Source organism: Amycolatopsis sp. cmx-11-51 (assembly GCF_047608665.1).
Lineage (GTDB): Bacteria > Actinomycetota > Actinomycetes > Mycobacteriales > Pseudonocardiaceae > Amycolatopsis.
In genome coordinates, this window is record NZ_JADNQO010000010.1 from 115,105 (window position 1) to 171,503 (window position 56,399).

Annotated in this window: 58 protein-coding genes (2 of these 58 only partly in view); 14 read left to right on the plus strand and 44 right to left on the minus strand. The window is 68.6% G+C overall.

Annotated features, from left to right (window positions below):
* From ACM6LU_RS28310 to ACM6LU_RS28320, 3 genes are all read right to left on the minus strand, one after another.
* Positions 1-1,286 carry the 5' portion of a WD40/YVTN/BNR-like repeat-containing protein gene (locus tag ACM6LU_RS28310; protein ID WP_414940822.1) on the minus strand. It extends 694 nt beyond the left edge of the window, so 1,286 of the gene's 1,980 nt are visible here — the first part of the coding sequence; the start codon lies at positions 1,284-1,286; its stop codon lies beyond the left edge, outside the window.
* 348 nt (positions 1,287-1,634) lie between these two features.
* The gene (locus ACM6LU_RS28315) at positions 1,635-3,548 is read right to left on the minus strand and encodes a hypothetical protein (protein WP_414940824.1); all 1,914 of its coding nucleotides are present in this window, start codon (positions 3,546-3,548) and stop codon (positions 1,635-1,637) included.
* A gap of 138 nt (positions 3,549-3,686) precedes the next feature.
* Positions 3,687-4,502 (minus strand): DUF1206 domain-containing protein, encoded by an 816-nt coding sequence (locus ACM6LU_RS28320; protein WP_414940825.1) that lies wholly within the window; start codon positions 4,500-4,502, stop codon positions 3,687-3,689.
* 239 nt (positions 4,503-4,741) lie between these two features.
* Between ACM6LU_RS28320 and ACM6LU_RS28325 the strand changes: the two genes are divergently transcribed.
* Positions 4,742-5,242: a polyketide cyclase gene (locus ACM6LU_RS28325; RefSeq protein WP_414940826.1), complete on the plus strand. Its 501-nt coding sequence runs from the start codon at positions 4,742-4,744 to the stop codon at positions 5,240-5,242.
* Between the two features lie 326 nt (positions 5,243-5,568).
* On the opposite strand, the gene ACM6LU_RS28330 is transcribed toward ACM6LU_RS28325, so the two are convergent.
* Positions 5,569-5,841, minus strand: a complete 273-nt coding sequence (locus tag ACM6LU_RS28330) for a hypothetical protein (RefSeq protein WP_414940968.1) — start codon at positions 5,839-5,841, stop codon at positions 5,569-5,571.
* A 32-nt stretch (positions 5,842-5,873) separates the two neighbouring features.
* Entirely contained in the window at positions 5,874-6,980 is a 1,107-nt protein-coding gene (gene rlmN / locus ACM6LU_RS28335; protein WP_414940827.1) for a 23S rRNA (adenine(2503)-C(2))-methyltransferase RlmN, read from the minus strand.
* Between the two features lie 424 nt (positions 6,981-7,404).
* On the opposite strand from rlmN, the gene ACM6LU_RS28340 reads away from it, so the two are divergent.
* Complete coding sequence (locus ACM6LU_RS28340) at positions 7,405-8,034, plus strand: hypothetical protein (RefSeq protein WP_414940828.1); 630 nt, start codon at positions 7,405-7,407, stop codon at positions 8,032-8,034.
* Positions 8,035-8,132: 98 nt separating this feature from the next.
* On the plus strand, positions 8,133-8,759 hold the full coding sequence (locus tag ACM6LU_RS28345; protein WP_414940829.1) for a PadR family transcriptional regulator: 627 nt from the start codon (positions 8,133-8,135) through the stop codon (positions 8,757-8,759).
* On the opposite strand, the gene ACM6LU_RS28350 is transcribed toward ACM6LU_RS28345, so the two are convergent.
* On the minus strand, positions 8,690-9,541 hold the full coding sequence (locus ACM6LU_RS28350) for a class I SAM-dependent methyltransferase (RefSeq protein WP_414940830.1): 852 nt from the start codon (positions 9,539-9,541) through the stop codon (positions 8,690-8,692). The genes ACM6LU_RS28345 and ACM6LU_RS28350 overlap by 70 nt on opposite strands.
* A gap of 115 nt (positions 9,542-9,656) precedes the next feature.
* Here ACM6LU_RS28350 and ACM6LU_RS28355 point away from each other — a divergent pair, with 115 nt between their 5' ends.
* Positions 9,657-10,502 (plus strand): VOC family protein, encoded by an 846-nt coding sequence (locus ACM6LU_RS28355; RefSeq protein WP_414940831.1) that lies wholly within the window; start codon positions 9,657-9,659, stop codon positions 10,500-10,502.
* A gap of 41 nt (positions 10,503-10,543) precedes the next feature.
* Here the strand turns inward: ACM6LU_RS28355 and ACM6LU_RS28360 are convergent, their stop codons facing one another.
* The 6 genes from ACM6LU_RS28360 to rpsB form a co-directional block, all read right to left on the minus strand.
* On the minus strand, positions 10,544-12,076 hold the full coding sequence (locus tag ACM6LU_RS28360) for a carboxylesterase/lipase family protein (RefSeq protein WP_414940832.1): 1,533 nt from the start codon (positions 12,074-12,076) through the stop codon (positions 10,544-10,546).
* Between the two features lie 50 nt (positions 12,077-12,126).
* Complete coding sequence (locus tag ACM6LU_RS28365) at positions 12,127-13,041, minus strand: phosphatidate cytidylyltransferase (RefSeq protein ID WP_414940833.1); 915 nt, start codon at positions 13,039-13,041, stop codon at positions 12,127-12,129.
* Positions 13,041-13,598: a ribosome recycling factor gene (gene frr / locus ACM6LU_RS28370; protein WP_414940834.1), complete on the minus strand. Its 558-nt coding sequence runs from the start codon at positions 13,596-13,598 to the stop codon at positions 13,041-13,043. Before frr ends, ACM6LU_RS28365 begins: the two co-directional genes overlap by 1 nt.
* A 51-nt stretch (positions 13,599-13,649) precedes the next feature.
* Positions 13,650-14,393 (minus strand): UMP kinase, encoded by a 744-nt coding sequence (gene pyrH, locus ACM6LU_RS28375; protein WP_005154669.1) that lies wholly within the window; start codon positions 14,391-14,393, stop codon positions 13,650-13,652.
* A gap of 92 nt (positions 14,394-14,485) precedes the next feature.
* On the minus strand, positions 14,486-15,310 hold the full coding sequence (gene tsf, locus ACM6LU_RS28380; RefSeq protein ID WP_414940835.1) for a translation elongation factor Ts: 825 nt from the start codon (positions 15,308-15,310) through the stop codon (positions 14,486-14,488).
* Between the two features lie 86 nt (positions 15,311-15,396).
* Complete coding sequence (gene rpsB / locus ACM6LU_RS28385; RefSeq protein ID WP_414940836.1) at positions 15,397-16,338, minus strand: 30S ribosomal protein S2; 942 nt, start codon at positions 16,336-16,338, stop codon at positions 15,397-15,399.
* 384 nt (positions 16,339-16,722) lie between these two features.
* On the opposite strand from rpsB, the gene ACM6LU_RS28390 reads away from it, so the two are divergent.
* Positions 16,723-17,334: a murein hydrolase activator EnvC family protein gene (locus ACM6LU_RS28390; RefSeq protein ID WP_414940837.1), complete on the plus strand. Its 612-nt coding sequence runs from the start codon at positions 16,723-16,725 to the stop codon at positions 17,332-17,334.
* 190 nt (positions 17,335-17,524) lie between these two features.
* Here the strand turns inward: ACM6LU_RS28390 and ACM6LU_RS28395 are convergent, their stop codons facing one another.
* From ACM6LU_RS28395 to ACM6LU_RS28500, 22 genes are all read right to left on the minus strand, one after another.
* Positions 17,525-18,460, minus strand: a complete 936-nt coding sequence (locus tag ACM6LU_RS28395) for a FliA/WhiG family RNA polymerase sigma factor (protein ID WP_414940838.1) — start codon at positions 18,458-18,460, stop codon at positions 17,525-17,527.
* A gap of 20 nt (positions 18,461-18,480) precedes the next feature.
* On the minus strand, positions 18,481-19,476 hold the full coding sequence (locus ACM6LU_RS28400; RefSeq protein ID WP_414940839.1) for a tyrosine recombinase XerC: 996 nt from the start codon (positions 19,474-19,476) through the stop codon (positions 18,481-18,483).
* A gap of 105 nt (positions 19,477-19,581) precedes the next feature.
* On the minus strand, positions 19,582-20,721 hold the full coding sequence (gene dprA / locus ACM6LU_RS28405; RefSeq protein WP_414940840.1) for a DNA-processing protein DprA: 1,140 nt from the start codon (positions 20,719-20,721) through the stop codon (positions 19,582-19,584).
* Positions 20,718-22,229: a YifB family Mg chelatase-like AAA ATPase gene (locus tag ACM6LU_RS28410; protein ID WP_414940841.1), complete on the minus strand. Its 1,512-nt coding sequence runs from the start codon at positions 22,227-22,229 to the stop codon at positions 20,718-20,720. The genes dprA and ACM6LU_RS28410 overlap by 4 nt, the downstream gene beginning before the upstream one ends.
* Entirely contained in the window at positions 22,230-22,616 is a 387-nt protein-coding gene (locus tag ACM6LU_RS28415; protein ID WP_414940842.1) for a YraN family protein, read from the minus strand. It lies immediately after the preceding gene.
* A gap of 240 nt (positions 22,617-22,856) precedes the next feature.
* Positions 22,857-23,180, minus strand: coding sequence for a DUF2469 domain-containing protein (locus tag ACM6LU_RS28420; RefSeq protein ID WP_003096226.1), 324 nt, complete (start codon positions 23,178-23,180; stop codon positions 22,857-22,859).
* Positions 23,177-23,956: a ribonuclease HII gene (locus ACM6LU_RS28425; protein ID WP_414940969.1), complete on the minus strand. Its 780-nt coding sequence runs from the start codon at positions 23,954-23,956 to the stop codon at positions 23,177-23,179. Before ACM6LU_RS28425 ends, ACM6LU_RS28420 begins: the two co-directional genes overlap by 4 nt.
* A 58-nt stretch (positions 23,957-24,014) precedes the next feature.
* Complete coding sequence (lepB, locus tag ACM6LU_RS28430) at positions 24,015-24,944, minus strand: signal peptidase I (RefSeq protein WP_414940843.1); 930 nt, start codon at positions 24,942-24,944, stop codon at positions 24,015-24,017.
* Between the two features lie 31 nt (positions 24,945-24,975).
* Entirely contained in the window at positions 24,976-25,344 is a 369-nt protein-coding gene (rplS, locus tag ACM6LU_RS28435; protein ID WP_409490277.1) for a 50S ribosomal protein L19, read from the minus strand.
* 159 nt (positions 25,345-25,503) lie between these two features.
* Positions 25,504-26,268, minus strand: coding sequence for a tRNA (guanosine(37)-N1)-methyltransferase TrmD (trmD, locus tag ACM6LU_RS28440; RefSeq protein WP_414940844.1), 765 nt, complete (start codon positions 26,266-26,268; stop codon positions 25,504-25,506).
* Positions 26,268-26,780 carry a ribosome maturation factor RimM gene (gene rimM, locus ACM6LU_RS28445; protein WP_414940845.1) on the minus strand — a complete coding sequence of 171 codons (513 nt, stop codon included), beginning with the start codon at positions 26,778-26,780 and terminating at the stop codon, positions 26,268-26,270. The genes trmD and rimM overlap by 1 nt, the downstream gene beginning before the upstream one ends.
* 22 nt (positions 26,781-26,802) lie before the next feature.
* Positions 26,803-27,042 (minus strand): RNA-binding protein, encoded by a 240-nt coding sequence (locus ACM6LU_RS28450; protein WP_003103110.1) that lies wholly within the window; start codon positions 27,040-27,042, stop codon positions 26,803-26,805.
* Positions 27,039-27,485 carry a 30S ribosomal protein S16 gene (gene rpsP / locus ACM6LU_RS28455; protein WP_414940846.1) on the minus strand — a complete coding sequence of 149 codons (447 nt, stop codon included), beginning with the start codon at positions 27,483-27,485 and terminating at the stop codon, positions 27,039-27,041. The genes ACM6LU_RS28450 and rpsP overlap by 4 nt, the downstream gene beginning before the upstream one ends.
* Before the next feature lie 159 nt (positions 27,486-27,644).
* Positions 27,645-28,451 (minus strand): lysostaphin resistance A-like protein, encoded by an 807-nt coding sequence (locus ACM6LU_RS28460; protein WP_414940847.1) that lies wholly within the window; start codon positions 28,449-28,451, stop codon positions 27,645-27,647.
* 37 nt (positions 28,452-28,488) lie between these two features.
* A complete protein-coding gene (locus ACM6LU_RS28465) occupies positions 28,489-29,259 on the minus strand; it encodes a lysostaphin resistance A-like protein (RefSeq protein WP_414940970.1) in 771 nt (256 codons plus the stop codon).
* A 130-nt stretch (positions 29,260-29,389) separates the two neighbouring features.
* Entirely contained in the window at positions 29,390-30,463 is a 1,074-nt protein-coding gene (locus ACM6LU_RS28470) for an amidohydrolase family protein (protein ID WP_414940848.1), read from the minus strand.
* A 2-nt stretch (positions 30,464-30,465) separates the two neighbouring features.
* Positions 30,466-32,025 (minus strand): signal recognition particle protein, encoded by a 1,560-nt coding sequence (gene ffh, locus ACM6LU_RS28475; RefSeq protein WP_414940849.1) that lies wholly within the window; start codon positions 32,023-32,025, stop codon positions 30,466-30,468.
* 496 nt (positions 32,026-32,521) lie between these two features.
* Positions 32,522-33,394, minus strand: coding sequence for a Ku protein (locus ACM6LU_RS28480; RefSeq protein WP_414940850.1), 873 nt, complete (start codon positions 33,392-33,394; stop codon positions 32,522-32,524).
* A 50-nt stretch (positions 33,395-33,444) separates the two neighbouring features.
* Complete coding sequence (locus ACM6LU_RS28485; protein WP_414940851.1) at positions 33,445-33,837, minus strand: hypothetical protein; 393 nt, start codon at positions 33,835-33,837, stop codon at positions 33,445-33,447.
* Positions 33,838-33,973: 136 nt separating this feature from the next.
* A complete protein-coding gene (locus tag ACM6LU_RS28490; RefSeq protein WP_414940852.1) occupies positions 33,974-36,283 on the minus strand; it encodes a [protein-PII] uridylyltransferase in 2,310 nt (769 codons plus the stop codon).
* A 9-nt stretch (positions 36,284-36,292) separates the two neighbouring features.
* Positions 36,293-36,631, minus strand: coding sequence for a P-II family nitrogen regulator (locus ACM6LU_RS28495; RefSeq protein WP_414940853.1), 339 nt, complete (start codon positions 36,629-36,631; stop codon positions 36,293-36,295).
* On the minus strand, positions 36,628-38,022 hold the full coding sequence (locus tag ACM6LU_RS28500; protein WP_414940854.1) for an ammonium transporter: 1,395 nt from the start codon (positions 38,020-38,022) through the stop codon (positions 36,628-36,630). Before ACM6LU_RS28500 ends, ACM6LU_RS28495 begins: the two co-directional genes overlap by 4 nt.
* A 176-nt stretch (positions 38,023-38,198) precedes the next feature.
* Here ACM6LU_RS28500 and ACM6LU_RS28505 point away from each other — a divergent pair, with 176 nt between their 5' ends.
* A complete protein-coding gene (locus ACM6LU_RS28505; protein ID WP_414940855.1) occupies positions 38,199-39,059 on the plus strand; it encodes a putative RNA methyltransferase in 861 nt (286 codons plus the stop codon).
* Entirely contained in the window at positions 39,059-39,673 is a 615-nt protein-coding gene (locus ACM6LU_RS28510) for a (2Fe-2S)-binding protein (protein WP_414940856.1), read from the plus strand. Before ACM6LU_RS28505 ends, ACM6LU_RS28510 begins: the two co-directional genes overlap by 1 nt.
* Before the next feature lie 181 nt (positions 39,674-39,854).
* On the opposite strand, the gene ACM6LU_RS28515 is transcribed toward ACM6LU_RS28510, so the two are convergent.
* A complete protein-coding gene (locus ACM6LU_RS28515) occupies positions 39,855-41,969 on the minus strand; it encodes an RICIN domain-containing protein (protein ID WP_414940857.1) in 2,115 nt (704 codons plus the stop codon).
* Between the two features lie 108 nt (positions 41,970-42,077).
* On the opposite strand from ACM6LU_RS28515, the gene ACM6LU_RS28520 reads away from it, so the two are divergent.
* Positions 42,078-42,254, plus strand: coding sequence for a hypothetical protein (locus ACM6LU_RS28520; RefSeq protein WP_414940858.1), 177 nt, complete (start codon positions 42,078-42,080; stop codon positions 42,252-42,254).
* Positions 42,255-42,322: 68 nt separating this feature from the next.
* Here the strand turns inward: ACM6LU_RS28520 and alc are convergent, their stop codons facing one another.
* Together alc and allB are read right to left on the minus strand one after the other, a co-directional pair.
* Entirely contained in the window at positions 42,323-43,339 is a 1,017-nt protein-coding gene (gene alc / locus ACM6LU_RS28525; protein WP_414940859.1) for an allantoicase, read from the minus strand.
* A 1-nt stretch (position 43,340) separates the two neighbouring features.
* Positions 43,341-44,669 carry an allantoinase AllB gene (gene allB, locus ACM6LU_RS28530; RefSeq protein ID WP_414940860.1) on the minus strand — a complete coding sequence of 443 codons (1,329 nt, stop codon included), beginning with the start codon at positions 44,667-44,669 and terminating at the stop codon, positions 43,341-43,343.
* Positions 44,670-44,772: 103 nt separating this feature from the next.
* On the opposite strand from allB, the gene ACM6LU_RS28535 reads away from it, so the two are divergent.
* Genes ACM6LU_RS28535 through pucL form a run of 4 tightly spaced genes read left to right on the plus strand, consistent with a single transcriptional unit; the run spans position 44,773 to position 47,007 of the window.
* Complete coding sequence (locus ACM6LU_RS28535; RefSeq protein ID WP_414940861.1) at positions 44,773-45,249, plus strand: helix-turn-helix domain-containing protein; 477 nt, start codon at positions 44,773-44,775, stop codon at positions 45,247-45,249.
* A 58-nt stretch (positions 45,250-45,307) separates the two neighbouring features.
* Positions 45,308-45,799 carry a 2-oxo-4-hydroxy-4-carboxy-5-ureidoimidazoline decarboxylase gene (gene uraD / locus ACM6LU_RS28540; RefSeq protein WP_414940862.1) on the plus strand — a complete coding sequence of 164 codons (492 nt, stop codon included), beginning with the start codon at positions 45,308-45,310 and terminating at the stop codon, positions 45,797-45,799.
* The gene (gene uraH, locus ACM6LU_RS28545) at positions 45,796-46,113 is read left to right on the plus strand and encodes a hydroxyisourate hydrolase (protein ID WP_414940863.1); all 318 of its coding nucleotides are present in this window, start codon (positions 45,796-45,798) and stop codon (positions 46,111-46,113) included. Before uraD ends, uraH begins: the two co-directional genes overlap by 4 nt.
* A 6-nt stretch (positions 46,114-46,119) precedes the next feature.
* Complete coding sequence (gene pucL / locus ACM6LU_RS28550) at positions 46,120-47,007, plus strand: factor-independent urate hydroxylase (protein ID WP_414940864.1); 888 nt, start codon at positions 46,120-46,122, stop codon at positions 47,005-47,007.
* Here pucL and ACM6LU_RS28555 read toward each other — a convergent pair.
* Complete coding sequence (locus tag ACM6LU_RS28555) at positions 47,004-48,521, minus strand: alpha/beta hydrolase (RefSeq protein ID WP_414940865.1); 1,518 nt, start codon at positions 48,519-48,521, stop codon at positions 47,004-47,006. The two genes, pucL and ACM6LU_RS28555, sit on opposite strands and share 4 nt — an antisense overlap.
* A gap of 342 nt (positions 48,522-48,863) precedes the next feature.
* On the opposite strand from ACM6LU_RS28555, the gene ACM6LU_RS28560 reads away from it, so the two are divergent.
* Both ACM6LU_RS28560 and ACM6LU_RS28565 read left to right on the plus strand, forming a co-directional pair.
* A complete protein-coding gene (locus tag ACM6LU_RS28560; RefSeq protein ID WP_414940971.1) occupies positions 48,864-49,409 on the plus strand; it encodes a TetR/AcrR family transcriptional regulator in 546 nt (181 codons plus the stop codon).
* 108 nt (positions 49,410-49,517) lie between these two features.
* Positions 49,518-50,207 (plus strand): hypothetical protein, encoded by a 690-nt coding sequence (locus ACM6LU_RS28565; RefSeq protein WP_414940866.1) that lies wholly within the window; start codon positions 49,518-49,520, stop codon positions 50,205-50,207.
* 71 nt (positions 50,208-50,278) lie between these two features.
* On the opposite strand, the gene ACM6LU_RS28570 is transcribed toward ACM6LU_RS28565, so the two are convergent.
* The 6 genes in view from ACM6LU_RS28570 to ACM6LU_RS28595 are tightly spaced (at most 34 nt apart) and all read right to left on the minus strand, a layout consistent with a single transcriptional unit that may run on beyond the window.
* Positions 50,279-50,650, minus strand: coding sequence for a gamma-glutamylcyclotransferase (locus ACM6LU_RS28570; protein ID WP_414940867.1), 372 nt, complete (start codon positions 50,648-50,650; stop codon positions 50,279-50,281).
* Positions 50,641-52,083, minus strand: coding sequence for an NCS2 family permease (locus ACM6LU_RS28575; RefSeq protein WP_414940868.1), 1,443 nt, complete (start codon positions 52,081-52,083; stop codon positions 50,641-50,643). The genes ACM6LU_RS28570 and ACM6LU_RS28575 overlap by 10 nt, the downstream gene beginning before the upstream one ends.
* 33 nt (positions 52,084-52,116) lie before the next feature.
* The gene (locus ACM6LU_RS28580; RefSeq protein ID WP_414940869.1) at positions 52,117-52,611 is read right to left on the minus strand and encodes a nucleoside deaminase; all 495 of its coding nucleotides are present in this window, start codon (positions 52,609-52,611) and stop codon (positions 52,117-52,119) included.
* 34 nt (positions 52,612-52,645) lie between these two features.
* Complete coding sequence (gene pucD / locus ACM6LU_RS28585) at positions 52,646-54,934, minus strand: xanthine dehydrogenase subunit D (RefSeq protein WP_414940870.1); 2,289 nt, start codon at positions 54,932-54,934, stop codon at positions 52,646-52,648.
* Positions 54,931-56,280: an 8-oxoguanine deaminase gene (locus ACM6LU_RS28590; RefSeq protein ID WP_414940871.1), complete on the minus strand. Its 1,350-nt coding sequence runs from the start codon at positions 56,278-56,280 to the stop codon at positions 54,931-54,933. Before ACM6LU_RS28590 ends, pucD begins: the two co-directional genes overlap by 4 nt.
* Positions 56,277-56,399: the 3' end of a (2Fe-2S)-binding protein gene (locus tag ACM6LU_RS28595; protein WP_414940872.1), read on the minus strand. Its footprint extends 348 nt past the window's final position; 123 of the gene's 471 nt are visible here — the last part of the coding sequence; the start codon falls outside the window, past its right edge; it ends in the stop codon at positions 56,277-56,279. Before ACM6LU_RS28595 ends, ACM6LU_RS28590 begins: the two co-directional genes overlap by 4 nt.

Sequence of the window (56,399 nt, forward strand, 5' to 3'; positions counted from 1 at the left end):
TCCGGACGGGCGGGCGAGACGGACAGACGCGCGTCCTCGTGCAACCTGTCGGTGGGGTGCGACTGCCACACCCGGTCCGCCGCGGCGACCTTGCCACGCGGAAGCGGGGTGTTGTAGATCTCCTGCACGCCGGCCGCGACGACGCTCTCGCGCAGGAGGTTCCCGCTGGTCACCAGGTCGCGAATGGATTCGCCGGGCACACCGATCTGCTGGTAGCCGCTCTTGCCGCCGTCCGCGTACACCCCTCGGTACAGCGAGGAGATCAGCGTGGTGGCGGGTTTGCCCGCCCCGGCGGGGAGTTCGATCATGTCGCTGACGCCTTCGCCCGGCGCGGGCACCGGTTTCCGGGTCCAGGTGCGGCCGAAGTCCGCGCTGACGTCCATGTCGTTATACGTCGCGATATACAGGCGGCCGCCGACGAAGTGCGGTTCGCGCAGAGGCTGTCCGCCGGGTTCGCGGCGCAGGACCGTCCAGGTCTTCCCGCCGTCGGTGGAGCCGTGCAGCTCGGGGCCGACCGTGACCACGAACCGCTTGCCATCCGACGCGACCTGCCCGACCTCGTCGTTGGTCCGGTAGACGAGTTCGGCCCGCGGCTCCTTGCCGCTGACCCCGCGGACCGCCCACAGCGAGTACTCCGGGTAGACCGTCGTGAAGTAGGCGTCGTCGCCGACGAGGGTGAGTTTGAGCCCGCCGACCGGTGCGGCGACCCCCTCACGCGGCCAGGTCCTCGGCACGTCGTTCCAGTGGTCTCCGCCGTCGGTGCTGACGCTCAGCGAATCGAGGTTCTGTACCACGACGACCCGGCCGGTGGGGTCCGTCGCCATGCCGAACGCGCCGTCGGGATACCACTCGCGCAGGGTCTCCCAGGTCTCGCCGCGGTCGGTGGTGCGCAGCAGCAGGCCGCGCCACTCGCCGACCTGGTGCCCGGGTTTGTTGCCCACCGCGAGCATCCGGTCGGGATTCACCGGATCGGCGAAGAATCCCTGGATGGCGGTGTCCACCGGCAGTCCCCGACGCGCGGTCCACGAGCCACCGCGGTCGCCGGAGAGCCACAACGCGGGCGGGCCGGGCTGCATCATCGCGAGCCCGGCGGGCGAAACGGCCAGCAGCCCGCCGATGCTGTTCGGGCCGACCGGTTCCCAGCCGCCGCGTGGCAGCCCGGTCGCGTTCACGTCCGTGGGTACCTGCGCGGGTTCGGCGGTGGCCGCTGACGTAGCCCCGGTGGTCCCGAGAACCGTCAGCAGCCCGAGAACGAGCATGCGTTTGGTGATCGATCTCAGCTTCATGCGGAAGATCTTGGCGCAAGATCCGGCAAAGGTATAGAGATTCATCGGATCTTTATCTCGACACACTTCCTCTATACCTTCGATGCCGCTCACATAGGGTCAACTCATCGGATCACTGTCGGTCAGTGACTCGGTAACGCAGGTGAGTGACGCCCGTCCCTTCGACCACGACGGCGGCCCTTCGAACCGCGTCGGCGCCACCCCGAGCGGCGAACAGCGGCTTGCCGTCGCCCGACTCCCCCAGCCGGCCCGAAGCAGTTCGGCGGTACGCCAGGACTGGCCGCCGGGATCTCGACGTCACCGTTGCCGTACCCGCCCCGGTTCTTCGTCGAACCGGGGCGGGCGGGCTCAGCCGCCCAGCCAGCGGTCGAACCAGCCGAGGTTCTGGTTCATCGCCGCTGCGCGGTGTCGCGGCTGATGGAAAAGGTGCGTCTCGTCACCGAAGAGCACGAACTCGGCCGGCACGTTCTTCCCCTTCACGAACCGGTGGATGCTCAGGGTGAGTGAACCGGCGGCCGGCCCGGCCTGTTGCAGCACGGGGCCGTTGACACGGTCCGCCGTCTGCCCGGAGCCGGGGATCAGCGACGGGCTACCGCCCTCGCCGGCGGAGGCCGCTTTGAACACGGTCGAACGCGCGATCGCCTCCTCGCTGACGAACGCGCCCCGGCTGTAGCCCATGATGCCTGCCTTTCCCTGGTCGGCGGTACCACTGTCCACTTCGGACTTGACCGCGGTTTCCATTGCCGCCACGGCGTCCCGCGGATCCTGGGTCGCCCGCGACTCGTTGACCAGCAGGACGACGTATCCCTTGGCGGCGAAGACCTGGGACGGGTACTGCCATTCGTTCTCCTCCGCCATGAACCGCTCGGTGGCGTCGTAGCCATGGGTGATCACGACGACGGGGCAGCGGCTCTCGCGCCCACAGCGCTCGGGGACGAGGCGGTAGCCCGTGGCCCGATGCCCCGACGGCAGGGTCCACTCCGCGGCCCGCGGCCTGGTCAGGCGGACACCGGTGACCCAGCCGTTCGGATCGTGGCCTTCACGCACGGATCCGGTCGCGGCGTCCACGACGACGAGACGGGGCGGCGAAGCCACGTCCTCCCGGACGCAGAAAGCGTGACGCCGGGCCGGATCGAACGAGCAGCCCGCCAAGGTACCGGCAGCCAGGGCAACGGGCGTCAAGATCCCCTGACTGGACGTTGAGTACAGGGTTTCGCGCCGCTCGTCGCTCGCCATGGCGAACACCCGGTCACCGGCCGGTGACCACCACGCGCTGCCCGACGACGAAATCCGCGTGCCCTTGGGCAGGGTCGCGACCGGTGCCGGTGCCCCGCCGTCGACGGGAACCGCCAGCACCCGGTCGTCCTTCGACGCGAGGACCGAACGTCCGTCCGGGGACCACGCCGACGGCAGCGGGCGCGCTCCGGCAGTGTCCACAATGGTCGCTCGGCCGGAGGCCGCGTCCAGTAGCCGCACCGTGTCGAGATTGTCGGCAGGGCGCTGAGTCTCCCTGGTCACGAACGCGAGCCGGGAACCGTCGGGCGACCACGCCATACCCGGTTTGCCGGGGACGGCGAGCGGGCCCATCACGAAGTCGGCGATATGCCGACGGCTCCCGGTCTTCGTGTCCAGCAACCAGAGTCCGTTCCGCGTCAGGTCGTACTCCCCCGTCTCCAAGGTCCGGAGATCCATCGCCCGCTCGTCGAAGACGACGCCGTCGGCCGTCGGCCTGCCACCGGGACGCGGTGTGCTGAACGCCAGCGATCGCCCGTCCGGAGACCACTCGAACGCGAGGATCTTCGCCGGATGCGGTGGGACGTTGGCCAGCCGGAACGCCTCGTGCTTACCGCCGATCGGGACCGCGGGGCCGTCGAAATCGAGCAGTTTCGCCGGCTTCCCGCCCCGCACCGGCACCTGCCAGATCTCGTCGGCGCCGTCCCGCAGCGCGAGGTAGGCCAGCGAGCCGCCATCCGGTGACCAGCGCAGATTCGTGATCCTGGCCGTCGTACCGGTCACCGTCGCGACCGTCCTGACTTCCGCCGGTTTCGCCAGGGACAACACGAGAATCCGGCTGGTGACGGTGTTGTCCGCGACCGATGGTTCGGTGACGACAGCGGCGCCGAACCGCCCGTCCGAAGACGTCCTCGCTTCGCCGATCCGGCGGGTCTGCACCACGTCCGCCACCCCGATCTCGGGTGTCGCCGCCACGAACGTCGCCGCCACGGCCAGCGCCGTCACGACCTTGCCCAGCTTTTCCCACATCCCGTTTTCCCTTCGCCCAGTGGAAGATCACTGCGACGTCAGGCTAGGAACGGCGTTACTGCGCGCACATCGTCCGGCGGTGCCGAAGAGAGTCGACTTCGGCAGGAGGGGGATTCGTCCCCCAGGGTGGACTGCTCCTCAGCCGCGCTGTGCCCGTGCCGCCCCCATGCAGTACGCGCCGAAAGCGGCGACTCCGGCGGCCACCACGAGGAGCAGCACCGTGCCGAACGGCTGAGCGGCCAAGGCGCGCAGCGCGGCGTCGAGCCCGCCGGAGCGGGACGGGTCGTGTGCCAGCGCCGCGAATCCGAGGAGCACCGCGACCACGCCGAACACGACACCCCGTGCCACATAACCGATCCGCCCGAGCCGCTCGACCCAGCGCCGGGTTCCCGACGGCAACGACGAGAGGTCGAGATCCCGCACGAAGTTCCGGCGCACACCGTTCACCACCGAAGCCACGGCGACACCGAACACGATGACGGCCGCCACGATCACCAGGAACGGGCCGGCGGGCAACGCAAGCAGCCGCGCGGTGAGTTCCTGCTGTTTCTGGTCGCCGCTGCCCTGTTCTCCCGCCCCCGCGGCGAGCCGGGCCGCGTACACCCCCAGTGAGATTCCCACCAGGCAGCGCGCTCCGGACGTCACCCGCTTGACGACGCGCTGTCGCTTTTTGTCGATCCAGGTGTACCCGACAGCGGCCAGCAGCGCCTGCCACAGGCCGTACGCCACCAGTCCGGCCGCCAGCGCCCACAACAGCACGCCGCCCAACGGGGTCGAGCCGACCTCGGCGACCGCACCACGCCCGTCGGCCTCCTGGCCGCCACCGCCGAAGGCGATACGCGCCGCCAGGTACCCGATGAGCAGGTACACCAGCCCGTAGCACCCCATCCCGATCCGTCCGAACACCTGGACGGCCTTGTTGTGGCGTACCTGTCCCGCCTTGCTCGATGGCATTGGGTTCACTCTCCTCTTCGATCCACACCGAGTGTCGCGGCCAGCGGCCGGGACCGCCGTGCGACTGGTCCATCCAGCCCAATACCGACCGGAGCGGTGTCGCCTACCTCTCACCCAGCACCGAGTCGATCAGTCCACCGCGTGCGGACTCCGTGACGATGACGGCTCGCGGTCGTTTCTTTCGCGGCGATGTCGGATCGCGCCGTTCCCGTTCGTAGGCAAGGTGAGAGGAGGCCGAAATGACACGAAGCAAGCACACCACGGCCGAGGAGAATGTGAGCGCCACCCTGACCGTCGCCGCGCCTGTCACCAGGGTGTTCGCGGTGCTGGCGGATCCGGCGACCCATTCGGCCATCGACGGCACCGGCTGGGTTCAGGACCCCGCCGACCCCGCGCCGCTGACCGAGGTCGGGCAGATCTTCCGGATGAACATGTATCACGCCGGCCACGCGGACGGTGACTACCGGGTGGCCAACAAGGTCGACGTGTTCGACTCACCGCGTGCCATCGGCTGGCTGACGGGAACGGAAAAGGCCGACGGACGGCTGGAGTTCGGCGGCTGGTTCTGGCGTTACGACCTGGCACCGCTCGGGCCGTCCGAAACCGGGGTCACGCTCTCCTACGACTGGTCGGCCGTGCCGCCGTCCATCCGGGAGTACATCCGGTTCCCGCCGTTCGGCCCCGAACATCTCATCAACTCGCTGCACCACCTGGCCGAACTCGCCGAAGGAGCATCATGACCGCGACCGAGCACGCCGCGAGAACCGCGGTTAGAGACGGTGTTCGCCGTCGAATCGAACCGAACTCCGACATCGAACCGCCGGAAGACCGAGCGCGGCCAGGGCGCGTTTCGCTCCATCCCGAGAGCGCCGAACCGGCAGCCGGCCACGATCACGGTTTCGGCCTCGAAAGAGTTCGACCCACTCGAATCACGATAGTTGATCATGAGCCGATCACCTGGACCGTACGCAACGCCTTGGACCATCTCGCCGACGAGCTTCGCCGCGACACCGGCGGCCAGTCCGGCGGGTCCGGAGCGGAGCGGACGCTCACCGAAGCCGGGGACTCAGCGAGCCAGCCAAGGAGCCAGCAACGTCTCGAGATCGGCGTCCGACAACGCATACGGCCCGCCGTGGAACTCGTGCCACCGCGAAGCGTCGCGTGCCGCGTTGTAGTCCACCTCGAACGCGCGCATCAGCACGTACATGAACGTCACCGAGCTGAAGCGCTCGCCGAGCAGTGTCCGGGCCTCACGCGCGACACCTGTCGCGCCATGGCCGATCACGTCCGCGAGCTTCAGCTCGTCCGCAGCCGGATCCAACAGGCTCGGGGCATACATCACGACGAATTCTCCATCACCGAAACGAAAAGTCAGTTCTCAGCGGCAAGCTGACCGCAAGCCGCGGCGATCTCCTGGCCACGCGTGTCCCGAACCGTGCAGGCGACCCCGCCCGCGTTCACCAGCCGGACGAACTCACGCTCCACCGGCTTCGGCGACGCATCCCACTTCGAACCCGGGGTGGGGTTCAACGGGATCACGTTCACGTGCACCAACTGACCCAGGTGCTGACGCAGGCGCTTCGCCAAAAGCTCCGCACGCCAAGGCTGATCATTGATGTCCCGGATCAACGCGTACTCGATGGACACCCGACGACCGGAAGTGTCCGCGTAGTACCGGGCGGCCGACAGCACCTCGTCCACCGACCAACGCTCGTTCACCGGCACCAGCGTGTCCCGCAACTCGTCGTCCGGCGTGTGCAGCGAAACGGCGAGACGCACCTGCATCTTCTCGTCAGCCAGCTTCCGGATCGCCGGCGCGAGGCCCACCGTCGACACCGTCACCGAACGCTGGCCGATCCCCAGCCCCTCCGGCGAAGGGTCAGTGATCCGGCGCACCGCGGCGACGACACGCTTGTAATTCGCCAGCGGCTCACCCATGCCCATGAAGACGATGTTCGACAGACGGCCGGGGCCGCCGGTCATCTCGCCGTCGCGCATCACGGCGGCGGCCGAGCGGACCTGGTCGACGATCTCCGCCGTCGACAGGTTCCGGTCGAGGCCGCCCTGCCCTGTCGCGCAGAACGGGCACGCCATGCCGCAGCCCGCCTGGCTCGAGATGCACAGTGTCGCGCGGTCCGGGTAACGCATCAGCACGCTCTCCAGCAGCGTCCCGTCGTGCGCGCGCCACAGGGTCTTGCGGGTGGTGCCGTCGTCGCAGGCGAGAGCCTTGATCTCGGTGAGCAGCGTCGGCATCAGATCTCCGACGAGCTTCTCCCGCGACGCCGCCGGGATGTCGGTCATCTCCTCCGGGTTCACCGTGAGCCGCGAGAAGTAGTGGTTCGACAGCTGCTTCGCGCGGAACGGCTTCTCACCCAGCTCGGCGACGGCCTCGGCCCGCTCGGCGGCGGTGAGGTCGGCGAGGTGGCGCGGCGGGAGGCCGCGCTTGGGCGCGTCGAAAACGAGGGGGAGGGCAGTCATAGCCCACTCAGTCTCCCATGTCCACTCCCGCCGCGCCCGGGCCGCCCCGGATCGCTGTTCCCCAGGTCACGTATGCGTTCTTCCCGCGACGGCGTGCGAATCGCGGCCGAGGAGACGCCAGGACTTCACACCACGGCCGAGACTGGGGCAGGAAACCGTTCCGTCGCCTTTAAACGATGGGGTTGCCTATGACCTCGGTCCTCCTCACCGGCTCGCCCGCGCTCACCGAGCCGCTGACGGAAGTCCTCGGCGACAGCGGCTACACCGGGCGTTGCCGTCCTCCGGGAATTGGCAGAAGTGGTGCCCGAGAACACCGGCGTGGTCGCGGTCTTCGAGCACGCCGCCCACGCCGAACTGACCGAGTTGGAAGCGTTGTGCGCCAGGATCGGGGCGCTGGCTACCGCTGCGCCGGGAACTCGGCCGGATGATCGCCGGACCCGCGATCACACCCGGCGGAATCGACTTCGCCGACGTCGTCGCCCGCCGCCGTTCCGCCGCCCGAGGCCCGGTGCCCACCGACCCCGCGCCACTGCGATCCGGCGACCTCCGCTGGGTGCTGGCGAACCTCTCCGTCCACCTCGAACGCTGGCTTTCCGGTGGGCGATCCGCAATCACCACGGGTGAGATCGAGCTGGACCCGGCGGACCTGTCGGAGAGCCGCCGTCCGATCCTTCCCGTCCCCGATCGCGTCCGGCCTGTGCCCGCGGTGACCGACCCGGGGGCGGGCAAGCGAGTGACTCCGTGGGTACACGACCTGCCGGACCGGTCTTGGGACGACCTGCCGTCGTTCGGTGAACGGCGACTCAAGGCGTATCAGGACCGCGTCGAGGCCCGGGGTTTCGAGGTGATCAGCGTCGACTTGACCACCTGCGACGTCGCGGCCGCCGGACTCCACGTCACTCATACGCTGGTTCCAGGTCTCGTATCACCCTTCCCCGCCGGACTCCCGTCGTGGGGCGGCCGGATGATCGCCAACGCAGCCGTGACGCTCGGCTGGCGTGCCCGGCGGCTCGCCGAGCGGGACCCTCAACGTCATCCCCTTCCCTGCGTCTGACCTCGCATGAGACCCACTTCACCCCAAGCGGGTTGTCGTACGACCGTTTCCGATATATCGTGAACGTGTTGAAACATTACGTAGAGAGGATCTGCATCATGCGAGGACGACCTTTTCCTCCAGAACACGGCCGACCCGCCTTCGGGCCTTGGGCTCGCGGCGGCTTCGGCGACTTCCCCCCTGGCCCCGGCGGGCCAGGACACCGTCATCGGCACGGTCGCCGCGGTGGCCCCGGCGGACGGCGCGGCAAACGCGGTGACGTCCGCGCCGCGATCCTCGCGCTGCTTTCCGAGCAGCCGAGGCACGGTTACGAGATCATTCGCGAGATCGGCGAGCGCAGCGGCGGCTACTGGAAGCCGAGCCCCGGCTCGGTCTACCCGACACTGCAGATGCTGGCCGACGAAGGCCTGGTGATCAGCAAGGACGAGAGCGGCAAGAAGCTGTTCGAACTCACCGAATCCGGTCGCGCCGCGGCCGAACAGCAGGACGCCGTCCCGCCGTGGGAGCAGATCGCCCACGACGTCGACCCGGTCGAGGTGAACCTGCGCAAGGCGGGAGCGACCCTGGCCGCCGCGATCATGCAGGTCATGCACGCCGGCAGCGAGGCACAGCAATCCCGCGCCGTCGACGTGCTCAACGAGGCACGCCGGACGATCTACGGCATCCTCGGCGAGGCCGACGACGCTACCGCTCCGGACGAGACGCCCACCGAGGACGCGGAGTGACCTGGCACGACGAGGCCGGTGGGCTTGGTGCGCGTATGCACGCGATAGCCCACCGGCAGCGTCATCCGCTTCTCCCCCGCGCCTGACGAAACCTCGTTGAGGCGCCGGACCTCCGCGATCGCCTTCGCCGCGACCGGAGCACTGAACTCGATTTTCAGCACCGCTTCCATCGCGGCGGCGTCCTCGAACAGCCACCGCGTCATCACCTTGCGGCAGTCGAAATCTCGACGGGCGAAGAACTTCTCGACACCGGGCGGGTCATAGTCCGGCAGATCCAGTCGCATCCAGCGTCCGTAGGGCTCACTCGCCACATCGAGATCCACGATCGCCAACATCCCGCCGGGCCGCAGCACCCGCTCCGCCTCGCGGAGGCCGGGTTCACAGCCGGGGCCGAAGAAGTACGCGGTCCGCGCGTGAACGACGTCGAAAGCCGCGTCCGGCACGGGAAGTCGCTGCGCACGACCCTGCCGCACTTCGACGTTCGGCAGTCCCCCGACACGGCGCCGCGCGTCACGGACGAGCGGCTCATGGGGTTCGATCCCGAGCACCGACCGCGCCGTCGCGGCGAACAGCGGCAAGTGGAACCCGTCACCACAGCCGAGGTCGAGCACGTCCGCACCGGACCAGTCACGCTGCCCCGCGAGCACCCGCCAGATCTCGCCATCGACGTCCTGCGCGCGGTTCTCGACCTCGTAGGCCCTTTGGTAGTACCAGATATTCGGGCTCGGCAGCACTTCCTCGCCGCGGCGGAAGGAGGAGACAGCTCGGGGAAACCAGCGCACGAAAACTCCAACGATGCGGAGCCGGGCCGGGTTCCGGGCCATCCAGGTCGAAAACTTTCCCGGAAACAATGCGGATAGCGACTAGACTTTACTCCCACTGGTAAGGGAGAACCGCATGTCGCTTGGCTCGGCCGCTCACACTTCCGTCATCCCGTCAGGAATCCCGTGCTGGATCGAACTCGCATGCAGAGACGAAGCGGCCGCACAAGCCTTCTACGGCGGACTTTTCGACTGGGAGTACACAGTCCAGCGTGACCCGGCGACGCCGTCCGGCCGGTACTCGATCGCGACACTGAACGGCGTCCCGGTCGGTGGCCTGTACCGCGCAGGCGCGGAGGGGCCATCCGGCTGGAGTGTCCACATCTCCGTGCCTCAGGCGGCCGCGGCCGCCGAATGGGTGGACAGTCTCGGTGGCCGGGTCACCCTCGGACCGATGGCGATTCCCCATCGTGGCAACATCATTCACGCCGTCGACGCGTGCGGCGCGCACGTCGTCTTCTGGGAACCGCCGGAAACCTGGGAGTTCGCGACCGGTGTGCCCAACACCTTCAGTGGCGCGGATCTCAACACCCACGACGGCGCCGCGGCGGATCACTTCTACTGCCGCCTCTTCGACTACACCAGCCACCAGATCGGGGACGGCACGTCGCTCGACTACGCCGAATGGCTCATCGAGCACGAACCGGTGCTGTACCGGTATGTGATGGGCACGGAATACCGGCCGGACACTCCTCCGCACTGGATGGTCTATCTCGAAATCGACCCGGCTCGAGGCGCGGACGCCGCGGCGGGACAGGCCTTGATGCTCGGCGGCGCCGTCGTGGTCCAGCCCTACGACACCCCGTACGGCCGGATGGCGATCCTCGCCGACCCGGACGGTTCGGTGTTCGCCGTGATCGACCACTCCCGGGCCACCGAAGGCTGGGGGCGCGCCGAAGTCGACGATCCCTACGACGACTGAGCCGAAGAGCCGGGGTGACCGCGTCACCCCGGCTCCTGGCGTCAGAGACCGGCCCAGAACCCGCAGTCGTGCACGGCCGCGAGGTCGACCGGGCCGATCTCGCCCGGCGCGAGTGACTGCGTTTTCGGCGTGGGACGCCACTTCGGCAGTTCTTCACCGTTCGGATTCCCGGTCCGCGCGAACCGGGTCCAGTACTGAATCATCCGCTCCCCGAGTTTCTTCTGCTCGGGCTTCAAATCCGCCGGGAAACCGGTTAAATCAGACAAATATGCTAATTCAGACCCATGGGAAGCACCTGGTCGCATTCCCGGTGGAGCCGGAACGAGCGCGGGGGCGTCCCGATCGGCGAACTCGTACCCGAACGTCCGGGTGCGGCCGCTCAGCAAACGCTCGGTCCCGACCTGGGGACAACCCCAGATCCGGTCGGTCATGGCGTCGGCGTACGCCATCGCCGGACTCCCGTGCTTCGCCGACGGGTAACGGGCGGCGACGAGTGGTGCCTTTTCCTTGAAGGCGGTGCGCAGCAGTTCTTGGTAGTGCTCCTCGGTGAACGGCTGCCCGGGATACAGGCCGACGAACAGCCTGGCCTCGTCCCTGGTGACGCCGGTCAGCACCGGGACGCGGGCGAAGTGCCCGGCCTTCAGCGCGGTCGCCGGATGTTGTGGCAGCAGGCCGGTATCGAACGCGGGTGTCCCGAGAGGCTGGCTCACCAGGTCCTTCACCGGAAACCGCCGGAGGCAGGCGACGTCGGCGCAACCCAGCTTCTTCGCTGCGTCGGCTCCCATGGCCTCGACGTCGGCGCGGGGAAGGTACGGCGATCCCGCGGGCACGCCGGGGAAGAACCCACCGTCAGGCCAGGTCAGGGTGCACGGACCACTCTGGATGATCGCGCGGTGGAACAGTCCCGCGGCCGACGGGGAGGCCAGCTGGGCGCAGGTGCTCATCGCGCCGGCGGATTCACCGAACAGCGTGACGTTCCGGGGATCTCCCCCGAAAGCGCGGGCGTTGCGCTGTACCCAGCGAAGAGCGGCCTGCTGGTCCTGGAGGCCGAAGACGCCGGAATCGCGTCCCAGTTCCGGGTGCCCGAAGAAACCGAACACACCCAGCCGGTAGTTCACGGTCACCACGACGACGTCCCCGCCGAGAGCCATGCGCTGGAAGTCGTAGTCGCTTCCAGCGCCGGAAGTGAAGCCCCCGCCGTGCACCCAGACCATCACCGGACGCGGTTTGTGCGTCGGCTTGGCCGGGCTGATCACGTTGAGATACAGGCAATCCTCACTGTCGCTCGGTGCCGATCCGAGCCCCGGCCCCTGCGCACATCGAGGCCCGGGTTTGCTCGCGTCCCGCACGGCGGTCCACGATTCGGGTCTTTTCGGTGGCGCCCAGCGCAGGTCGCCGACCGGTGGCGCGGCGAACGGAATGCCTTGGAAACTCCGGTATTCGCTGGTACTCACCCCGCGAACGGGACCGGAATCCGTGCGGACGATCGGGCTTTCGCCCGCCTCCGCCACGGAGGTCGTCAGGGCACCGAGCGTCAGCACGCTCAGTGCCAGGGTCAGAAGTCGCTTACTCATCCTTTGAGTTCGCATACTCCGACCTTGGCCCAGCGCACCGGGCTTGTCACCTAGCCGGGCACGAACGCCGAAAGCAACAGCCAGGAGACGACGGCCGAAGGGAGCAACGAGTCGAGCCGGTCCATCAGCCCGCCGTGTCCGGGCAGCATGTTCCCCATGTCCTTGACCCCGAGGTCCCGCTTGATCAGCGATTCGACGAGGTCGCCGAGCGTCGCGGTGCAGACGATCGCCGCGCCGAACAGCACACCCTGCCAGGCATGGCCGTCGAGCAGCAGGCTCAGCGTCAGTGCTCCGGCGACCACACCGGCCACGAGCGAACCGGCGAAGCCTTCCCACGTCTTCTTCGGGCTGATACTGGGTGCCATCGGGTGCTTGCCACCCAGCACGCCGGCGATGTAGCCACCGGTGTCCGAGGCGACGACGCCGATCATGAACGCCAGTACGCGGCCGACACCGTCAGCCGGCGGGACGAGCATGGCGGCGAAGGCACCGAAAAGCGGGATGTACGCGGCGGCGAAGACGGACGCGCTGATGTCGCGCAGATAGCCGTCCGCACCGCCGGGCAAGCGCCAGAGCAGGCAGACGAGCACCGTCAGCACGAACGCCGTCAACGCGCCTTCGCGGCCGAACGGCCACGCCAGCCAGATCATCGCCTGGCCGCCGACGAGCACCGGCACCAGCGCGATCCGGATGCCCGCCGCCCGCTTCAGTGCCCCGGCCAGCTCGATCGTGCCGACCGCGATGGCGATCGCGATGATGCCGATGAACAGGAAGCGCACGGTGAGCAGGGACGTGATGATCGCCGCGCCCAGCAGCAGCCCGACCCCGATCGCGGCGGGCAGGTTGCGGCCGGCGCGGGAAACCTTCTGTACCGGTTCCGGCACGGCTTGAGAATCCGGCGCTGTGGCCGGAACCGGTTCCGGGTTTTCCACCCGGTCCTCGCGTTCCTCGCTCACCTGGCTCATCAGACCTCAAGCAACTCGGCTTCCTTGTGTTTCACCAGCTCGTCGACCTTGTGCGTGTAGGAGTCGGTGAGGTTCTGAAGTTCCTTCTCGGCGTGGACGACCTCGTCCTCGCCTGCCTCGCCGTCCTTCTTGATGCGGTCCAGCTCTTCCTTGGCCTTGCGGCGGACGCTGCGGATCGAGACGCGGGCATCCTCACCCTTGGCCTTGGCGACCTTCACCATCTCCTTGCGGCGCTCTTCGGTGAGCTGCGGGATGACGATGCGGATCACGTTGCCGTCGTTGCTCGGGTTGACGCCGAGGTCCGACTCGCGGATCGCCTTCTCGATGGCGTTGAGCGCGGTCTGGTCGTAAGGCTTGATCAACGCCATCCGGGCCTCGGGGATGCTGACGCCCGCCAGCTGGTTCAGCGGGGTCGGCGCGCCGTAGTAGTCGACGACAACGCGCGAAAACATCCCGGGGTGGGCCCGGCCGGTGCGCACCGACGACAGGTCCTCCTTGGCGACGGACACCGCTTTTTCCATCTTCTCCTCGGCGTCGAGGAGGGTCTCGTCGATCACGGCAACTCCCGTTGTTGTGTATTCGTACCGGTTGCGAAGAGCAGAGCAGTGCTACGCGGGCACCCCGTCGGCGGGGGTGTCGACCAGGGTGCCGATCCTCTCACCACTGACCGCACGAGCGATGTTCCCCTCGGTGAGGAGATTGAACACGATGATCGGCATGTTGTTGTCCATGCACAGGCTGAACGCGGTGGCGTCGGCGACCTTGAGGTCCCGTTCCAGCACCTCGCGGTGGCTGATCTCGTGGAACATCTCGGCGGTCGGGTCGCTCTTCGGGTCCGCGGTGTAGACGCCGTCGACGGCCTTCGCCATCAAGACGGCTTCGCAGCCGAGCTCGAGCGCACGCTGCGCGGCTGCGGTGTCGGTCGAGAAGTACGGCATGCCGACCCCGGCGCCGAAGATGACGACGCGACCCTTTTCGAGGTGACGCTCGGCGCGGCGCGGGATGTACGGCTCGGCGACCTGTCCCATGGTGATGGCGGTCTGCACGCGTGTCGGCAGGCCCTCTTTCTCCAGGAAGTCCTGCAGCGCCAGGCAGTTCATGACGGTGCCGAGCATCGCCATGTAGTCCGCGCGGTCGCGGTCCATGCCGCGCTGCGACAGTTCCGCGCCGCGGAAGTAGTTGCCGCCGCCGATCACGACGGCGATCTGCACGCCCGTGCGCGCGACGTCGGCGATCTGCTGAGCGACCGAGTGCACCACATCCGGATCAACCCCGATGGAACCGCCGCCGAACATCTCGCCGCCCAGCTTCAGCAGCACCCGCCGGTATCCGCCTTCGACCCGGACACCCATGTCGCTCTCCCTCATGCTCTGGACCCGACTGTGCCCCGTCCCCGATGGACGGAGACGGGGCACAGTGGTGACTCTTGTGTTCCGCGCCTGGATCAGGCCTGGCCGACCTCGAACCGGGCGAACCGGCTCACGGTCACGCCGGCCTCGTCGAGCAGGGCCTTGACGGTCTTCTTGTTGTCCTTGACCGACGGCTGCTCGAGCAGGACGTTGTCCTTGTAGTAGGCGTTGACCTTGCCCTCGATGATCTTGGGCATGGCCTGCTCCGGCTTGCCCTCTTCGCGAGCGGTCTTCTCCGCGATGCTGCGCTCGTTCTCAACGACGTCGGCCGGGACCTCTTCACGCGTGAGGAACTTGGCCTTCAGCGCGGCGACCTGCATGGCGGCGCCACGAGCGGCCTCGGCGGCGGCTTCGCCCTCACCGGTGTACTCGATGAGCACGCCGACGGCGGGCGGAAGGTCCGCACCGCGACGGTGCAGGTAGGTGGCGGTGGTGCCCTCGTAGGCGGCGACGCGGCGAAGCTCGAGCTTCTCGCCGATGCGGGCGGCCATCTCCTGAACGGTCTCGTCGACGGTCTTGCCGTCGAGCGAGGCGGCCTTCAGCTTCTCGACGTCGTTCGTCTTCTCGGCCTTGGCGACCTCGACGATCTTCGCGGCCAGGGCCTGGAAGTCGTCGTTCTTCGCGACGAAGTCGGTCTCGGAGTCGAGCTCGATCAGCACGCCGTCCTGGCCGGCGACGAGGCCCTCGGCGGTGGCGCGCTCGGCGCGCTTGCCGACGTCCTTGGCGCCCTTGATGCGCAGGAACTCGACGGCCTTGTCGAAGTCGCCGTCGGTCTCCTCCAGCGCTTTTTTACAGTTCATCATGCCGGCGCCGGTCAGCTCGCGGAGGCGCTTCACATCTGCGGCGGTGTAATTCGCCATCGTGCGTTGTCCGTCCTTTTTCAGGTACGAGAAGTCTTTGGGAAGGTACTCGTGGGGCCGCCCGAAGGCGGCCCCACGAGCGGGGATCAGGAGGAGGCGGTGGCCTGCTCGGCGACGGGCTGCTCGGCAGCCTGGTCCGCAGCGGGCTGCTCGGCAGCCTGCTCCGCGGCGGGCTCGGTGACCGCCTCGGTGGCCGCCTCGGTCGCGGCGACGGCTTCCTTGGCGTCCGCGGCGGCGGTCTCGGAGCCGGCGAGCAGCTCCTTCTCCCACTCGGCCAGCGGCTCGTCCGTGGCGACGACACCCGGCTCGGGCTTGGTGTCGGCGGAACCACCGTTGCGGCTGGAGCGGGCCATCAGACCGGCGGCGGCGGCCTCGGCCACGACCTTGGTCAGCAGCGCGGCCGAACGGATCGCGTCGTCGTTACCCGGGATCGGGTAGTCGACCTCGTCCGGGTCGCAGTTGGTGTCGAGGATCGCGACGACCGGGATGTTCAGCTTGCGAGCCTCGCCGACGGCGATGTGCTCCTTCTTCGTGTCGACGATCCACACGATGCTCGGCACCTTGGCCATGTCGCGGATACCGCCGAGGGTCTTCTCGAGCTTGTCCTTCTCACGGGTGAGCGTGAGGATCTCGCGCTTGTTCAGACCGGCGAAACCGCCGGTCTGCTCCTGCGACTCGAGCTCCTTCAGGCGGAGAAGACGCTTGTGCACCGTCTGGAAGTTGGTCAGCATGCCGCCGAGCCAGCGCTGGTTCACGTAGGGCATGCCCACGCGCGCGGCCTCGGAGGCGATCGCTTCCTGCGCCTGCTTCTTCGTGCCGACGAACATGATGGTGCCGCCGTGCGCGACGGTTTCCTTGATGAACTCGAACGCACGGTCGATGTAGGTCAGCGTCTGCTGCAGGTCGATGATGTAGATGCCATTGCGCTCGGTGAAGATGTAGCGCTTCATCTTCGGGTTCCACCGACGAGTCTGGTGCCCGAAGTGCACGCCGCTGTCGAGCAGCTGCTTCATGGTGACGACGGCCATTGCCGGAATCAACCTCTTCTGTGTCGTGCGCGCCCGGCTCCGCCGGGACCGCGCTTGCTCGGTTCGTCGCGCTCGGCCGGGTGGCCGTTCGCCCTGGTGCAGATGCTCGGGCCCGGACCCGGGAGTGAAGTGACTCCAGGGACCGCCGGGCCGTGTACCCCCGCCTGTCCTGACCCTCCGTGAGGAGATCGGCCATCGGGAGCGCGCACGTGCACGCGAAGTCAGTCCGCTGCCGCGGACCGCGCAAAAGAGTCTACTCCCTGTCGTCACCGTCTACCGCACCGGCAGCCTCCGATGAGAGCGGTTGTCCACAACCGCCTCGGTTATCCACAGATTCCACCGGCGCGTCCCGCTCGCCACGCCCGGTCCCCCAGGCTGGAACACATGACGACGACAACCTCTTCCCGCCCTGTCACCAGGCATTCCTTCGCGATCGACCGCACCGGCGGCAGGCACCGCCGTCCCGGGCGGCCGAGGCGCCTGCCGCGCGTCGCGATCCTCGCGGCCGTGCTCGCGATCCTGACCTCCACCGCCGCCCCGGGAACGGCCAGAGGCGCGCCTTCGCCCCAAGGACGCCTCTCTTGGCCGCTCTTACCGACACCCAGCGTCACCAGGTACTTCGAGCCGCCGTCGACGCCGTACGGCCCCGGCCACCGGGGGGTCGACCTCGTCGCCACACCGGGTACGAACGTTCTCGCGGCCGCGGAAGGAGTGGTGATGTTCGCCGGCCAGGTGGCTGGCCGGGGAGTGGTTTCGATCGAGCACGAAGGAGGCCTGCGCACCACTTACCAACCTCTCGCTCCGACCATCACCGCGGGTGATCAGGTCTACCGGGGCCAGGTGCTCGGCCCGGTCGCCGCCGGCCATCCGGGCTGCCCCGGGACGGCGTGCCTGCATTTCGGTGTCCGGCGGGGAGAGGAGTACGTCGATCCGCTCTCGTTGATCGGCGAACCATCCGAGATCCGCCTCAAACCCTGGGAAGGAGACCAGGTGTGAGTACGTGGGTTGAGCACGGTGATCGGACACCGAACTCACGGGACTGGACACCGCACAAGCGTGCTTGAAGACCGCAATCACGTATGCGGCTTCTGAGCACGCGAGATACGGCTCTGAGCACGTGAGTACGGTGCCACTCGGTGACGCAAGAGAGTCCGGGCAGCACGGCGCGAGTCTCTGGCGCACGACACTAGGGCGTCTCGACCAGTTTCGCGCGCAGCCGCATGACCGCGCGGGTGTGCAGCTGGCTGACCCGCGACTCGGTGACACCGAGGACCTTGCCGATCTCGGCGAGCGTCAGGCTTTCGAAGTAGTAGAGGCCGACCACGATCCGGTCGCGTTCGGTGAGCTGCGCGATCGCCTGTGCCAGCTGGCGGCGGTTGTCCTGGTCGACCAGGACGGCCACCGGGTCGACGGCGCCGTCGTCGGGCAGGGTGTCGACCAGCGAGCCGCTGTCCTTGCCGGCGGCGACCAGGTCTTCCAGCGCGATGACGCTGGTCAGCTGCAGCTGACCGTAGAACTCGCGCAGGTCGTCGACACTGATTTCGAGTTCGGCCGCCAGTTCGGCGTCGGTCGGCGTGCGGTTCAGCCGGGCACCGAGGCGTTCCAGCGCGCGTTCGGCCTCGCGGGCTTTGCTGCGCACCGCCCGGGGCACCCAGTCCTGGGAGCGGAGATCGTCGAGGATCGCGCCGCGGATGCGCTGCATCGCGTAGGTCTCGAACCGCAGGCCCCTGGCGGGTTCGAACTTCTCGATCGCGTCGACCAGGCCGAAGATCCCGGACTGGATCAGATCGCCGACGTCGACGTGGGTCGGCAGGCCGGTGCCGACCCGGCCCGCGACGTATTTGACGAGCGGGGCGTAGTGCAGCACGAGCCTGTCGCGCACGATCTGGTCCGGCGATTCGGTGAACTCCCGCCACAACGCCTGGATCCCGGCGTCCACCTCGTAGCCCGTCCGCGCTTCGGACGCGATGGCAGGACCGTTCCCGCCGGGACGGTGTTTCCCGGCGGTTTCGGTGACATGTGGGTCGACGGTCATCGGACCGCCGTTCTCAGCATGCGACTCAGGGTGATCTCCGTGCTCGTGCGGATGCGCGTGCGCCGCCGGTTCGGGCCGCCGGGTCACCTGCCGAGTCCTCCCCGGCATCATCGGGCCCGGGGGTGTGCGCGGTCGTGGATCGCCTTCAGCCGATCGACGGTCACATGAGTGTAGAGCTGCGTTGTGGCCAGCGTAGCGTGACCAAGCAGTTCCTGAACGCTCCGAAGATCGGCACCGCCTTCGAGCAGATGGGTGGCCGCCGAATGCCTCAGTCCGTGTGGCCCCATGTCGTTCGCGCCCGGCACCGAGCCGACAGCGTCATGAACTACCCGGCGGGCCGCCCGCGGGTCGAGCCTGCCGCCTCGCGCTCCCAGGAAGAGCGCGGCTTCCGCCGGTCCCTTCGGTTCGACGACGAGCTTTCCCCTGCCCTCGTCGAGCCACATCCGCAAAGCCGCTTCGGCGGGGACGCCGAACGGCACGACGCGTTCCTTGCCGCCCTTGCCCAGCACGAGCACGACCCGGCGGGAGAAGTCGACGTCGCCCACGTCCAGGCCGCACAGTTCGGAGACCCGCACTCCGGTCGCGTAGAGCAGTTCCACGATGGCACTGTCCCGCAAAGCAACCGGGTCATGCTGTTCGGCACCGGCGGCTGAGAAGCGCATGACCTCGCTCGCCTGCTCCACCCGGAGGACCCCGGGGAGCTTGCGGTGCGCGCGCGGCGCCACCAGCCGCCCACCTGGATCGGACGCGAGCGCGCCACCCCGGTGTGCCCACGCGGTGAAGGTGCGGGCCGCCGCCGCCCGCCTGGCCAGTGTCGTCCGGCTGGCCCCATCCTCGCGTTGACGGGCGAGCCAGCCGCGCAGCGTCCCGATGTCGAGGTCCTCGAAGCGGCCACCGTTCCCGTACACGAACCCGGCCAGCGACACGACATCGCCGAGATAGGCACGCACCGTGTGCGTGGACAGCCCGCGCTCCAGGGAAAGGTGCCGCTCGTAGTCGTCGATCAGCTTCCGGACGGGCTCCGGCAGCGCGGCACGGGCGGCGCGCAGATCGGGCCTGCGGGCGCGTTTTCCCGTGCCGTGGGGACCTTCGGTCGACGGCATGCCGATCACGCTGCGCGATGTACGGCGGATGGTCAAGTATCGCCGCACCCTGGTGTGGTGTCCGTGGTCGGATCGTGCCGGGATGGCGTCTCAGGCTTGGGCCAGTCAGGTCTTGGCCGTCCGTCTTCGCCACCCTGTGTCACCCCTTTCCGCGAAACCGTCGATTTCCAGTTCGGGAAGGAGCGAGCGGACGCGCTCGGCCGGGATGCCGGACTCGGCCGCGATCCGTTCCTCCGGTTTCGCCGACCGTTCCGAAAGCGCGTCGTGCACTCGCAGCGCCTCGGGGCCGAGCCGATCGGTGCGACGGCGTGGTTTCGACGGATCCGCGGCCGGCTGCCCGAGCCGTCCGGCGGTCTCGAGGATCTCGTCGACCGAGGTCACCAGCGTGGCGTCGCCTTCGCGGATCAGCGCGTGACAGCCGGCGGACATCCCCGACGACACCGGTCCCGGCATCGCCATCACTACCTTGCCGAGCGCTCCGGCCGTTCCGGCGGTGTTCCGCGCACCACTGCGCCTGCCCGCCTCGACCACGACGGTCCCATCCGTGAGCGCCGCGATGAGCCTGTTGCGGACGAGGAAGCGATGCCTCGCGGGCGAAGTGCCCGGCGGGTACTCGCTGGCCACCGCACCGGTTTTCGCGATGGTGCGCAACAGGGTCGTGTGCTGCGCCGGATACCCGGCGTCGATCCCGCAGCCGAGCAGGGCGACCGTCGTGCCCGCCGCGCTCAGCGCACCCCGGTGAGCCGCGCCGTCGATGCCATACGCCGCCCCCGAGAACACCGGGATCCCCCGGCTCGCCAGGTGATAGCCCACCTCGGCCGCGTTGTGCTCGCCGTAGCCGGTCGCCGCCCGGGCGCCGACGATCGCGATCGCCTGGTCCACCGCCTCGTCGAGCCTGGCCGGGCCGCGTACCCACAGTGCCAGCGGAGGCGCCATTCCGGAGACACCCCTGCGCTGGGCGATCGCCAGCGAAAGCAGCGGCCAAGCAGGCCATTCGTCGTCCTCCGGGATGACAAGCCTGGTCTCGGCGGCGGCCGCCCGTTCCAGATCCCGCTCGGCGTAGTCGTGGGCTCGCCGCGCGGCCGTCTCGTCACGCACCTTCGGCGGGCAGTCGGCACGCCGAACCCGTTCCGCAGCGACCACCGGGCCGTGTTCGCCGACGAAATCGGCCAAGGCAGGGGCCGGCGGCTCGGCCACGCGCAGCAGGTACGACCGCGCGATCCGTTCAGCCTCGAGTTCACTCATCCGGATGACCTCTCCCGGAAGTTCAGCGCCGCCGCGACCTCGTCCGCTTCCGGTCTCTCGGCGCCCTTCAGATCGGAGAGCGTCCAAGCGATGCGAAGACATCGGTCCGCGCCGCGCGCGGTGATCGCACCCCGCTCCAGCGCACGGTCCAGCAACGCCGTGACCTGTGCCGGCAGCGCGAACTCGCGGCGCAGTGCCGGGCCGGGCACCTCCGCGTTCGTCGGCCAGCCCTGCTCCGCCCAGCGTTTTCCGGCCCGTTCACGGGCCTCCAGTACGCGTTCCCGGACGGCCGCCGACGCTTCTGGTGGCTCGCTCAAGTGCGCGCTGAGCACGGAAAGCGGACGTAAGCGGACCCGCAAATCCACCCGATCGAGTAACGGGCCGGACAATCGGCCCAAGTACCGCCTTCGCGCGGCCGCCGAACACATGCAGTCGGCGTCTTTCGTCGGGGCGCAGGGACAAGGATTGGTCGCCAGTACCAGCTGGAAACGCGCCGGGTACCGCACGGCGCCCTTGACTCTCGCGATCCGCACCTCACCCTCTTCGAGCACCGTGCGCAGCGACTCGAGCCGCTCCGGGCCGAACTCGCAGACCTCGTCGAGGAACAGGATTCCCCGATGCGCGCGGCTGATGGCGCCGGGCACGGCAAGGCCGCTGCCGCCGCCGATCAGGGCGGGCACGCTGATCGAATGATGCGGCGCGATGAACGGCGGCACGGTGACCAGCGGCGCGGACGGGGAGAGCGAACCATCGATCGAGTGGACCGCGGTGACCTGCAACGACTCCTCGGCCGTCAGCCTCGGGAGGAGTCCGGGAAGACGTTTCGCGAGCATCGTCTTCCCCACCCCGGGAGGACCGGTCATGAGCAGGTGGTGCCCACCCGCGGCGGCCACTTCCAGTGCCCACCGCGCTTCCGGTTGTCCCACGACGTCGGCGAGATCGGGGACCTGTGGTGGCTCCTGGACGACGGCAGGCTGGGGCCGGGTGAGTTCACCTTCGCCCTTGAGCCAGTCCACGAAATCGCTCAGCCGGGCTACCCCGCCGACCTCGAGTCCGTCCACGAGAGCGGCTTCGAACAACGACTCGGCGGGGACGACCGCCCGCCGGTACCCGGCCTTGCGCGCCGCCAGCAAGCCCGGCAGGACCCCGCGGACCGGCCGTACCCTGCCGTCGAGGGCGAGTTCTCCGAGCAGCACGGTGTCGAGCAGCTTCGTGGCCGGAACGGAGCCCGTCGCGGCCAGGACCGCCGCCGCGATGCCCAGGTCATAGCCGGACCCGACCTTCGGCAGATTCGCCGGAGACAGGCCGAGGATCACCCTTTCGTCCGGCCACGTCTGCCGCGAATTGCGGACGGCGGAGCGGACCCTGTCCTTGGCCTCCTTCAACCCGGCGTCGGGCAGGCCGACCATCGTCACCTTCGGCGAGCCGCCGCCGATATCGGCCTCGATCTCGATCATCTTGCCGTCGACGCCGAGCAGTGCGACGGACCAGGCCTTCGCCAGCGCCATTCAGAACGCCGCCTTGATGTGCCGGACCTGAGGCGGGGTTCCGGGCCGGGCGAGGATCGCGATGATGTCGTAGCGGACCGGGCACCAGCGGAGCATGAACGCGCGCTGCCACTGGTACGCGAGACGACGGATACGGTCCGCCTTGTCCGGGGTCACGGCCTCGGCCGGAGTGCCGAAGCCCAGCCCCGCCCTCGTCTTCACCTCGCAGAAGACGAGGCGTTTCCGGTCGGTCGCGACGACGTCCAGTTCGCCGTCGCGGCAACGCCAGTTACGGCTCAGGACGACGTATCCCGTCTTCTCCAGGTGCCGGACCGCGAGCTCTTCTCCCCATCGCCCCAGCTCGATGTGCGGCGCTCCGGCGGACGGCTGTTCGGCCGTGCTCATCATCTCGATCCCCCTCAGCGATCGTCACAGTGCGTGTGCGATCGACGTTGCCAGGGTGATCAGGTGCCGACCAGGCTCAATCCACCGGCCTGTGGACAACTGGGGTGTTGTGGATGGTTCGGGCGCGTTCAGGCCCGCCGACCGGGAATTGTCGGCGCCCTGTGCTAGGCGCCCCACAAGTACAGGAAGGCCCCCTTCTTGTACCTAGGCGCAAGGAAGGGGCCTCCATGTACTCGGAGAAGATCAGCCGGAGAACGGACCGTCCTCGGGCAGCCGGAGATCCGGCTTGTCGAGTTCCTCGACGTTGACATCCTTGAACGTGATGACCCGGACGTGCTTGACGAACCTGGCTGGCCGGTACATGTCCCAGACCCACGCGTCGGACATGCGGACCTCGAAGTACACCTCACCGCCACCGTCGCGCACCTGCACGTCGACGGCGTTGGCCAGATAGAACCGCCGCTCGGTCTCCACCACGTACGAGAACTGGCCGACTATGTCGCGGTACTCGCGGTAAAGCGAGAGCTCCATCTCGGTCTCGTACTTCTCGAGATCCTCTGCGCTCATGAAATCCGCGCCCCTCCTCGCGATTCTGCTGATACTCCAGCGGCGGAGCGTTCATTGTTACCCACGTACGGGCCGAGGGCACGTATCGGCACGCTTGGGTTTTCCAGCGCCGCGACGGTCAGCACCACCGGGTGAGGCGGCCGCGCCCGATGCGCGGCGGCCACGGTGGCCACATTCGCGTACGACCAGCGATGCACCGGGCTCGGGCCGTGCGTGTTCAGCGCCGCGCTGTGCTCGGTCGTGCTGTACCCCTTGTGCACGTCGAAGCCGTAGTGCGGGTGGACGTCGTGCAGGTCGCCCATGATCCGGTCCCGCGTGACCTTGGCCAGCACGGATGCCGCCGCCACGCACGCGACGGCCTTGTCTCCCTTGATCACTGGCACACTCGGGGCGGGCAGCCCGGAGACACGGAATCCGTCGGTCAGGACGTAGCCCGGCGTGCTTCGCAGCGCCGAGACGGCACGCCGCATACCTTCGAGGTTCATGACGTGGATGCCGAACAGGTCGACCTCGGCCGACGGAATGACGATGACCGAATAGTCCAGCGCGCGCTGGACTACCCGGTCGTAGACGCGATCACGGGCTTTGGCCGTGAGCACTTTGGAATCGGTGAGCTCGGGCAGCCGGGCAGCGTCGGCGGAACGCAGGACGCACGCGGCAACGACGAGCGGGCCGGCGCAAGCGCCGCGCCCCGCCTCGTCGACTCCGGCGACGGGCCCAAGGCCCCGCCGGTCCAGCGCGCTCTGCAACCCCCAGAAGAGGTCGCCACGCACCACTGCCCGCGGCGGCCGAAGCGGTTCGGCCGGTGTGAGCGGTACAGGAAATCTCAAGGCCTTACCGCCTCCGGTCGACCGCCTTGCGCACTCCGGACGACATCCGCCTGCCGAAGAAGACCATCGGCCACGCTGCCGCGACGCCGACACCCAGGGGAAGCCCCTGCTGCCAGGCCGGCGCGCCCAGCGCCAAGGGCTGCGCGTTCGCCTGCGGGTTGTGGTCCGAAACGCCACCCCAGCGGCCGGGCGGGAGCACGATGACGCGCGCCTTGCCGATGATGTTGTCGACCGGGACGGCACCGTTCACTCCGCCGCCGCCCTGGAACCGGGAGTCGCTGGAGTTGTTGCGGTTGTCGCCCATGACATAGACGTATCCGGCGGGAACCTTGATCGGGTCGAACGTCTTCTGGGTGGCTCCAGTGCCCTCTTCCCAGTGGATGTACGGCTCGTCGAGCGCTTTGCCGTCCACGACGACGCGGTTGTCGTCGCAGCACTGCACCGTCTGGCCGCCGACCGCGATGATCCGCTTGACGAAGTCACGCTCGTCCGGCGGCGCGAACCCGATCAGGGACCCCAGCGCGCGGAAGCCGCTGACGAAGATGTTGCTGGACTCCGGCGTCTCGATCTCGCCCGCCCACGCGGGCGGTCCCTTGAAGACCACCACGTCGCCCGGGCCGGGATCGGTGAAGTCGTACGTGATCCGGTCGACCAGGATCCGGTCGCCCGTGCACCCACTACAGCCGTGCAAGGTGGTCTCCATCGATCCCGAGGGGATCATGTAGACCTTGGCGAGGAACTGCTGGATCAAGATCGTCAGCACGAGTGCGACGACGATCAGGATCGGCAGTTCCTTCCAGAACGACCGCTTCTTGTTGACCTTGCCGAATTTCTTGGAGCCGGATCGGCCCCGCCGGGAGGCCCTGGTGGGGCGCTCCTCTTCGGGGCGATCGGGCTCATCTTCGGACGTGTTCTGGGACACGGGTTCGACCACGACGCCAGGCTACCTGTAACCGTCCGGCCACTCAGGAAGCGGAGGTCTTCTCGCGGTTTTCGCGGCGTTCCTTGATCTTGGCGGCCTTGCCGCGAAGATCGCGGAGGTAGTAGAGCTTCGCCCGGCGGACGTCGCCGCGCTTGTAAACCTCGACCTCGGCGATGTTCGGCGAGTGCACCGGGAAGGTACGCTCCACGCCGATGCCGAACGACACCTTGCGGACCGTGAAGGTCTCGCGGATGCCGCCGCCCTGGCGACGCAGCACGACGCCCTGGAAGATCTGGTTACGCTCGCGGTTGCCCTCGATGACGCGGACGTGAACCTTGAGCGTGTCGCCCGGTCGGAAGTCCGGGATGTCGGAACGCAGTGACTGCGCGTCCAGCGCGTCCAGGGTGTTCATCGGTGGTCCGTCCTCGTCTTCGTATGGCTTACGTGCAGCTTGGGCGCGCAGTGTCGGAACTGCGACCTACCCGGGGGCTGATGGCGTTCCGGTGTACGGCGCCGGCTGTTGAGCCGCGCGTCCACTCACGCCAACCTGTCAAGTATTGCAGACCGGGCCTCAGGTGTTCGAACCGGCCTGGCCGGTGTCCTCGTCCAACCGCTCGAGGACCTTGAGATCGTGCTTGTCGAGACTACCTTCCGGCAGTTGGCCGATCAGTTCCGGCCTGCGCCGCACGGTGCGTGCCAGCGCTTGGTCACGGCGCCAGCGGTCGATCAGCGCGTGGTTGCCGGAGCGCAGGACGTCCGGCACGGGCAGTTCCCGCCACACCTCCGGCCGCGTGTAGCTGGGGCCTTCGAGAAGGCCGTCGGAGAACGAGTCCTCCTCGGCGGAGCGCGAGTTCCCGAGCACGCCAGGCAGCAGCCGGACGACGGCCTCGACCATCACCAGAACCGCGGCCTCGCCGCCGACCAGCACGTAGTCGCCGATCGAGACCTCGTCGACGGCCATCCGCCGCGCGGCGTCGTCGATCACCCGCTGGTCGATGCCCTCGTAACGGCCGCACGCGAACACCAGGTGCTCCTCGGCGGCGTACTGGTGGGCCATGGCCTGCGTGAACGGCCGTCCGGCGGGGGTCGGGACCACGAGGCGGGTGTTCTCGCCGCAGACTTCGTCCAGGGCGGGGCCCCAGATCTGCGGTTTCATCACCATGCCGGGACCGCCGCCGTACGGCGCGTCGTCGACCGCGCGGTGGACGTCGTGCGTCCAGTTCCGCAGGTCGTGCACGCCGACCTCGATGAGGCCGCGGTCGATCGCGCGCCCGAGCAGCGCGGCACGGAGCGGGTCGAGGTATTCGGGGAAGATCGTGACGACGTCGAGGCGCATCAGGCGTCCAGCAGGCCTTCCGGCGGGTCGAGGACCACGCGGCCGCCCGCGACGTCGACCGCCGGGACGATCGCCTTCACGAACGGGACGAGCACCTCACGTCCGTCGTGCTCGATCGACAGTAGTTCCCCTGCCGCCGAATGCACGATTTCGAGCACCTTGCCGACGAGCGTGCCGTCGACGAGTTCGGCCCGCAGGCCTTCGAGTTCGTGGTCGTAGAACTCGTCGGGGTCTTCGGTCGGCGGCAGCGTCGAAGTGTCGGCGATCAGCAGCGCACCGCGAAGGGTCTCCGCGACGTCCCTGGTCAACACCTCTTCGAAACGCACCAGCAGCCGCCCGCTGTGTTCGCGGGCGGCTGCGATGGTGAGGTTTCCGCTGCTGCCGTCACGCAGCTTCGTCGTGACGGCCGAACCGACCGCGAACCGCTGTTCCGGCGAGTCCGTGCGCACGTCCACCGCGAGTTCCCCGCGGATTCCGTGCGCTTTGGCGATCCGGCCTACTACGACGTCCATCTCGATCTGTCTCTGTCCGTGGTCAGCGATCGGTGTCGACGACGTCCACGCGGACGCCGCGGCCACCGATGCCGCCCATGACGGTGCGCAGGGCGGTCGCCGTGCGGCCGCCCCGGCCGATCACCTTGCCGAGATCGTCGGGGTGCACGTGCACCTCGAGCGTGCGGCCACGACGTGTGGTCAGCAGCTCGACCCGGACCTCGTCCGGGTTGTCGACGATCCCGCGCACCAGGTGCTCGAGGGAGTCAGCGAGGAAGCTCACGCCTCGGCCTTGTCACCCTCGGCGGCCTGGGCCTTGTCGGCTTCGGCCTTCTTGGGGGCGGACTTCTTCTTCGGCGTGGTGGCCTCGGTCGACGGGGCGTCACCGGCCGCGGCGAGCGCGGCGTTGAACAGGTCCTGCTTCGACGGCTTCGGCTCGGCGACCTTCAGGGTGCCCTCGGCGCCCGGCAGGCCCTTGAACTTCTGCCAGTCACCGGTGATCTCGAGGATGCGCTGGACCGGCTCGGTCGGCTGGGCACCGACGGACAGCCAGTGCTGAGCCCGCTCGGTGTCGACCTCGATGAAGCTGGGCTCTTCCTTCGGGTGGTACTTGCCGATCGTCTCGATGGCCTTGCCATCACGGCGGGTACGCGCGTCGGCGACGATGATGCGGTAGTACGGCGCACGGATCTTGCCGAGACGCTGCAGCTTGATCTTGACGGCCACGGGTGTGGGTACTCCTCAGTTCTCTCTGATGCAGGTGGAAGGCGCACGAAAGCCGAGTGGGGACACGGCTACGCACACCCGAAGGTCCGGAGCTCGGGCGCGGTGAGAGGGTCCGGCCAAAGCAGGCAAGCGAACATTCTGCCAGACGCCGGCTGACGGTCAGAACGCGGCTATCCCGAGCGACGCGAGCAAGATCGTCACGGCCGGGAGGAAGTTGTTCACCTGATGGGCGACCACGCTGCCGAGCAGCCGTCCGGTGAACACTCTTGCCAGCCCGATCGGGATCGCGATCACCAGCAGCAACGTGGTGCGCAGCGGTTCGAGGTGGCTCGCCGCGAAAATGGCCGTGGAGACCAGGAACGCCGCGATCCTCCCCCAGCGTTCGGTGCGCCATTGGAGCCGCTCGACGGCACCCCACAGGAGGCCGCGGTAGATGATCTCCTCGCAGATCGGCCCGACCAGCCACAGGTAGATGAACATCACGACGGCCGCCGACACCGACATCCGCCGGTCCTCCACGAGCGCGCTGATCGCCGAGGTCGCGTTCGCGTCGCCGACGACCTGTGTCCACACGTAGGCGGCGAGCGAGGTGAACCCGAGGCCGAGCACCCCGAGTTTGAGCCCGAGCTTGACGTCGGCCCAGCTCCAGCCGATCCGGAGGTCGGCGAAGGGGCCGTTGCCGCGGAGCCGGGTGATCAGCAGCGCCACCCCGGCGGCGACCATCGTCGGCACCATCGTGCCCAGCAGCACCACGCGCATCGGCAGGGGCTGACCGGGCTGGACGTCGCCGAGCAGGACGCTGATGAACGCCGCCGACGCCAGCAGGACGGCCTCCACCAACAGGAAGGCCCCGAATCCCCAGCGATGCGGCGGTGGCGTGTCGGGGGCGGCCACCTCACCTCCGACAGCGAGTTCGTCCGGCGGCGCGGCCTCGGGGATCGGCTCCCTTGGCTGAGATACGGTCACGCCGACCCTCCGGTGATCGTTCGGTTACTCGAGGACTCTATCCGCCAGGACCGGCGATCACCTCGCCCGCGAAGAGCAATACAGCCGGTGGGAGGTTGTTCGCCGCGTGCGCGATGACGGCCGCGCTCACCCTGCCGGACAGGTGGCGGGCGAGGCCGATGGCGATCCCCTGGCCGAACAGCGCGATCGTGCGCGCCGCCTCGCCGTGCAACTGGGCGAACATCAGCGCCGTGACCAGCAGGATCACCCATGAGGGCAGGCGATGGAAGCCCATCGCGTTCCAGAGCGTGCCACGGAAGAGCAGTTCTTCGGTGATCGGAGCGGCGAAGACGACGATGACCGCGGCCAGCACCAGCCAGACGGTGTCCCCTTCGGCGGTCCCCGACAGTTCGGTGATCGGGCTGGGCGAGAAGTCTTCGACGGACCTGTCCGCGCTGTCGGTCCCGTAGACGGCGAGCAGGAGCAGGTTGAGCAGGTAACCGGCGGCGAGCGCGGCCGCTCCGCAGGCGAGCCCGATCCGGACGTCACGCCAGGTGGGTTTCAGCCCGAAGTCGGCGCGAAGTCCCTGCCCCCAGACGCGAGAGCCGACAGTGGGACTGAGGCCGAGCACGAGGGTCGGCAGAAAGGCGAGGATCAGCAGCGGGCCGACGTCACGGAGTTCAAGCGGGTCGTAACCGCCGAAGCGACCCGACATCACGAAGCTCATGACGAGCGAGACGAGGTGATACCCGGCGATACCCGCGAAGAACGCTACGAAGCCCCAGTGCGCTCCGAGCACCAGACGCTCGCGAGCCTGCCCGTCGTCCACCACGCCTCCACGCTAAGTGCCGCTCCGGTCACGGGTGGAGGCGGGTCAGGGAGCTGAAGGACGCTTTACCCGCATGCGATGGGGGCAAAGCGCCCTTCACCTCTTGAGATGCGGGGAAAGTCCCCTTCAGCTAGGCGTAGATCTTGCCACGCAGGACGAGGTGACTCGGATGCCGGAGCACCGCGAGGTCCTCACGCGGATCGGACGGGTAGACCAGCAGATCGGCGGAAGCGCCATCGACGATCCCGGGCACGCCAAGCCACTCACGAGCCGCCCAGGAGGCCGAAGCCAGCGCCTGTTCGGCGGACATCCCCGCCTTGTGCAACGCCTCGACCTCGTCGACGAGCCTGCCGTGCTCGACCATTCCGCCCGCGTCGCTCCCCGCGTACACCGCGACTCCGGCCTCGATCGCCGTCGAGACCATCAGCCCGACGCCGGCGTGCAGCGCCCGCATGTGGTCCGCGTAGACCGGGTACTTGCCCGCCTTGTCGGCGATCCCGGGGAAGTTCTCGATGTTGATCAGGGTCGGCACGAGCGCGATCCCGCGTTCGGCGAGGACGCCCAGTTGATCCGCGGACAGTTCGGTGCCGTGTTCGAGGCAGTCGATCCCGGCGTCGATCAATCCGGGCAACGCGGCCTGACCGAACACGTGCGCCGTCACCCTGGCGCCCTCGGCGTGCGCGACCGCGACGGCCTCGGCGAGCACGTCGTCGGGCCACAGCGGCGCGAGATCACCGACGCCACGGTCGATCCAGTCGCCGACCAGCTTGACCCAGCCGTCGCCGTCACGGGCCTGCTCGGCGACCGCCTGCGGCAGTTCGGAAGGGTCTTCGAGTTCGATGCCGAGACCGGGGATGTAGCGCTTGCGCAGGGCGAGATGCCGTCCCGCGCGGATGATCCGCGGCAGATCGGCGCGTTTCTGCAGCGGCCGGACGTCGATCGGCAGCCCGCAGTCGCGGATCAGCAGCGTCCCGGCTTCGCGGTCGACGATCGCCTGCTCGGTGGCCTCTTCGAGGGTGGTCGCGCCGCCGACCCCGATGCCGGGATGGCAGTGCGCGTCGACCAGCCCGGGCACGAGAAAGCCTTCCCGGACAACGGTTTCCGCCCCGGCGACCGGCTCGGTGGTGATGCGGCCGCCGGTGATCCACAGCTCGCGGTGCTCGCCGTCCGGCAGGACCACCCCCGCCAGGTGCAGAGCCTCCACGACTACTTTTCCTTCGGGAACTTGAACTTCTTCGGGTCGAACCCGGGTACGTCGTTCATGCCGCCGAGCTGGGAGAGGTCCGGCATCCCGCCGCCGGGACCGCCGGGCATCCCGCCCGGGGGCAGCATCGGCATGCCACCGGGACTGAAACCTCCAGGGAAGCCGCCGCGGACCTTGGGCTGCGTCGGGCCGCGCCCCTTGCCCTTCTTCCCCTTCTTGCCCTTGCGGTTCTTGCTGCCGCCGCCGCCACCGCCGAAGCCGAAACGGCCCGCCATCTGCGCCATCATCTTGCGCGCCTCGAAGAACCGGTTGACCAGTTCGTTGACGTCGCGGACGGCGACACCGGACCCCTTCGCGATCCGCACCCGGCGCGAAGCGTTGATCATCTTCGGGTCGTCGCGTTCGGCGGGGGTCATACCGCGGATGATCGCCTGCAGCTTGTCGAGATGCTTGTCGTCGACCTGCGCGAGCTGGTCCTTCATCTGCCCGGCGCCGGGCAGCATGCCGAGCAGGTTGCCGATCGGGCCCATCTTGCGGACCGCCAGCATCTGCTCGAGGAAGTCCTCCAGGGTGAGCTGGCCGCTGCCGAGCTTGGCCGCGGTCTGCTCGGCCTTCTCCTGGTCGAAGTGCTGCTCGGCCTGCTCGATGAGGCTGAGGACGTCGCCCATGCCGAGGATCCGGCTGGCCATCCGGTCCGGGTGGAAGAGGTCGAAGTCCTCGAGCTTCTCACCATTCGACGCGAACAGGATCGGCTGGCCGGTGACCTGGCGGACCGACAGCGCGGCACCACCGCGGGCGTCACCGTCGAGCTTGGTGAGCACGACGCCGGTGAAGCCGACGCCGTCGCGGAACGCCTCGGCCGTGGTGACCGCGTCCTGACCGATCATCGCGTCGACGACGAACAGCGTCTCGTCCGGCGAAACGGCGTCGCGGATGTCCGCGGCCTGCTTCATCAGCTCTTCGTCGACGCCGAGACGGCCGGCGGTGTCGACCAGGACGACGTCGTGCTGGGCGCGATTGGCCTCGGCGATGGCGCGGCGGGCGACGTCGACCGGGTCGCCGACACCGTTGCCGGGCTCGGGCGCGAACGTGGTGACACCCGCCCGCTCGCCGACGACCTGGAGCTGCGTGACCGCGTTGGGGCGCTGGAGGTCACAGGCGACCAGCAGCGGCGCGTGGCCCTGCTTCTTCAGCCACAGCGCGAGCTTTCCGGCGAGGGTGGTCTTACCGGCACCCTGCAGACCCGCGAGCATGATGACCGTCGGCGGGTTCTTCGCGAACGTGAGCCGCCTGGTCTCGCCGCCGAGGATGGTGACGAGTTCCTCGTTGACGATCTTGATGACCTGCTGCGCCGGGTTCAGCGCGCCGTGCACCTCGGCGCCCTTGGCACGTTCCTTGATCCGGGCGATGAAGTCCTTGACCACCGACAGCGCGACATCCGCCTCGAGCAGCGCGATACGGATCTCGCGCGCGGTGGCGTCGATGTCGGCGTCGGAGAGCCTGCCCTTGCGAGACAGGGTCTGCAGGGCGGACGTGAGCCGATCGGAGAGGGTGTCGAACACGGGTGTGCACGCTCCAGCTGGGTCGTTGTGGCGTGCCGGTACGGACCGGCGGCTTCCCAGGGTAGTCGGTGTCCGGGGTCGGCGTTTGACGCGGTTGCGGACGGACGGCGGCGGTGCCAGGCCGAGTACCGCGTCGGCCGGGGTGGTCGTGAGCGGCGAATAGCGTTATTCGAGAGGTAAAGAGTCCTTCGCTACCCGCCGCTACACCTTTGCCTTACTCCCGATAGAACGCGACCTGCCACTCACGACAGTGATGAAACAGGCCCCGGGACCGGCCGCCCCTCGCAGACCGGTACCGGAGCCCCTACGGAAGGCTCGCCTCCCCGCGAGCCGACCGTAAGCACACTTGGCGAGTATCGCGGGACTTCGTCTCGCCGGACCCCCAGTACCAGGCGATTCGCTGCCCGCGCTCTCGCCGCGCGATGGCATAACAATGCCCGGTCACCGTGGGGTCACGGCAGCGTGAAGACCCCCAACTACCCCTGGGTAGAACTACTCAACTGGTTTTGGCGCGCGACTTGGCCGACGACGAAGCCTTCTTCGCCCGCGTCCGCGCCTCTCGCGCCTTACTCGCGGCGGTCTTCGCCTTCTCGACGGGAGCGTTGTCTGCCTCGACGGCGCTCTGCTGCAAAGCCGCCAGCAGCCGCGTCACGCCCTCGGCCTGCTGCGCCGCGGTCGGCTGGAGGACGTCGTCGCCGTCCAGTTTGGCCTGGATGAGCGCTTCGAGCGCTTCTCGGTAGCGGTCGGTGTACTGGCCGGGGTCGAAGTCCTGTGTGAGGTCCTCGATCAGCGAAACCGCGTTCCGCAGTTCCCCGCGTCGCAGGTCGACGTCCTCGTGCAGGAACGGGAAGTCGGGCCGCCGGATCTCGTCGGGCCACAGCATCGTCTCGAGCACGATCACCTGGTCCCGCACGCGCAGCGCACCCAGCGTCTCACGCTGCCGCAGCGTCACCTTCACGATCGCGATCCGCCCGGACTGCTGCAGCGCCTCGCTCAACAGCACGTACGGCTTGGTGCCCGCCGGCTCCGGTTCGAGGTAGTAGCTGCGCGCGAAGTGCGTCGAGTCGACCTGCTCGGCCGGAGTGAAGCCGACGACGTCCATCGACTGGGTGGTCGGCGCGAGCAGCGACGCGAAATCCCCGCCGGTCAGCAGGACGACGTCACCACCGGGAACGGGGTACCCCTTCGCCATCTCGGCGGCGGGCACCTCGGCCCCGTCGACCTCGCAGACCCACTTCACCCGTACCCGGCCGCCGTCCGGCTCGTGCACCTGGTGGAGGGGGACGTTGTGCTCTTCGGTCGCGCTGTACGCCTTCACCGGGATGGCGTAGGTCCCGAATCCGATCGTGCCTTTCCACACCGCCCGCATGGCCCACCTCCGCCTGGCCAGCGTAGCCACGCGCCGAAGCGGCGGGACAGCTACAAACGGGTGTCAGGGGCGACTGATTCGCTCACACATTCGAATGACGGACGTGATTCGGCGAGTGCCTCGGCCGAACAGTCGACAGCGGTGGCGGCCGCCCGGAGTACTTCCGCGACGACCTCGACGTCGATCCCCCTGGCGGGGGCCAACGCGCCATCGCCGCCCCCCTCGACCCGGCCCGCCATGCCTTCGAGCGCGATGGCCAGCGCCTGCTGGCCTGCGACGAGATGCCTGACGACCTTGAGCAACTCGGTCACGGTGGCGGCGGTACCGGACGCGGTCAGGCTGACGGCGAGGTCGTCGGCGCACGCGCGGAGGTGGGAGGCGACCACGGTCGGCGGCAGCGTGAGCCGCTGCGGTCCGGGCGGGTTCTGCTCGTGGCCCAGCACGCGCTCACCGCCCTCCGGATCTTTCGGGTCTCGACGGCGGACATCCTGCCATCACTACCCTCCGCCACCCCGCGCGACACCCCGATCCCCGGCGTCCGCCGTGGCCGAGCCGCACCACTTCGAAATCCTTAAAAGATCAGGAAGCCGCGGCCAGCAACGCGTCTTCGATCTTCGACCGCCACGCCTGGTCGACCTTTCCCGTCCGCGGCGCGACGGCGAACGAGTCGACGACCGCACCACCGAGGGTGGCCACCTTCGCCCACCGCACCTCGGCTTCGCACCGCCGCAGCGCGCCCGCGACCCGGTACAGCAGCCCGATCCGGTTCGCGGCCCGCAGTTCGACCACGACCGTGTCGTGCCCGCTGGTCTCGTCGTCGAACCAGATCACCTTCGCGTTCGCCGTAGGAGTCTCGCCGTAGTCCCGTTCCTTCGCCGCGAGCCGCTGCGTGAGCGGCAGCGTCCCGGCCACCGCCCGCGCGAACTGCTCACGCAGCAACGTGACGTCGGGCAGCGAGCCGAACTTCGGCGACGCCGTGAACACGCCCGCCCGTCCCCCGTCGTGCCCGCGCAGCACCGCCGCGTGGACCTCCAGTGAGTTCAACGCGAGCACTCCGGCGGCGGGAGCCAGCAATTCGGCGCGCGCCGGGACCGCGAGCAGCACGGTCACGACCTTGCCGACGGCCGAAATCCGCACCTCGCCACGGCCGGACGTGACGGCTTCGGCGACGAGTTCCCGTTGCTCGGCGCCCATCGGCTCCGGCGGCACGAAACCCTTGTCGTGCAACGCCTCTTCGCAGCCGGACACGAGTTCGGCGAGCAGCCGGGCCTTCCAGTCGGTCCACACGCCCGGTCCGGTGGCCAGCGAATCGGCCGTCGTCAGTGCGTGCAGCGACTCCAGCAGGACCAGATTCTCGTCGAGCGTCTTCGTCACCCGCTGGATCGTGGCCGGATCACTGATGTCCCGCCGCGTCGCGGTGTGCGGCAGCAGCAGGTGATGCCGCACCATCGCCGCCACCAGCGCCGCGTCGGTCTCCGGCAGCCCGAGCCTGGCCGCCACCTGGGCGCTGATCTTCGCGCCGAGCTCGGAATGGTCCGCGTCGCGGCCTTTGCCGATGTCGTGCAGCAGCGCGCCGATCAGCAGCAGATCCGGCCGCGAGACGGTGGTCGTCAGTTTCGACGCCTCGACAGCGGTACGCACGAGATGCCTGTCGACGGTCCACGAATGCACCGGCGACCTCGGCGGGAGGTCCCGCACCGCTCCCCATTCGGGGAACAATCGCGCCCACAGGCCCGTCCTGTCGAGCGCCTCGACGGCGTCGACAAGGCCGTCGCCCGCGCCGAGTAGTTCCACCAGTGCTTTGAGTGCCTCGGCGGGCCACGGCGCGCGCAGTTCCGGGGCAGTCTCGGCGAGCGCCCGCAGGGTCCCGTGCGAAATGGGCTTCCGGATCCGGGCCGACGCCGTGGCGACCCGCAGCAGCAGCGCCGGATCCTTGGCGGGCACCGCGTCCCGCGCCAGCGCGACCTCGTTCCCGTGCAGGACGACACCTTCGTCGAGCGGCGTTCGCACCGGCCGCCGCCCGAACCGCGCCTTGGGTGGTTCCACAGTGGACCGAAGTGCGACGTCGACCGCGTACGCGATCGTCCGTCCGACACCGGAAAGCTTGCGCGCCAAGGTGAACCGGTCGCCGAACCCGAGTTCGCCCGCGACCGTCTCGGCCTCCGGCGCGCTGAGGATGTCGCGCTCCCGCCGCAGTTCCCGGCGCAATTCCGTCCGGACGTCGAGAAGCAGCGCCTTGGCCGCCAGCAGTTCCTCGCCAGGCCTCGCGGTCAGTTGTGCCGCCGCGAGTGCTTCTAAGACGGCGAAGTCGCGAAGCCCGCCTCGGCCGTGCTTGAGATCAGGCTCGGCGGACTGCGCGATCTCGCCGCTGCGGGCCCAGCGCTGACCTACCGCGTCCGACAGTTCGCCGACCCGTTTCCGGGTCGTCCGCCGCCATTGATCCCGTGCCGCGGCCGCCAGCCTGGCGGTGATCTCGGCGTCCCCGGCGATGTGGCGGATGTCGAGCAGCCCCATCGCGGTCCGCAGGTCCTCGGACGCCACCTTCAGCGCCTCACCCGGTGTGCGGACCGAGTGGTCGAGGCCGATCTTGGCGTCCCACAACGGATACCAGATCGCGTCGGCGATCTCGCCGACACGGGAGTTGCCGTTGTGCAGCAACAGCAGGTCGAGGTCGGAGAAGGGCACCAGTTCACCGCGCCCGAGACCGCCGACCGCGGCCAGCGCGACACCGGGTTCAGCGGTGTCGACGCCGGCCGCCGCGGCACCCTTGCCCAACCAGAATTCGTAGAGGTCGACCAGGGCCGCCCGCAACGCGGCCGCCCCCAGCCTCCCGTGCCTGCCCTCGAGCAATCGCTCGGTGGCCTTGACCAGTTCACCCCCGTCGGCCATCCCTGACGCCTATAGGGCGTCCGAGCCGCGTTCGCCGGTTCGGACCCGGATCACCGTCTCGACCGGTGTCACCCAGATCTTGCCGTCGCCGATCTTGCCGGTGTGGGCGGCCGTGGTGATCGCGTCGAGGACCTTCTCGACGTTGGAGTCGTCGGTGACGACCTCCACCCTCAGCTTCGCCACGAAGTCCACGGAGTACTCCGCGCCCCGGTAGACCTCGGTGTGGCCCTTCTGCCTGCCGTAGCCCTGTACCTCGCTGACCGTCATGCCGAGCACGCCCAACTGTTCCAGCGCGGAGCGGATGTCGTCGAGCGTGAACGGCTTGACGATCGCGGTGATCAGCTTCATGCCTTGCTCTCCTCGAGTTTCGTGGCCGCGTTGCCGGTGGGCGCCTTGACCGGGATGCTCGTCGGCTGGCCGAGGCCACCGCCCGAACCGGTGAAGTCGTAGGCACTCTCCGCGTGCTGGGCCTCATCGATACCACTGACCTCGTCCTCCGCGCTGACGCGGAACCCGCCGAGCTTCTTGATCACCCAGCCGATGAGGAAGGTGAGCACGAACGAGTAGCCGAGGACCGCGACGGCAGCGAGTGCCTGCTTGCCGAGCTGGCCGAGGCCGCCGCCGTAGAAGAGACCGTCGACGCCGAGCGAGTTGACGCTGGTGGTGCCGAAGAAACCGATGAGCAGCGTACCGACGAGACCACCGACGAGGTGGACGCCGACGACGTCGAGGGAGTCGTCGAAACCGAAGCGGAACTTGAGGCCGATCGCCAGTGCGCACAGGGCGCCGGCGATGAGGCCGATGGCGATGGCGCCCAGCGGGCTGACGAAGCCCGCGGCCGGGGTGATCGCGACGAGACCGGCGACCGCGCCGGAAGCGGCGCCGAGCGTGGTCGGCTTGCCGACCTTGATCTGCTCGATGATCAGCCAGCCGAGGATCGCGGCCGCGGTGGCGACGGTGGTGTTGGTGAACGCCACGGCGGCGAGGTCGTTGGCGGCGAGCGCGGAGCCGGCGTTGAAGCCGTACCAGCCGAACCACAGCAGTGCGGTGCCGAGGAGCACGAACGGCACGTTGTGCGGGCGTCCGGTGCCTTTCGGCCAGCCCTTGCGCTTGCCGAGCACGATCGCGAGCGCCAGGCCCGCCGCACCGGCGTTGATGTGGACCGCCGTTCCGCCCGCGAAGTCGAGCGCCTTGAGCTGGTTGGCGATCCAACCGCCGACCGAGTCCGCGCTGATGAAGCCGTTGAACGAGAACACCCAGTGCGCCACCGGGAAGTACACGATGGTCACCCACACCGCGACGAACAGCGTCCAGCCCCAGAACTTGGCGCGGTCGGCGATGGCACCGGAGATCAGCGCGGGCGTGATGATCGCGAACATCAGCTGGAACATCACGAAGGCGAACAGTGGCAGCGCGTCCGCGCCGGGCCAGGCGACCTCGGGCGCGGTGTCGGTCGCGGCGGTCACGAACCCGGCGAGTTTGCCGGAGATGTTCGAGAGCCCGGCGAAATCGAAGTTACCGAGCAGCCCGCCGCCTACGTCGTTGCCGAACGCCATCGTGAAGCCGTAAAGCGTCCAGAGGACGCCGACGACGGCGAGCGCGATGAAGTTCATCATCAACATGTTCAGAACGCTCTTCGCGCGGACCATGCCGCCGTAGAAGAACGCCAATCCCGGTGTCATGAGCATGACCAGCGCGGCGCTGATCAGTACCCATGCCGTGTCTCCTGCGTTCAGCACAATCTTCCTCCCGTGCCTGGGGTGTACTGCGCAGGAATTTTTGGACCGGGGTGTTTCCTCGGGCGGCGATTCAGGTTTCACCCGCGTGAACTGTCGGCGCGGCGTTGTTACGTCCAGGTTTCCGCCAGACCTGGTGCGTTCTGTCCGGTTGCGAAACGTCGTGGTCGAATATCCCCATGAACACGCGTTCCCACGGCAATGGCCCACTGCCACCGGAGATCGTCCGGTCGCTGCGGTGTTCGGTCTGCGGTGACCCGGTCGGGTCAGCCGATCGCACGGTGCGTTGCGGACGGGGTCACTCGTTCGATATGGCCAAGCAGGGTTACGTCAACCTTCTGCACGCGCGCGTCCCGGCCGGTACGGCGGACACCGCGCCGATGGTCGCGGCTCGCGTCGACCTGCTCTCTTCGGGTGCCTATCTCCCTCTCGCCAGCGCTCTCGCGAAGGTGGCTTCGGAGCACGTGAAGGACGGGCTGATCATCGACGCGGGCGCGGGCACGGGGTACTACCTCGCGCACGTGCTCGACGCTGTCCCCGACGCGTACGGACTGGCGCTCGACGTCTCCGCCGTCGCCCTGCGCCGGGCCGCCCGCGCACACTCGCGCGCGGGCGCGGCCGTGTGGAACCTGTGGGAACCGTGGCCGGTGGCGGACTCGAGCGCGTCGCTGATCCTCAACGTCTTCGCGCCCCGCAACGCCTCGCAGTTCCACCGCGTCCTGACCGCGGACGGGCTGCTGGTCGTCGCGACGCCGAACCCTGGGCACCTTCGCGAACTGGGCGACCTGGTGATCTCCGTCGACGGCAGCAAGGACGCGCGGCTGGAGGGAACCCTCGGCGAGCGCTTCGGCCGGGTGGACCGACGTGAGGTCACCGAACAGGTGACCTTGTCGCCCGCTCAGATGCGGCAGGTCGTCGAGATGGGACCGAGCGCGCACCACCTCCACCGGGACGGACGCCGCGAACGGCTCGACGCGATCACCGGATCGGTGGATGTCACGACGTCGTTCAGCGTCACGCTGTACCGGCCGGTGCCCTGATGGAGGCGCCCGCGACCCTGCTTGCCGACGCCGCATGGGTCAGCGCCCGCGTCGGCGGGGCCGCGAAGCTCTACAGCTGCTCTCGGCCCGAGGTGCTCGGCACGATCTGGTGGTACTCGCTGTCTTCGGTCCTCGTCGCGCCTTCCGTGGAGTCGCTTGTGAGGGGCGAGCCGCTGGATCCGTCGCTCGACGCCGTCACGATCGACCTCGTCCCGGACGGTCGCTTCACCGGCGCCCGTTCGTCACGGCTCCTTCCCGGCGGCCTGGCCGAACTCGGCGAGGCGTTCGCCAGGACACTGGGCACCGCGATGGGCACGATCGCGCAGGTCACCGGCGCCAACCCGCGCGCGCTCGGCGCCATCGCGACGGATTCGATCGGCAACCGGCTGCTGTGGACCGGCGACATCGACCGGGCGATCGCCTTGGCCGCGCCGCTCGTGTCCGCGATCGGGCTCGGCCTGCCGGAGCCGCGGTTCTCCCGTGTCGGGCGGAACACCGTGGTGCGCCGGGCTTCCTGTTGCCTCATCTACGAGGCGGGGAATCCGAAGTGCACCAGTTGTCCCCGCCAGACCCCGGAAGAACGGGACCGACGCCTTCGTGCCGCCCTCGGCTAAAACCCCGCGTTTAGTCCTCTGGTCGCGATAGTTGCACGTGCAAGGACCGCGACTAGAGGACTAAACGCGGCGAGGGGCCACGGGCTGGGATCGCCGACATCACCGAGCTGGCGGAACTCGCGCACTCACACGACATCCCGCTGGTCGTGGACGTCGAGATCGAGCACGCCCGGTTCGTCCCTCAGGCCGAGGTATTCACCGTGAACGGCAGCCACTGGACGGTGGCCCCGTTCGACGGCGACACCGGCATCCGCCAGTTCTGGCAGCCGCGCCCGGGAATCCGGTCCCAGATGAACAGCGGCGCGCCCTGGCCGGCGGTGCAACCCTGATCCAGCAGTTTGCCCGCGTTCTGGACGGCGTACCGGTACACCCCCGTCCCGACGATCTGCGGTTCGATCGTCCACTTCTGGCACGCGCCCGCGACGCGGTCGTAAGTGGTCACCGGGTTCCCGCTGGTCGTGTTGCAGCCGGTGTTGTCCAGCACCTGCCCGGAATGCTTGGCCCGGAACTGGTAGTAGCCGTCACCGGTGCCCCACGGGAAGAACTTCTGGCAGTCCGCGCCGTTGGACGGCCACTGTTGCACCTTGGTCCCGTTGTTCCAGCCGCACGCGGCGACGTCGGCGTAGAGGCCGCTCGACACCGCTTGCAGCGAGACCCAGGCATCGTCGCCGAACTCTCCGCCAGGGTCGAACGTGGTGGCCCGGAACCGATAGGTGTGGTTCTCCCGCAACAATCCCGGCGGCACCGTCCAGGTCGCCGTGGTGCCGGAGGAGACGTCCCATTTCCAGTAGTCCCCGATCATCGTTTCGCCTTCGTAGACGTAGAAGACCGCGGTGACGTTGCCGCCGTCGGGGTCCGTCGGCGTGAAGCGCAGTGTCGGGGTGAGGGACTTCGTATGGGTGACACCGCCGACGTCGACGCGGTCCGAGATGTCGTGCCCGGCGGCGGGATTCGGCCGCTGGTTCCGGTAAGTGACCTCGATGTACGGCGACTTGCCGCCCTCGCTGGACGAGAATTTCTTCCAGCCGAAGGAATCCGCCTCGTTCTCCGCCTTCAGCAGCATCGAACCGGTCGTGACGCCCGCGCCCGCCCAGGCGCCGATCAGGTTCCCGATCGGGGTCCGGACCCAGTCTGCCGGGCAGGACGCGCTGTAGCCGCGAGTCGCGTCCGTCGTCGCCCACCGGGTGTAGGGCGGCGGCTGGTTCGCCCAGCGAGTTCCGGTGCCGACGAGCGCGGTGTCCCAGATCTCCCAGTTACGGGGCGAACACGAGTAGGAATGGTTGCCCCACAACGACAACGTGGCAGAGTCGATCTGTGTACCACGGAACCGTGACACGTCGAAGTGGAGATACGACCGGGCCTTCGTGGCTCCGCCGTCGTAGGTGCCGATGCGGAGTTCGGTGGCGCCCGACTGGTCGGTGCTCGCGATGTTCGACTGTGTGAAGGTGTCGAAGTTCGTCCACACCGAGACACCCGGATCGACGATGACCGGATAGGACCGCGCCGGGTCGGCGAAGTACCCCGCGTCCGGCGTCACGTTCAGGCCGAGTGTCCCGCGTTCCTCGGCGGACACCACCTTCCCGACCTTCACCTTGGCGACGGGGTCACCGCTGCGCTGGTCGATCCGCGAGTCCCACATCTCGGCGGCGGGCACGCTGCCCACCACCGCGCCGGACGCGGTGACGAGCTGCGTGTTCCCGTCCGCGTCGGTCCGCGGCGTCAGCCCGGTGGCCCGCAGCGGAAGGGCGAACGTCAGCGCGCGACCGGGCCGCCGCTTGACGACGAAGAACTGCTCGAACCCGGTCCGCGTCGCCTTGACCTGCAGGTCGACCCCGGGCTGGACCTCCGGATAGGTGGCGACCTCGCCGGTCAGCACCGGCTCGGGCAGCGCGCCCGGATACTGCAGGGCCACCTTCCCGTCCGGGCTCTGCACGGTGGCGAGATCCCCGCTCTTGCCGCTCGCGCCGGTCAGCACGAGGTCGCGTGGATGTGCCTTCGGCCGGACGAGGCCGTCTGCGCCCTTCACCAGCGTCAGGTCGACCGGGACCCAGTCACCGCCGCGGCGGACGTGGACCGGACCGCCGTGCACCTGGGTGGTGCGGGAGCCGTCGGGATTGGCGAAGGTGGCCGAGTTCTCGGTACGGTCCGAGAGCATCTCGACCGGCTTGTTCTGCGAACGTGCCACCGTTTCGGGCGACGTCGCTTGCGCGGGAGCGGTGAAAACGGCACTCCCGGCCAGGCACGCGGCGAAAAGCACGAGGCCCCGCCGCGGGATTCTTCGGGTTACGGTTTGCACTTCGATCTCCCCTGAACCTGGGTGACAAGTTGACACATCGCTTACGCATGTCACACCCACGGGGTTGCCCGCCGCCCCGGAATTCTCGCTTCGTGAGAAAGTGGCGGTATGGCCAAACCGACACCGCTGCAGCTCAGGAACATCGTCATGGCACTGCTCATGGCGGGTGCCCTGGTGTGGAACCTGTCCATCGGCGGCGCCTTCTGGCTCACCGCGATCTTCTCGGTCGGTATCGTCCTCTCGCTCTTCTCCGCGTACCTGAACCGCCCCGGTGCCCGCCCCTGACCCCCGCGTTTCGTCCTCTAGTTGCGGTAGTTGCACGTGCAAGGACCGCAACTAGAGGACTAATTGCGTCAGGGGCGCGAGGCCTCGAAGCGCGAAGTGACGTCGGAGCGGCCTCGATCAGTCAGAGCGCCGAAGAGGCGTAGGCGTGCCATGCCGCCGTCGGGGTAGATGTCGAGACGCACTTCGGTCACTTCGGGACCCGAAGCGAGGGCGAACCGGTGCCGCGTGTCCGGCTGCAGACGCGTCTTCGGCAGCAGCTCGACCCACTCGCCGTCGCCGTCCCGTCCGCTCAGTGCGGCCCAGCCGGGTGCGTTGCCTTTGAGGTTGCTGTTGTCCAGTTCGGCGAACCGGACGACACCCGCGCCTGCCAGCCTGACGGTCACCCAGTCGTTCCCGTCGTCCCGGCGCCGCGCCGTTTCCCAGCCCTCGGCCTGATGCGCGGCGAGCCCCGGTGAGAACAAATTGTTGGGCGAGGAGTAGAACAGGTCGCTGCACCCGGTCACCACCGCACCGTTCTCCAGCGCCGCGAGGTCGAGCGCGCCGAGGTCCAGCAGGCCCGGATCCGGGATCGGCGTGCCGTGCACCCGCAGTCGCGCGACGCCGCCGTCGGGATGCATGGTCAGCCGGACGTGCGTGTAACGCTTACTTCCGCCGATCTCGAAGAAGTTCTCCGTATGCCCCGCCGCCACGCCGCGTTTCACCAGCACGTCCCAGTCCACTGTGGACAGTTCGGCGGCACTGGGATAGCCCTCGACGGCGCACGCCTCGACCGACACGAACGGCGGGTAGTTCCCCTTGAAGAACGCGGTGTCCGCGATGACGCCGGTGATCGCGCCCGCCAGGCCGAGCCGAACGATGGCCTGGTCGTCGCCGGGCTCGCGATGCCGCCGGGTCTCCCAGCCGTCGTAGACCTGCCCCTTGGGGCCGAAGGTCTCCGCGCGGTGCGCGGGAACCCACGGGTTGACCAGGTTCTCCTTCTCGGCGAACAACTCGTCCGTCGCCCACATCACGGTCCCGCCGAACTTGCGCGAGGCCAGGTCGGGCCGAGCTGTCCACTCAGGACGGTCGTGCACGGTCTCCTCCATCTCAGCAGTCGCCCCTGGTCAGCAGGACGCCTGCCGGGTCGTCACCGGTGATCTCCTTGCCCCGCAACCACGTGCTCCGGACGACGCCGGCGAGCGGGCGTCCGTGGTAGGCGCTGACCGGGTTGCGATGTTTCAACTTCGCGACATCGACGACGAAAGCCTCGTCGGGCGCGAACACACTGAAGTCTGCGTCATAACCGGGCGCGAGGTGGCCCTTGCGGCGCATTCCCGCCTGCGCGGCCGGATGTTCGGCCATCCAGCGGACGACGTCGGTGAGCCCGAAACCACGCTGCCGCGCCTGCGTCCAGACAGCGGGCAAGCCCAGTTGCAGTCCGGCGATGCCGCCCCACGCGAGCCCGAAGTCGCCGCTGTCGAAGCGTTTCAGCTCCGGAGTGCACGGCGAATGGTCGGTCACGACGCAGTCGATGACGCCGTCCGCGAGGCCCTGCCACAGCAGTTCCCGGTTCCCTGCCTCGCGGATCGGCGGGCAGCATTTGAACTGCGTGGCGCCGTCGCCGATCTCCTCCGCGGTGAAACTCAGGTAGTGCGGGCAGGTCTCGGTGGTCAGCCGGACGCCGTCGCGCCGCGCGCTCTCGACCATCGGCAGGGCGTCCGAAGAGGACAAATGCAGGATATGCGCGCGGACACCGGTCTTCCTGGCGAGTTCGATGACCTGGGCGATCGCCACGTTCTCCGCGCCACGCGGGCGCGAACGCAGGAAGTCGTCGTACTTCTCGCCGTGCGGGTCCGGCGCGTGATCGATCGCGTCGGAGTCCTCCGCGTGCACGATGATCATGCCGTCGAAGGTCCGCAGTTCGGTCATCGCCTCTTCGAGCCCGCGCGCGTCCAGCGGCGGGAACTCGTCGACGCCGGAATGCAGCAGGAACGACTTGAAGCCGAACACCCCCGCCTCGTGCAGCCCGCGCAGATCCGCCAGATTGCCAGGGATCGCACCGCCCCAGAACCCGACGTCGACGTGGACGCGCCCCTCGGCGGTCCTCCGCTTCACCTCCAGCGCCGTGACGTCGACCGTCGGCGGCAAGCTGTTGAGCGGCATGTCCACGATCGTGGTGACCCCGCCCGCCGCGGCCGCGCGGGTCGCCGAAGCGAAGCCCTCCCAATCGGTGCGGCCGGGATCGTTGACGTGTACGTGGGTGTCCACGAGGCCCGGCAGCAGGACGACGTCCGCGCCGAGTTCGAGCACGCGATCGCCGTCCAGCGCGGCTCCGGCGGGTTCCACCGCGACGATGCGGCCACCTTCGACACCGATCGTCGCGGATACTTCGCCGGCTGCCGTCACAGCTCGAGCGGCTCTGATCACCAAGTCCATCTAGTCCGCCAATTTCCACTGAGTGGAATCGAGGTTTCGCAGTCCGACATTAACTCTGGTCACCCCGCTCGTCAACGAACCTCGGCGGCGCTACCTTCGCTGGGTGCAGTTAGAAGCCGAGTTCACCAGCGAACCGTTCCACGGCGAGGGCCCGCCGCCCGAGCATGCCGTCAAAGCACGCGACACGGCGGAGGACGCGGGCCTGTCGACCGAGTTCGGCCCGCTCGGCACCCTCGTCCGCGGCGACGCCGAAGCCCTGCTCGACGCGCTCCCCGCCATCGCCAGGGCGGCACTCGACGGCGGCGCGACCCGCGTGACCCTCCAACTCCGGCAGGTCGGCGACGACACGAGCGAGCCGGCCGTCGAACTGCACAGCGCCCTCACCCGCCTCATCGGCGACGTCGAACGCGAACTCGGAGGCAAGCTCGACACCCTCGACCGCGCCGCCAAACAGCGCGCGGTGCGGCTGCTCAAGGAACGCGGCGCGTTCGGCCTCCGCAAATCGGTGTCGACCGTCGCCGAGGCGCTGGGGGTCACAAGGTTCACGGTCTACAACTACCTCAACCGAGACCAAGACTGAAGGCCTCTTTCAACAAAATGTTGACGATGGCGGATTCACCGCCGTACCGTCGGTTCCCGTGCCGCTCACCATTCGAGAGTTCGACCAGGCATCCGCACAGGACGTCCGGCCGGTGCTGACCGCCTGCCTCGACGTCCCACGCTGGGTGGAAACCCTGCTGGCCAGGCGCCCTTACACTGACCTGGCCGCACTGCTCGCCGCGTCCGAGGCACTGGCACCGCTGCGCCCCGACGAGGTCAAACAGGCGATGGCCGCCCATCCCCGGATCGGGGAGAAAGCGGGCGGCGAGAGCACCGAGGCGGGCTGGTCGCGATCGGAACAGTCCGGTGTGGACGGTGACGCGGCGCGCGAGTTCGCGGCGGCCAACGCCGAGTACGAGGCGACGTTCGGGCACGTCTTCCTGGTGTGCGCGAGCGGCCGGAACGGCGCCGAGCTGCTGGAGAACCTCCGGTCGCGGCTGTCGAACGACCCCGGCACGGAACTCGAAGTGGCCGGTCGAGAACTGGCCAAGATCGCCGCGCTGCGGCTGGAGAAAGCGGTGACGTCATGAGCCTCGTGACCACGCACATCCTCGACACCGCCGCGGGACGCCCCGCCCCGGGTGTCGGAGTCCGGCTCGAAACCGGCGCGGGCGAACCCGTCGCCGACGGCCGCACCGACGCCGACGGCCGGATCCGCGACCTCGGCCCGGAAACCCTGGAACCCGGGGTGTACCGGCTGGTCTTCGACACCGGCGCCCATCTCGGCCCGGACTCCTTCTTCCCCGAAGTCACCCTGACCTTCCGCATCGCCGACGGAACCGAGCACCACCACGTGCCGTTGCTGCTGAGCCCGTTCGCGTACTCCACCTATCGAGGGAGCTGATCGCCCGTGGCCATCACCCTGGGCCCCAACCAGTACGGCAAGGCCGAAGTCCGGCTCGTCACCGTGCGGCGCGAAGGCGCCGTCCACCACCTCAAGGACCTCACCGTTTCGACGTCGCTGCGCGGCGACCTCGCGGCCACGCACCTGACCGGCGACAACGCCGACGTCGTCGCGACCGACACCCAGAAGAACACCGTGTACGCCTTTGCCAAGGAGGCCCCGGTCGGTGAGATCGAGGACTTCGCCCTGCGGCTCGGGCGGCATTTCGTCGACTCGTTCGAACATATCTCCGGCGCCCGGATCCTGATCGACGAACACGGCTGGCACCGCATCTCGGGCCACGATCACGCGTTCTCCCAGGCAGGCAGCGAAAAGCGCACGACCGCGGTGACCATTCAGGACGGTCGGGCCTGGGTGGTGTCCGGTTTGGACGATCTCGTCGTGCTCAAGTCCACCGGTTCGGAGTTCCACGGTTTCCCGCGCGACGAGTACACGACGCTGCCCGAGACGAACGACCGGATCCTCGCGACCGCGGTCACCGCGCGCTGGCGCTACCAGGGCGACGGGATCGACTGGGCGGCGAGCCACGCCGAAGTCCGGCGGATCCTGCTGGAGACCTTCGCGGACAAGCACAGCCTCTCCCTGCAACAGACGCTGTACGCGATGGGAGAGGCTGTGCTCAAGGAACGCGAAGAGGTCACCGAAGTCCGGCTCTCACTGCCGAACAAGCACCACTTCCTGGTGGACCTGTCGCCGTTCGGGCTGAAGAACGACAACGAGGTCTTCTACGCCGCCGATCGCCCGTACGGCCTGATCGAGGGCGTGGTCCTCCGCGACGACGTAGCGGACACAGAGGACCCTGGCCTGGCCTGGCACACCCTCTCCGCCTTCTAGGGCACGGGCAGCGGCATCCCGGGGACGCTCTGGTCGGCGGGAACGACCCCGTCGACCAGGTAGGCGTCCACGACCTTGTCCACGGCGGCGTTGCCGGTCGCGTAGAGCCCGTGGTCACCCTCGCCGGTCACCGTCAGCATCCGGGAGTTCGCGAACCCGGCGTGTGCCTTCCTGGCTCCCTCGATCGGCGTCGCCGGGTCGTGCTCGGACTGGACCATCAGCACCGGCGGGACGCCCTTGCCGTCCAGCTTCGGCAGCGGACGCGGTTGCTTGTCCCAGAACAGGCAGACCGAGGCGTTCAGCACGCCGCCGCCCGCCATGAGCAGCCCGCGGTCGAGGTTCCGCTGCGAGTCGCGGATCAACGATTCGCGAGTACCGGTGAACCGGCCTTCCCCGCAGAGGGTGTTCCAGAACGTGCCGTCCTGTGCGTCGGGGAAGTCACCCGCGTCCTTGACCGCGGCAAGGGCATCGGCCTTCGCCTGGGCCCCGTTCTCCAGCCCCGCCCGGACCTTGACCAGCAGATCGGCCAGCGCCGGGAAGGTCGCCTTCTTGTAGAGCATGTAGACCATGGCGTACTCGAGCTGCATCGGCCCGTTCCCGTTGATCGGGTTGCGAGACAAGGCGTACCGGAGCCGCTCGTAGGCTTGCCGGACCTCTTCGCCGCTGGTGCCGAAGTGGTACTTGGCGTCGTAGCGCGCCATCCACGGCAGGAAGTCCTGCCGCCAGCGGCGTTCGAAGCCGACCGACTGCCGGTTGAACGAGTTCTGCCACGTCGTGGTGAACTCCGTCGAGGAGTCCAGCACGAACCGTCCCGTCCGCTGGGGGAACCGCTGCGCGTAGTGCGCGCCCAGCCAGGTGCCGCCCGAGTAGCCGACCCAGTTGATCTTTTCCCGGCCGAGCAGCGCCCGGAGCAGGTCGAAGTCCTTGATCGTCTGGTAGGTGGTGATCAGCGGCCCGAGTTCGCCATTGGCGTTCTGGCAGGACTTGGCCACGTGTTCCGCGTTGGCCAGGATCTGGTTCAGGTTGCGCGGATCGCGGTCGCGCGGGTCCAGCTGGCGGATGAGGTCGGCGGTGCCGCGGCAGGTGACGTTGGTGCTCTTGCCGGTCCCGCGGACGTCGATGCCGATGACATCCTGGTGTTCACGCAGCTTCTCCTGCCCGCGGAACGTCACCGGGAACCAGCGACCGGCCCCGCCCGGCCCACCGGGGTTGGTGAGCAGCGAGGCCGTCGACGGCCCGGTGGACTTCAGCCTGCTCACCGCGATGGTCAGATCCTGCCGCTCCCACGGGCGATCCCAGTCCCGCGGCGTGCGGTAGGTCGCGCATTCGAGTCCGCCGATGTCGGTGCCCGGCGGCAGCGTGCTCAGTTCCTCTTCCGCGCACGGATGCCAGTCCAGTTTCTGGCCGGTGTAGTGAGCCGGAACGCCAGGACTGCTCGCCGAAGCCGGCACGGCTCCGACGAGCAGACCGCCCACGACCACCGGGATCATCCCGGCGATCAATAGCCGTTTCATCTGTTGCCCCCTTCTTTCCTTGGATTCCCAACGGCTCCCGACGCTAGGGCGGGGCGTCCTGCGCGAACATCGACCGCAGGTAGCACCGGAGGGTGAACCAAGGTTCAAGGGGTGACTAGGTCCGCGGCACAAGTCCCGCCGAGGCGGCCTTCCGCTGGAGTTCGTCCCAGCGCCTCGAAGGCGGGCGGTACGGCGCATGGCGACCTCGGGATCCGCCGTTGGACTACCGGCAGATCCTGATGAATTCCCACCTGCGCCCGGAGAAGTGAGTATCTTTCACGTTTCGGGATGGTTGATAGAACGCTCTATCATGGAGGCGTGACAGGGACGAGGGAACGCATCGTGAACGCCGGCGCCGAGCTGCTCCGGCGCAACGGGTACACCGGCACCGGGGTGAAACAGATCGTCGAGGCCGCGAACGCGCCCTTCGGCTCGCTCTACCACTTCTTTCCCGGTGGCAAGGAGCAACTCGGCGAGGAGGTCATCCGCACCTCCGGGATGATGTACCTGGCGCTGTTCGAGATCTTCTTCGCCGACGAGCCGGATCTGATTCACGGGATCGAGGCGTGCTTCGCCAGCGCGGCGGACACCCTTCGCGAGACCGACTACGCCGACGCCTGCCCCATCGCGACGGTCGCGCTCGAGGTCGCGAGCACCAACGAGAAGCTGCGGATCGCGACGGCGGACGTGTTCACGGCCTGGATCGAGACCGGTACCGAAAAGCTGGGCAAATACGGCCTTTCGGCCGAGTCCGCGCGGCTGCTCACCATCGCGCTGGTCAACAGTCTCGAAGGCGCGTTCGTGTTGAGCCGTTCGCTGCGTAACACCGAATCGCTCCAGGTCGCCGGGATCTCGTCGGTCGCCTTGGCCCGCACCCTGCTCCCCTGATCGTGAAGCACCGACGGCCGGTTGCTGAACACCGAGGTTTCCCCGCAACACACAACGACTTCCGGCCGACCTAGCGGTCACATGAGCCGAATTCCGTTTGGGGAGCACATGATCATCAGGAAGCTCGTAGCAGGCACCATCGCCGCCGCCGCGCTGCTGGCCGCGGGCGCGGTGCCCGCGACCGCCGCCGAGGTCCAGCCGTCCACCCTCACCACCACCGCGAGCAGCACCAAGATCGACGCCGGGAACTCCGTCGCGATCTCCGGGAAGCTCACCAAGGCCGACGCCACCCCGATCGCGGGCGCCGAGGTGGAGATCTCGTTCTGCTTCAACGGTTTCTGCGGCGAGGCCCAGGCCAAGCCGGTCACCGACGCCACCGGCGTCTACCGCGCGACGCTGACCCCGATCCGCACCGGCAACTACCACGCCGACTTCTTCTCCACCGACCCGGCGATCGCGAACTCGCGCGCCGACACCCCGCAGATCGTCGTGCTCCACCCGGCGAAGATCACGTCGTTCGCGGCGGGCCGGGACGCGGCCAAAGCCGTCACCGCGTCCGGCACGATCGACTTCCCCGGCCAGTACACCGCGAACCCGATCCCGGTCGAACTCCAGTACTTCTCGTTCAGCACCTACCACTGGACCATGGTGTCGACGGTCGACGCCACCTGGAACGGCACCACCTGGGCCTTCTCGATGACGGCCGCCCACAAGAAGCCCGGCGCCTGGCGTGCCTTCTACGCGGGCGCGCCCGAGATGTTCCACACGGCGGCGAGTGACCTCGTCTTCGTGCTCTGACCCGTTCCACGCGTGCTTGGAGGCGGAACTCGCGTGATCACGCGAGTCCGCCTCCAAGTATTTACGCGGCGTCAGCGGGAAGCGAGGTAGGCGCGCCAGTCGCCGACCTCGGAGATGTCCGTCAGCTCGACGGAGTCCACATAGGACGAACGCAGCACGGTCGCGAGGCAGGCCGCGCCGTCCTCCAGTTCGACGACACCCAGCTCCAGTTCAGGCGGCTCCGCGGGGACGAGATGATCCCGCAACACCGAAAGCGGCAGGTCATAGACCTCCCCGACGACGGCTCCGGAACCACCTTCGTACATCGCCGGAAACCGGTCGCCCACGGAGAAGTAGCGGTACTTCGGCGCGGATCGGGCCACGCAGCACAGGGGCGCGCCCTGCAACTGATCGTGCAGCGGGCCGCCTCGCATCCCGCCGCCGTTGAGGAACATCAGAACCACGACATGATCCCTTCGATTCCGAAGTACACACCGAACACCGCGGCCAGGATCCCGAGGATCCAGCCGATCTCGCGGATCTTGCCCTTGCAGATCTTGATCAGCACGTAGGCGACCAGACCGGCGCCGATGCCGTTGGTGATCGAGTAGGTGAACGGGATCAGCGCGACGGTGAGGAACACCGGGATCGCGAAGTCCAGGTCCCGCCAGGGAATCCGTGCGCACTGGGCCATCATCATCCCGCCGATGACCACCAGCGCGGGCGCCGCGGCCTGCGCCGGGACGACCGCCGCGATCGGCGTCAGGAACAGCGTCGCGGTGAACAGCCCACCGGTGACGATGCTCGCCAGCCCTGTCCGCGCCCCTTCACCGACACCGGCGGCCGATTCGAGGAACACGGTGTTCGGAGCCGATCCGGTGACCCCGCCCGCGAGCGCGCCGGCGCCGTCGACCAGCAAGATCCGGCCCATTCCCTCGACCTTGCCGTCCTTGACCAGCCCCGCTTCCTCGGAGACGGAGGTGATCGTGCCCATCGCGTCGAAGAACCCGGAGAGCACCAGCGTGAACAGGAAGACCGCCGCGGTCACCGCGCCCGCCGACGCGAAGCCACCGAAGAGATCGATGTCCCCCAGCAAACTGAAGTCCGGATGCGCCACGACCTGCTCGGGCACCTTGGGTTCGACCAGCCCCCAGCCGTCGACCTCGGACACACTGTTGACCAGCACCGCGAGCCCGGTCGCGACGGCGATGCTGATCAGCACCGCGCCCGGAACGCCTCGGCTCACGAGCACGATCATCAGCAGCAGGCCGAGGCAGAAGATCGCGATCGGCCAGCCTTCGAGATGGCCCGCGATCCCCATCCGCACCGGCACCGTCGACTGCGCGGAGTCGGGTGTCCGCGTGACGAATCCGGCGCTGACCAGGCCTACCAGCGCGATGTAGAGCCCGATGCCGACGGTGATCGCGACCTTGAGCGGCATCGGGATCGCGTTGATGATCCGTTCCCGGATCCCGGAAACCGCCATGAACACGATGCAGACGCCTTCGAGGACGACGAGTCCGAAGGCCTGCGCCCACGTCATGGTCGGTGCCATCTGGAAGGCGACGACGCCGTTGACGCCGAGTCCCGCCGCGAGCGCCAGCGGCGCGTTGCCCACGAATCCCATCAGGATCGTGGTGACGCCCGCCGCCAGCGCGGTCGCGGTGGTGATCGCCTCGGTGCTCAGCCGCGCGCCGGTGATGTCGGCCGACGCGCCGAGGATCAGCGGGTTGAGCAGCACGATGTAACACATCGCGACGAAGGTGGTGATCCCGCCGCGCACCTCCCGGCCGATCGTGCTGCCGCGATGGGAGATCTTGAACCACCGGTCGAGCCCGGACAGCCGCCTCGGCTCGGACGAGGGCGGGTGGGGACGCTCGGTACCTAACTGGGTCATGCCTACTCCACAACGTTGTGGCGCGGGAAGAAACTAGTAGGCCTTCTTGTCGGGTTTCGACAGCCAAGCCTGGAAAGGCGCGAAAGAATCCGGAAGGGACAGTTGGCCGACGGATAGTGACCAGGTCTCGCGCGGGCGGGAAAAGAGGTCGTAGAACTCGCGGTCGTCGAAGCCGGCCTTGGCCGCGTCGTGGCGGTCCGCGGCGTAGACGACCTTGCCGACGCGCGCCCAGAGCGCGGCGGAAAGGCAGAGCGGGCACGGCTCACAGGAGGTCACGAGGACGCACCCGTCGAGTTTGTGGTCGCCGATCACCTGGCAGGCCGCGCGGATCGCGACCACCTCGGCGTGTGCCGTCGGGTCCAATGTCGTCGTCACCTGGTTGGTCCCGGTGGCCAGCACCGAACCGTCCCGGACGATCATCGCGCCGAACGGGCCGCCGCCGCCTTCGACGTTCGCGGTGGCCAGCTGGACGGCCTCGGCGAGCCATTTCTGCTCGTCGGACTCCGAAATGGACAGACGGGTACTCACGGATGTGCTCCTAGCTTGAGAAAGTACGGGGTGATCAGGTGCCGGTGAGGTGTTCGGGGCGCACCGGGACGCGGGGCAGCGCCAGTCCGGTGGCCGCGCGGATGGCCGCGACGATCGCCGGGGTGGACGAGATCGTCGGCGGCTCACCGACGCCGCGCAGACCATACGGCGCGTTCGGGTCGGGCCGTTCCAGGACGTCGATGTCCATCGGCGGCATGTCCAGCACGGTCGGGATCAGGTAGTCGGTGAACGACGGGTTGCGGATCTTCCCGTCGACGGTCTGGATCTCCTCCATCACCGCGAGCCCGAGGCCCTGCGCGGACCCGCCCTGGATCTGGCCGAGCACCGCCTGCGGGTTGAGCGCCTTGCCGACGTCCTGCGCGCAGTCGAGCGCGACGACCTTGATCAGCCCAAGTTCGGTGTCGACGTCCACGACCGCGCGGTGTGCCGCGAAACCGTACTGGACGTGCGCGTTTCCTTGCCCCGTCTCGGGATCGATGGGTGCCGTCGGACGGTGACGCCATTCCACGACCTCGTCGAAGACCTCGTCACCGAGGACGTCGGCGAGGTCGGCGAGCACACTGCCGTCGGCCGAGACGACCTTGCCGCCGACGACGTTCAGCTTCCCATCCGGGGCGAGTTCGCCCGCCAAGTGCTTGCGCAGTCCCGAACGCACCGCGACACACGCGGCCTGGACGGCTCCGCCGGTGACGTAACTCTGCCGGGACGCGGACGTCGAACCGCCGTTGCCGATGTTGGTGTCCATCGGCAGGATCGTCACCTGCTCGATGCCGAGTTCGGTCCGGACGATCTGCTGCATGATCGTCACCAGGCCCTGGCCGACCTCGCAAGCCGCGGTGTGCACGGTCGCCGCCGGTTCGCCGCCGACGAGTTGCAACCGCACGCGGGCCGTCGAGTAGTCGTCGAAGCCTTCGGAGAAACAGATGTTCTTGATGCCGACCGCGTACCCGACTCCCCGGACGACGCCCTCACCGTGCGTGGTGTTGGAGACGCCGCCGGGCATCCGGCGCAGGTCCAGAGCCTCGTCCTTGACTGGGAGCGGTTTGGCGCGAAGCCGTTCCAGCAGTTCGGCCACCGGGGCGGCGGAGTCGACCACCTGGCCGGTCGGCATGAGACTGCCTTCCTCCATCGCGTTCAGGATCCGGATGTCGACCGGGTCGACACCGCAGGCCGCGGCGAGTTTGTCCATTTGGGACTCGTACGCGAATCCCGCCTGAACCGCGCCGAAGCCACGCATCGCACCGCAGGGCGGGTTGTTGGTGTACACGCCCCAGCAGTCGATCGAAGCACTGTCCACATTGTACGGGCCGACGCCGAGCGTGGCGGCGTTCGCGACCACCGCGCCGGTGGACGAGGCGTACGCACCGCCGTCCAGGTACAGCTTCGCTTTGACGTAAACGAGACGGCCGTCCTTGTCCGCGCCGTGCTCGTAGTACATCTTCGCCGGGTGGCGGTGCACGTGACCGTAGAACGATTCCTCGCGGTTGTAGACCATCTTGACCGGCTTGCCGGTGTGCAGCGCGAGCAGGCAGGCGTGGACCTGGATCGAGAGGTCCTCACGGCCGCCGAACGCGCCGCCGACCCCGGCGAGCGTCAGCCGCACCTTGCCCTTCGGCAGGCCCAGCGCGGCGACGATCTGCTGCTGGTCGATGTGGAGCCATTGCGTGGCGACGTAAAGATCGACACCGCCCTCGGTGTCGGGGATCGCCATGCCGGACTCAGGACCGAGAAAGGCCTGGTCCTGCATACCGACCTCGTAGACACCGGACACCACGACGTCGGCCTTCACCGACTGGTCACCATGGCGGATCCTGGCGTACCGCACCACGTTCCCGCCGGGGTGCAGCTCGGCACCCTCACCGGCGGCGGCCTTCTCGGAGTCCGTCACCGGTTCGAGGACCTCGTAGGAGACCTTGATCCGCTTCATCGCACGGCGCGCGGTCTCGGGGTGGTCCGCGGCGACGACTGCGACGGGCTCGCCCTGGTAGCGCACGACGTCGACGGCGAGCACCGGCTGATCGGAGTGCTCCAGGCCGTACTTGTTCACGCCAGGCACGTCTTCGTGCGTCAGGACCGCGTAGACCCCTTGCACGGCAAGGGCTTCAGTGATGTCGATACCGGTTATCCGCGCGTACGGATGCGGGCTGCGCAGCGTCGCGCCCCACAGCATGTCCTCGTGCCACAGGTCCGACGAGTAGGCGAATTCGCCGCGTACCTTGACCGTCCCGTCGGGACGCCGCGGGCTCGCGCCAACGCCGTTGTCGGTCGCGGTCGCGGTGGTGGAGGTCTGCGTGGACGTCATAGCGTCTCCCTCAGCCGGGCACTGGCCACGGCCAGGTCGCGGGCGATCTCGTCTTCGGATTCCTCGCGCGGCGTCCCGCCGGTGACCACGGTCGCGCCGCCGACGAAGAGCCGCGCGACCGGCGGGGTCGCGCCGAGCACCAGCGCCGCGACCGGGTCGATGATCCCCGCGTAGTTCAGGCCGTTCAGGTCCCAGACCGCGAGGTCGGCGAGCTTGCCGGCCTCGATCGAGCCAAGGTCGTTCTCCCTGCCCAGACAACGCGCGCCACCCATCGTGCCCATCCACAACGCCTCGCGCGTGGTCAGCGCACGCGGCCCGCCGCGTTGCCGCGCCTGCAGCAGCGACTCGTGCAGCTCCTCGCCGAGGCCACCGGATTCGTTGGACGCGGCGCCGTCGACGCCCAGTCCGACCGGTACGCCGGCGTCGAGCAGTTGCCGGACCGGGGCGATCCCGGCGCCGATCCGGCCGTTGGACGTCGGACAGTGCGCCGCTCCCGTGCCCGTCACGCCAAGGCGCCGGATCGCTTCCGGGGCGAGGTGGATCGAGTGCGCGAGCCAGACGTCGTCACCGAGCCAGCCGAGTTTGTCGGCGTACTCAGCGGGCGTGCAGCCGGCTTCGGCGAGACACTGCTTCTCCTCGTCGATCGTCTCGGCGAGGTGCGTGTGAAGCCGGACTCCCTTGCGCCGCGCCAATTCCGCCGCACCGGTCATCAGCCGCTCGCTCACCGAGAAGGGTGAGCACGGCCCGACCGCGATCTGGAGGTGCGCGTCCGCGGAGTCGTCGTGGAACCGGGCGATGGCGGCCTCGGTGCCGAGCAGCGCGGTCTCGGTCTCCTCGACGAGGTTGTCCGGCGGGAGCCCGCCCTGGGACACACCGCGGTCCATCGAGCCGCGGACGACGTGCAGCCGCACCCCGACGCGGATCCTGGCGGCGGCGAGGGCCTCCACCTGGTCGCCGCCGTCGCGCGGGAAGACGTAGTGATGGTCGGCGACGGTGGTGCACCCGGTGGTCGCGAGCCGCGTGAGCCCGGCGGTGGCCGCCGCGTGCGTGATGTCGGCGTCGAGCCTGCCCCAGATCGGGTAGAGCGCGACGAGCCATTCGAACAGCGTGTGGTCGGCGGCGAGGCCGCGCGTGGCCCACTGGTAGAGGTGGTGATGGGTGTTGACCAGGCCGGGGGTGACCAGGTGGCCCGAACCGTCGATTCGTTCGTCGTACTCGCCGCCGGGCGCCTTCCCGGCGCCGACCGCCGCGATGCGGTCGTTCTCGATGACGACGTGGCCCGAGGCGTGTTCGGTGCCCGCGCGATCGACGGTGGCGATCGCGGCGTTCTCGATGACGGTCTTCACGTGCTCTCTCCCCTGGTCGCGGCCAACCGGACGGCGTCGAGGATCTTCTCGTACCCGGTACACCGGCACAGGTTCCCCGCCAGCGCCTCGCGAATCTCCTCGTCGGCGGGGTTTTCGAC

Coding starts and splice junctions, on each gene's coding strand:
- ACM6LU_RS28410 (WP_414940841.1), bottom strand. CDS start 22,229: ATGGCGCTGGCGAAGGCCTGGTCCGTCGCACTGCTCGGCGTCGACGGC.
- ACM6LU_RS28400 (WP_414940839.1), bottom strand. CDS start 19,476: ATGCCGTCGACCGAAGGTCCCCACGGCACGGGAAAACGCGCCCGCAGG.
- ACM6LU_RS28320 (WP_414940825.1), bottom strand. CDS start 4,502: ATGCCATCGAGCAAGGCGGGACAGGTACGCCACAACAAGGCCGTCCAG.
- alc (WP_414940859.1), bottom strand. CDS start 43,339: ATGGAGGAGACCGTGCACGACCGTCCTGAGTGGACAGCTCGGCCCGAC.
- pyrH (WP_005154669.1), bottom strand. CDS start 14,393: ATGGGTGTCCGGGTCGAAGGCGGATACCGGCGGGTGCTGCTGAAGCTG.
- ACM6LU_RS28330 (WP_414940968.1), bottom strand. CDS start 5,841: ATGTATGCCCCGAGCCTGTTGGATCCGGCTGCGGACGAGCTGAAGCTC.
- ACM6LU_RS28390 (WP_414940837.1), top strand. CDS start 16,723: ATGACGACGACAACCTCTTCCCGCCCTGTCACCAGGCATTCCTTCGCG.
- tsf (WP_414940835.1), bottom strand. CDS start 15,310: ATGGCGAATTACACCGCCGCAGATGTGAAGCGCCTCCGCGAGCTGACC.
- dprA (WP_414940840.1), bottom strand. CDS start 20,721: ATGAGTGAACTCGAGGCTGAACGGATCGCGCGGTCGTACCTGCTGCGC.
- allB (WP_414940860.1), bottom strand. CDS start 44,669: ATGGACTTGGTGATCAGAGCCGCTCGAGCTGTGACGGCAGCCGGCGAA.
- pucD (WP_414940870.1), bottom strand. CDS start 54,934: ATGACGTCCACGCAGACCTCCACCACCGCGACCGCGACCGACAACGGC.
- ACM6LU_RS28365 (WP_414940833.1), bottom strand. CDS start 13,041: ATGAGCCAGGTGAGCGAGGAACGCGAGGACCGGGTGGAAAACCCGGAA.
- rimM (WP_414940845.1), bottom strand. CDS start 26,780: ATGGACGTCGTAGTAGGCCGGATCGCCAAAGCGCACGGAATCCGCGGG.
- ACM6LU_RS28420 (WP_003096226.1), bottom strand. CDS start 23,180: ATGAGCGCAGAGGATCTCGAGAAGTACGAGACCGAGATGGAGCTCTCG.
- ACM6LU_RS28565 (WP_414940866.1), top strand. CDS start 49,518: ATGATCATCAGGAAGCTCGTAGCAGGCACCATCGCCGCCGCCGCGCTG.
- ACM6LU_RS28505 (WP_414940855.1), top strand. CDS start 38,199: ATGAACACGCGTTCCCACGGCAATGGCCCACTGCCACCGGAGATCGTC.
- ACM6LU_RS28555 (WP_414940865.1), bottom strand. CDS start 48,521: ATGAAACGGCTATTGATCGCCGGGATGATCCCGGTGGTCGTGGGCGGT.
- ACM6LU_RS28480 (WP_414940850.1), bottom strand. CDS start 33,394: ATGCGGGCGGTGTGGAAAGGCACGATCGGATTCGGGACCTACGCCATC.
- uraH (WP_414940863.1), top strand. CDS start 45,796: ATGAGCCTCGTGACCACGCACATCCTCGACACCGCCGCGGGACGCCCC.
- trmD (WP_414940844.1), bottom strand. CDS start 26,268: ATGCGCCTCGACGTCGTCACGATCTTCCCCGAATACCTCGACCCGCTC.
- rlmN (WP_414940827.1), bottom strand. CDS start 6,980: ATGACTGCCCTCCCCCTCGTTTTCGACGCGCCCAAGCGCGGCCTCCCG.
- ACM6LU_RS28340 (WP_414940828.1), top strand. CDS start 7,405: ATGATCGCCGGACCCGCGATCACACCCGGCGGAATCGACTTCGCCGAC.
- ACM6LU_RS28355 (WP_414940831.1), top strand. CDS start 9,657: ATGTCGCTTGGCTCGGCCGCTCACACTTCCGTCATCCCGTCAGGAATC.
- ACM6LU_RS28495 (WP_414940853.1), bottom strand. CDS start 36,631: ATGAAGCTGATCACCGCGATCGTCAAGCCGTTCACGCTCGACGACATC.
- rpsB (WP_414940836.1), bottom strand. CDS start 16,338: ATGGCCGTCGTCACCATGAAGCAGCTGCTCGACAGCGGCGTGCACTTC.
- ACM6LU_RS28360 (WP_414940832.1), bottom strand. CDS start 12,076: ATGAGTAAGCGACTTCTGACCCTGGCACTGAGCGTGCTGACGCTCGGT.
- ACM6LU_RS28520 (WP_414940858.1), top strand. CDS start 42,078: ATGGCCAAACCGACACCGCTGCAGCTCAGGAACATCGTCATGGCACTG.
- ACM6LU_RS28490 (WP_414940852.1), bottom strand. CDS start 36,283: ATGGCCGACGGGGGTGAACTGGTCAAGGCCACCGAGCGATTGCTCGAG.
- ACM6LU_RS28345 (WP_414940829.1), top strand. CDS start 8,133: ATGCGAGGACGACCTTTTCCTCCAGAACACGGCCGACCCGCCTTCGGG.
- ACM6LU_RS28575 (WP_414940868.1), bottom strand. CDS start 52,083: ATGACCCAGTTAGGTACCGAGCGTCCCCACCCGCCCTCGTCCGAGCCG.
- rplS (WP_409490277.1), bottom strand. CDS start 25,344: ATGAACACCCTGGACGCGCTGGACGCGCAGTCACTGCGTTCCGACATC.
- ACM6LU_RS28510 (WP_414940856.1), top strand. CDS start 39,059: ATGGAGGCGCCCGCGACCCTGCTTGCCGACGCCGCATGGGTCAGCGCC.
- ACM6LU_RS28325 (WP_414940826.1), top strand. CDS start 4,742: ATGACACGAAGCAAGCACACCACGGCCGAGGAGAATGTGAGCGCCACC.
- ACM6LU_RS28415 (WP_414940842.1), bottom strand. CDS start 22,616: ATGATGAGCACGGCCGAACAGCCGTCCGCCGGAGCGCCGCACATCGAG.
- ACM6LU_RS28315 (WP_414940824.1), bottom strand. CDS start 3,548: ATGTGGGAAAAGCTGGGCAAGGTCGTGACGGCGCTGGCCGTGGCGGCG.